This window comes from Micromonospora sp. NPDC047644, assembly GCF_040704315.1.
Classification (GTDB): domain Bacteria; phylum Actinomycetota; class Actinomycetes; order Mycobacteriales; family Micromonosporaceae; genus Micromonospora.
On record NZ_JBEYSY010000017.1, the window covers coordinates 57,672 to 114,123 of the forward strand.

54 protein-coding genes (2 of these 54 only partly in view) are annotated in these 56,452 nt (G+C 72.0%); 24 read left to right on the forward strand and 30 right to left on the reverse strand.

Going from position 1 to position 56,452, the window contains the following annotated elements:
- Positions 1 to 1,248, reverse strand: partial view of a chaperonin GroEL gene (groL, locus tag AB0877_RS25870; RefSeq protein WP_366612088.1) — the 5' portion only. It extends 387 nt beyond the left edge of the window; only the first 1,248 of its 1,635 coding nucleotides appear in the window; it begins with the start codon at positions 1,246 to 1,248; its stop codon lies off the left edge, out of view.
- Positions 1,249 to 1,318: 70 nt separating this feature from the next.
- On the reverse strand, positions 1,319 to 1,633 hold the full coding sequence (gene groES, locus AB0877_RS25875) for a co-chaperone GroES (RefSeq protein ID WP_030330046.1): 315 nt from the start codon (positions 1,631 to 1,633) through the stop codon (positions 1,319 to 1,321).
- A 259-nt stretch (positions 1,634 to 1,892) separates the two neighbouring features.
- Between groES and AB0877_RS25880 the strand changes: the two genes are divergently transcribed.
- From AB0877_RS25880 to AB0877_RS25910, 7 genes are all read left to right on the forward strand, one after another.
- A complete protein-coding gene (locus tag AB0877_RS25880; protein ID WP_366612089.1) occupies positions 1,893 to 3,077 on the forward strand; it encodes a methyltransferase domain-containing protein in 1,185 nt (394 codons plus the stop codon).
- A 10-nt stretch (positions 3,078 to 3,087) separates the two neighbouring features.
- Positions 3,088 to 3,567: a Cys-tRNA(Pro) deacylase gene (gene ybaK / locus AB0877_RS25885; RefSeq protein ID WP_366612091.1), complete on the forward strand. Its 480-nt coding sequence runs from the start codon at positions 3,088 to 3,090 to the stop codon at positions 3,565 to 3,567.
- A gap of 179 nt (positions 3,568 to 3,746) precedes the next feature.
- Entirely contained in the window at positions 3,747 to 4,832 is a 1,086-nt protein-coding gene (locus AB0877_RS25890) for a substrate-binding domain-containing protein (RefSeq protein WP_366612093.1), read from the forward strand.
- Between the two features lie 114 nt (positions 4,833 to 4,946).
- Positions 4,947 to 5,765, forward strand: a complete 819-nt coding sequence (locus AB0877_RS25895; protein ID WP_366612094.1) for an ATP-binding cassette domain-containing protein — start codon at positions 4,947 to 4,949, stop codon at positions 5,763 to 5,765.
- On the forward strand, positions 5,762 to 7,024 hold the full coding sequence (locus tag AB0877_RS25900) for an ABC transporter permease (protein WP_366612096.1): 1,263 nt from the start codon (positions 5,762 to 5,764) through the stop codon (positions 7,022 to 7,024). Before AB0877_RS25895 ends, AB0877_RS25900 begins: the two co-directional genes overlap by 4 nt.
- A 22-nt stretch (positions 7,025 to 7,046) precedes the next feature.
- The gene (locus AB0877_RS25905; RefSeq protein ID WP_366612098.1) at positions 7,047 to 8,228 is read left to right on the forward strand and encodes an ROK family protein; all 1,182 of its coding nucleotides are present in this window, start codon (positions 7,047 to 7,049) and stop codon (positions 8,226 to 8,228) included.
- 177 nt (positions 8,229 to 8,405) lie between these two features.
- Positions 8,406 to 9,146, forward strand: coding sequence for a DUF4142 domain-containing protein (locus AB0877_RS25910; RefSeq protein WP_366612100.1), 741 nt, complete (start codon positions 8,406 to 8,408; stop codon positions 9,144 to 9,146).
- 33 nt (positions 9,147 to 9,179) lie between these two features.
- Here AB0877_RS25910 and AB0877_RS25915 read toward each other — a convergent pair whose 3' ends face one another.
- From AB0877_RS25915 to tsaB, 4 genes are read right to left on the reverse strand one after another with little or no spacing between them, the layout of a single operon-like run.
- The gene (locus tag AB0877_RS25915) at positions 9,180 to 9,434 is read right to left on the reverse strand and encodes a hypothetical protein (RefSeq protein WP_039906914.1); all 255 of its coding nucleotides are present in this window, start codon (positions 9,432 to 9,434) and stop codon (positions 9,180 to 9,182) included.
- A 13-nt stretch (positions 9,435 to 9,447) separates the two neighbouring features.
- Entirely contained in the window at positions 9,448 to 10,494 is a 1,047-nt protein-coding gene (tsaD, locus tag AB0877_RS25920; protein WP_366612102.1) for a tRNA (adenosine(37)-N6)-threonylcarbamoyltransferase complex transferase subunit TsaD, read from the reverse strand.
- Positions 10,487 to 10,969 (reverse strand): ribosomal protein S18-alanine N-acetyltransferase, encoded by a 483-nt coding sequence (gene rimI / locus AB0877_RS25925; protein ID WP_366612103.1) that lies wholly within the window; start codon positions 10,967 to 10,969, stop codon positions 10,487 to 10,489. The genes tsaD and rimI overlap by 8 nt, the downstream gene beginning before the upstream one ends.
- A complete protein-coding gene (gene tsaB / locus AB0877_RS25930; RefSeq protein WP_366612105.1) occupies positions 10,966 to 11,643 on the reverse strand; it encodes a tRNA (adenosine(37)-N6)-threonylcarbamoyltransferase complex dimerization subunit type 1 TsaB in 678 nt (225 codons plus the stop codon). The genes rimI and tsaB overlap by 4 nt, the downstream gene beginning before the upstream one ends.
- Positions 11,644 to 12,105: 462 nt before the next feature.
- On the opposite strand from tsaB, the gene AB0877_RS25935 reads away from it, so the two are divergent.
- Positions 12,106 to 12,810, forward strand: a complete 705-nt coding sequence (locus AB0877_RS25935; RefSeq protein WP_366612106.1) for a helix-turn-helix transcriptional regulator — start codon at positions 12,106 to 12,108, stop codon at positions 12,808 to 12,810.
- 101 nt (positions 12,811 to 12,911) lie between these two features.
- Here the strand turns inward: AB0877_RS25935 and ung are convergent, their stop codons facing one another.
- From ung to AB0877_RS25965, 6 genes are all read right to left on the reverse strand, one after another.
- Positions 12,912 to 13,613, reverse strand: coding sequence for a uracil-DNA glycosylase (gene ung / locus AB0877_RS25940; RefSeq protein WP_366612107.1), 702 nt, complete (start codon positions 13,611 to 13,613; stop codon positions 12,912 to 12,914).
- A gap of 65 nt (positions 13,614 to 13,678) precedes the next feature.
- Entirely contained in the window at positions 13,679 to 14,161 is a 483-nt protein-coding gene (tsaE, locus tag AB0877_RS25945) for a tRNA (adenosine(37)-N6)-threonylcarbamoyltransferase complex ATPase subunit type 1 TsaE (protein WP_366612109.1), read from the reverse strand.
- Positions 14,158 to 15,261 (reverse strand): alpha/beta hydrolase, encoded by a 1,104-nt coding sequence (locus tag AB0877_RS25950; protein WP_366612110.1) that lies wholly within the window; start codon positions 15,259 to 15,261, stop codon positions 14,158 to 14,160. The genes tsaE and AB0877_RS25950 overlap by 4 nt, the downstream gene beginning before the upstream one ends.
- A complete protein-coding gene (gene alr / locus AB0877_RS25955; RefSeq protein WP_366612112.1) occupies positions 15,258 to 16,376 on the reverse strand; it encodes an alanine racemase in 1,119 nt (372 codons plus the stop codon). Before alr ends, AB0877_RS25950 begins: the two co-directional genes overlap by 4 nt.
- A 90-nt stretch (positions 16,377 to 16,466) precedes the next feature.
- Positions 16,467 to 17,936 carry an NAD(P)H-hydrate dehydratase gene (locus tag AB0877_RS25960; protein WP_366612114.1) on the reverse strand — a complete coding sequence of 490 codons (1,470 nt, stop codon included), beginning with the start codon at positions 17,934 to 17,936 and terminating at the stop codon, positions 16,467 to 16,469.
- A 55-nt stretch (positions 17,937 to 17,991) separates the two neighbouring features.
- Positions 17,992 to 18,360 carry a holo-ACP synthase gene (locus AB0877_RS25965; protein WP_366612116.1) on the reverse strand — a complete coding sequence of 123 codons (369 nt, stop codon included), beginning with the start codon at positions 18,358 to 18,360 and terminating at the stop codon, positions 17,992 to 17,994.
- A 135-nt stretch (positions 18,361 to 18,495) separates the two neighbouring features.
- Here AB0877_RS25965 and AB0877_RS25970 point away from each other — a divergent pair, with 135 nt between their 5' ends.
- Together AB0877_RS25970 and AB0877_RS25975 are read left to right on the forward strand one after the other, a co-directional pair.
- The gene (locus AB0877_RS25970) at positions 18,496 to 18,831 is read left to right on the forward strand and encodes a type VII secretion target (RefSeq protein ID WP_366612117.1); all 336 of its coding nucleotides are present in this window, start codon (positions 18,496 to 18,498) and stop codon (positions 18,829 to 18,831) included.
- Entirely contained in the window at positions 18,828 to 20,420 is a 1,593-nt protein-coding gene (locus AB0877_RS25975) for an alpha/beta hydrolase (protein ID WP_366612119.1), read from the forward strand. The genes AB0877_RS25970 and AB0877_RS25975 overlap by 4 nt, the downstream gene beginning before the upstream one ends.
- 57 nt (positions 20,421 to 20,477) lie before the next feature.
- Here AB0877_RS25975 and glmS read toward each other — a convergent pair whose 3' ends face one another.
- The gene (gene glmS, locus AB0877_RS25980; RefSeq protein WP_366612121.1) at positions 20,478 to 22,391 is read right to left on the reverse strand and encodes a glutamine--fructose-6-phosphate transaminase (isomerizing); all 1,914 of its coding nucleotides are present in this window, start codon (positions 22,389 to 22,391) and stop codon (positions 20,478 to 20,480) included.
- Between the two features lie 522 nt (positions 22,392 to 22,913).
- Here glmS and AB0877_RS25985 point away from each other — a divergent pair.
- Positions 22,914 to 23,639, forward strand: coding sequence for an MmpS family transport accessory protein (locus tag AB0877_RS25985; protein ID WP_366612123.1), 726 nt, complete (start codon positions 22,914 to 22,916; stop codon positions 23,637 to 23,639).
- Positions 23,640 to 23,679: 40 nt separating this feature from the next.
- The gene (locus AB0877_RS25990; RefSeq protein ID WP_366612124.1) at positions 23,680 to 24,876 is read left to right on the forward strand and encodes a pyridoxal phosphate-dependent aminotransferase; all 1,197 of its coding nucleotides are present in this window, start codon (positions 23,680 to 23,682) and stop codon (positions 24,874 to 24,876) included.
- A 72-nt stretch (positions 24,877 to 24,948) separates the two neighbouring features.
- Here the strand turns inward: AB0877_RS25990 and glmM are convergent, their stop codons facing one another.
- The 9 genes from glmM to AB0877_RS26035 all read right to left on the reverse strand — a co-directional run bounded on the left by glmM (position 24,949) and on the right by AB0877_RS26035 (position 31,551).
- Complete coding sequence (glmM, locus tag AB0877_RS25995) at positions 24,949 to 26,304, reverse strand: phosphoglucosamine mutase (protein WP_366612126.1); 1,356 nt, start codon at positions 26,302 to 26,304, stop codon at positions 24,949 to 24,951.
- Positions 26,305 to 26,424: 120 nt separating this feature from the next.
- Positions 26,425 to 26,898: a 30S ribosomal protein S9 gene (rpsI, locus tag AB0877_RS26000; protein ID WP_112626216.1), complete on the reverse strand. Its 474-nt coding sequence runs from the start codon at positions 26,896 to 26,898 to the stop codon at positions 26,425 to 26,427.
- A gap of 20 nt (positions 26,899 to 26,918) precedes the next feature.
- Entirely contained in the window at positions 26,919 to 27,362 is a 444-nt protein-coding gene (gene rplM / locus AB0877_RS26005) for a 50S ribosomal protein L13 (RefSeq protein ID WP_007465158.1), read from the reverse strand.
- Between the two features lie 209 nt (positions 27,363 to 27,571).
- Positions 27,572 to 28,954: a nitrate/nitrite transporter gene (locus tag AB0877_RS26010; RefSeq protein WP_366612127.1), complete on the reverse strand. Its 1,383-nt coding sequence runs from the start codon at positions 28,952 to 28,954 to the stop codon at positions 27,572 to 27,574.
- Positions 28,955 to 29,132: 178 nt separating this feature from the next.
- Positions 29,133 to 29,426, reverse strand: a complete 294-nt coding sequence (locus AB0877_RS26015) for a hypothetical protein (RefSeq protein ID WP_091402325.1) — start codon at positions 29,424 to 29,426, stop codon at positions 29,133 to 29,135.
- Positions 29,416 to 29,673: a DUF6364 family protein gene (locus AB0877_RS26020; RefSeq protein ID WP_091403518.1), complete on the reverse strand. Its 258-nt coding sequence runs from the start codon at positions 29,671 to 29,673 to the stop codon at positions 29,416 to 29,418. The genes AB0877_RS26015 and AB0877_RS26020 overlap by 11 nt, the downstream gene beginning before the upstream one ends.
- A gap of 89 nt (positions 29,674 to 29,762) precedes the next feature.
- Complete coding sequence (locus AB0877_RS26025) at positions 29,763 to 30,458, reverse strand: methyltransferase domain-containing protein (RefSeq protein WP_366612129.1); 696 nt, start codon at positions 30,456 to 30,458, stop codon at positions 29,763 to 29,765.
- Between the two features lie 134 nt (positions 30,459 to 30,592).
- Positions 30,593 to 30,793, reverse strand: coding sequence for a DUF397 domain-containing protein (locus AB0877_RS26030; RefSeq protein WP_366612131.1), 201 nt, complete (start codon positions 30,791 to 30,793; stop codon positions 30,593 to 30,595).
- Positions 30,784 to 31,551 (reverse strand): DUF5753 domain-containing protein, encoded by a 768-nt coding sequence (locus AB0877_RS26035; RefSeq protein ID WP_366612133.1) that lies wholly within the window; start codon positions 31,549 to 31,551, stop codon positions 30,784 to 30,786. Before AB0877_RS26035 ends, AB0877_RS26030 begins: the two co-directional genes overlap by 10 nt.
- A 264-nt stretch (positions 31,552 to 31,815) precedes the next feature.
- On the opposite strand from AB0877_RS26035, the gene AB0877_RS26040 reads away from it, so the two are divergent.
- The 7 genes from AB0877_RS26040 to AB0877_RS26070 all read left to right on the forward strand — a co-directional run bounded on the left by AB0877_RS26040 (position 31,816) and on the right by AB0877_RS26070 (position 40,245).
- A complete protein-coding gene (locus tag AB0877_RS26040) occupies positions 31,816 to 32,145 on the forward strand; it encodes a hypothetical protein (RefSeq protein ID WP_366612134.1) in 330 nt (109 codons plus the stop codon).
- Positions 32,142 to 32,417, forward strand: coding sequence for a hypothetical protein (locus AB0877_RS26045; protein ID WP_366612136.1), 276 nt, complete (start codon positions 32,142 to 32,144; stop codon positions 32,415 to 32,417). The genes AB0877_RS26040 and AB0877_RS26045 overlap by 4 nt, the downstream gene beginning before the upstream one ends.
- 221 nt (positions 32,418 to 32,638) lie before the next feature.
- On the forward strand, positions 32,639 to 34,843 hold the full coding sequence (locus AB0877_RS26050; protein ID WP_366612137.1) for a molybdopterin oxidoreductase family protein: 2,205 nt from the start codon (positions 32,639 to 32,641) through the stop codon (positions 34,841 to 34,843).
- Positions 34,840 to 36,279, forward strand: coding sequence for an FAD-dependent oxidoreductase (locus AB0877_RS26055; RefSeq protein ID WP_366612139.1), 1,440 nt, complete (start codon positions 34,840 to 34,842; stop codon positions 36,277 to 36,279). Before AB0877_RS26050 ends, AB0877_RS26055 begins: the two co-directional genes overlap by 4 nt.
- Positions 36,276 to 38,813: a nitrite reductase large subunit NirB gene (gene nirB / locus AB0877_RS26060; RefSeq protein ID WP_366612141.1), complete on the forward strand. Its 2,538-nt coding sequence runs from the start codon at positions 36,276 to 36,278 to the stop codon at positions 38,811 to 38,813. Before AB0877_RS26055 ends, nirB begins: the two co-directional genes overlap by 4 nt.
- Positions 38,810 to 39,157, forward strand: a complete 348-nt coding sequence (gene nirD / locus AB0877_RS26065) for a nitrite reductase small subunit NirD (protein WP_366612143.1) — start codon at positions 38,810 to 38,812, stop codon at positions 39,155 to 39,157. The genes nirB and nirD overlap by 4 nt, the downstream gene beginning before the upstream one ends.
- Entirely contained in the window at positions 39,157 to 40,245 is a 1,089-nt protein-coding gene (locus AB0877_RS26070) for a uroporphyrinogen-III synthase (protein WP_366612144.1), read from the forward strand. The genes nirD and AB0877_RS26070 overlap by 1 nt, the downstream gene beginning before the upstream one ends.
- 93 nt (positions 40,246 to 40,338) lie before the next feature.
- On the opposite strand, the gene AB0877_RS26075 is transcribed toward AB0877_RS26070, so the two are convergent.
- The 4 genes from AB0877_RS26075 to AB0877_RS26090 form a co-directional block, all read right to left on the reverse strand.
- A complete protein-coding gene (locus AB0877_RS26075; protein ID WP_030329978.1) occupies positions 40,339 to 40,962 on the reverse strand; it encodes an ATP/GTP-binding protein in 624 nt (207 codons plus the stop codon).
- Positions 40,943 to 41,308 carry a DUF742 domain-containing protein gene (locus tag AB0877_RS26080; protein ID WP_007465174.1) on the reverse strand — a complete coding sequence of 122 codons (366 nt, stop codon included), beginning with the start codon at positions 41,306 to 41,308 and terminating at the stop codon, positions 40,943 to 40,945. Before AB0877_RS26080 ends, AB0877_RS26075 begins: the two co-directional genes overlap by 20 nt.
- Positions 41,309 to 41,397: 89 nt before the next feature.
- Positions 41,398 to 41,805 (reverse strand): roadblock/LC7 domain-containing protein, encoded by a 408-nt coding sequence (locus tag AB0877_RS26085; protein WP_007465177.1) that lies wholly within the window; start codon positions 41,803 to 41,805, stop codon positions 41,398 to 41,400.
- Positions 41,802 to 44,936 (reverse strand): sensor histidine kinase, encoded by a 3,135-nt coding sequence (locus tag AB0877_RS26090; protein WP_366612146.1) that lies wholly within the window; start codon positions 44,934 to 44,936, stop codon positions 41,802 to 41,804. The genes AB0877_RS26085 and AB0877_RS26090 overlap by 4 nt, the downstream gene beginning before the upstream one ends.
- A gap of 444 nt (positions 44,937 to 45,380) precedes the next feature.
- Between AB0877_RS26090 and AB0877_RS26095 the strand changes: the two genes are divergently transcribed.
- Entirely contained in the window at positions 45,381 to 46,559 is a 1,179-nt protein-coding gene (locus AB0877_RS26095) for an ABC transporter substrate-binding protein (RefSeq protein ID WP_366612148.1), read from the forward strand.
- Positions 46,560 to 46,773: 214 nt separating this feature from the next.
- On the opposite strand, the gene AB0877_RS26100 is transcribed toward AB0877_RS26095, so the two are convergent.
- Both AB0877_RS26100 and AB0877_RS26105 read right to left on the reverse strand, forming a co-directional pair.
- On the reverse strand, positions 46,774 to 47,631 hold the full coding sequence (locus tag AB0877_RS26100; RefSeq protein ID WP_366612149.1) for an ABC transporter permease: 858 nt from the start codon (positions 47,629 to 47,631) through the stop codon (positions 46,774 to 46,776).
- 103 nt (positions 47,632 to 47,734) lie between these two features.
- A complete protein-coding gene (locus AB0877_RS26105; RefSeq protein WP_366612151.1) occupies positions 47,735 to 48,766 on the reverse strand; it encodes an ABC transporter substrate-binding protein in 1,032 nt (343 codons plus the stop codon).
- A 270-nt stretch (positions 48,767 to 49,036) separates the two neighbouring features.
- Between AB0877_RS26105 and AB0877_RS26110 the strand changes: the two genes are divergently transcribed.
- The 4 genes from AB0877_RS26110 (at position 49,037) to AB0877_RS26125 (ending at position 54,174) form a co-directional block, all read left to right on the forward strand.
- Positions 49,037 to 49,822, forward strand: coding sequence for an ABC transporter ATP-binding protein (locus tag AB0877_RS26110; protein ID WP_238687817.1), 786 nt, complete (start codon positions 49,037 to 49,039; stop codon positions 49,820 to 49,822).
- Positions 49,823 to 49,824: 2 nt separating this feature from the next.
- Positions 49,825 to 50,775 carry an LLM class F420-dependent oxidoreductase gene (locus AB0877_RS26115; protein ID WP_366612153.1) on the forward strand — a complete coding sequence of 317 codons (951 nt, stop codon included), beginning with the start codon at positions 49,825 to 49,827 and terminating at the stop codon, positions 50,773 to 50,775.
- Positions 50,772 to 51,080 (forward strand): cupin, encoded by a 309-nt coding sequence (locus AB0877_RS26120; RefSeq protein WP_328652122.1) that lies wholly within the window; start codon positions 50,772 to 50,774, stop codon positions 51,078 to 51,080. Before AB0877_RS26115 ends, AB0877_RS26120 begins: the two co-directional genes overlap by 4 nt.
- Positions 51,081 to 51,156: 76 nt before the next feature.
- Entirely contained in the window at positions 51,157 to 54,174 is a 3,018-nt protein-coding gene (locus tag AB0877_RS26125; protein ID WP_366612156.1) for a hypothetical protein, read from the forward strand.
- 216 nt (positions 54,175 to 54,390) lie between these two features.
- On the opposite strand, the gene thiC is transcribed toward AB0877_RS26125, so the two are convergent.
- Both thiC and thiD read right to left on the reverse strand, forming a co-directional pair.
- A complete protein-coding gene (gene thiC, locus AB0877_RS26130; RefSeq protein WP_366612157.1) occupies positions 54,391 to 55,983 on the reverse strand; it encodes a phosphomethylpyrimidine synthase ThiC in 1,593 nt (530 codons plus the stop codon).
- A 17-nt stretch (positions 55,984 to 56,000) separates the two neighbouring features.
- Positions 56,001 to 56,452, reverse strand: the 3' portion of a protein-coding gene (gene thiD / locus AB0877_RS26135) for a bifunctional hydroxymethylpyrimidine kinase/phosphomethylpyrimidine kinase (RefSeq protein WP_366612159.1). The gene runs 334 nt beyond the window's last position; 452 of the gene's 786 nt are visible here — the last part of the coding sequence; its start codon lies off the right edge, out of view — the gene reads right to left on this strand; its stop codon occupies positions 56,001 to 56,003.

A 56,452-nucleotide genomic window follows, 5' to 3' on the forward strand; every position in this document is an offset into this window, starting at 1 on the left:
GGCGGCGCCGCCGCCGGGCACGGTGCCCTCCTCGACCGCGGCCTTGGTCGCCGCGATGGCGTCCTCGATGCGGTGCTTGCGCTCCTTCATCTCGACCTCGGTCGCCGCGCCGGCCTTGATGACGGCGATGCCGCCGGAGAGCTTCGCCAGCCGCTCGGCCAGCTTCTCCCGGTCCCAGTCGGAGTCGGAGGCCTCGATCTCCTTACGGATCTGGGCGACCCGGTCGGTGACGTCGGCCTTCTGGCCACCGCCGTCGACGATCGTGGTGTTCTCCTTGTCGACCACGACGCGCCGGGCGGTGCCGAGCACCTCCAGGCCGACCTGGTCGAGCTTGTAGCCCAGCTCCGGGGCGACCAGCTCGGCGCCCGTGGAGATGGCGATGTCCTGGAGCATCGCCTTGCGCCGGTCACCGAAGCCCGGGGCCTTGACCGCGCAGACCTTGAGGGTCTTGCGCAGCGAGTTGACCACCAGGGTGGAGAGCGCCTGGCCGTCCACGTCCTCGGCGATGATCAGCAGGGGCTTGCTGTTCTGCAGGACCTTCTCCAGCAGCGGCAGCAGCTCCTCGATCGCCGAGATCTTCTGGGTGGTGACCAGGATGTACGCGTCCTCGAGGACGGACTCCTGACCCTCCAGGTCGGTGACGAAGTTCGGCGAGATGAAGCCCTTGTCGAACTGGAGACCCTCGGTCACGTCCAGTTCGGTGGTGAGCATCGAGCCTTCCTCGACGGTGATGACACCGTCGCGGCCGACGCGCTCCATCGCCTCGGCGATCAGGTCGCCGATCGTGGAGTCCTGCGCGGAGATCGTCGCCACGTTCGCGATCGACTCCTTGCTGGTGACCTCGGCGGCCTTGCCGAGCAGCGCCTCGGAGACCTTCGTGGCCGCCGCGTCGATGCCCCGCTTGAGGCCGGCCGGGTTGGTCCCGGCGGTCACGTTGCGCAGACCCTCGCGAACCATCGCCTGGGCCAGCACGGTCGCGGTGGTGGTGCCATCGCCGGCGACGTCGTTGGTCTTGGTCGCCACCTCCTTGACCAGCTGCGCGCCAAGGTTCTCGTACGGGTTGGTGAGCTCGATCTCCTTGGCGATGGTCACACCATCGTTGGTGATCGTCGGCGCACCGAATTTCTTGTCCAGGACGACGTTGCGCCCGCGCGGGCCGAGGGTGACCTTGACCGCGTCCGCGAGGGCGTTGACACCGTGCTCCAGCAGGTGCCGGGCGTCGTCCGAGAAGCTCAGGATCTTCGCCATGAATGTCCCTTCGAAGCGCCATTGCCCCGGCCCGGCGAGCCGGACCGGGGCAATGGCACTGATCGGTTGCTTACTTCTCGATGACCGCGAGGACGTCGCGGGCGGAGAGCACCAGGTACTCCTCGCCGGCGTACTTGACCTCGGTGCCGCCGTACTTCGAGTAAAGGACGGTGTCGCCGACCTGCACGTCAACCGGAACCCGGTTGCCGTTGTCGTCGACGCGCCCCGGGCCCACAGCGAGGACGGTGCCCTCCTGCGGCTTCTCCTTGGCGGTGTCGGGGATCACGATGCCCGACGCCGTGGTGGTCTCAGCCTCGTTCGCCTGGACCACGATGCGGTCCTCGAGCGGCTTGATCGCAACCTTGGTCGCGGTAGTCACGGGCATACCCTCCTGGGGTACTGGTTTCGTTGCTGGCCAGCGGGGCTGACCAGCGTCAATCTGCCTCATGCCACCGGGCGGTGCCGTCGTCGCGGGTGCCGGTCCGCCTGGCGTGCGCACCCGGGTCGTGAGACCCGGAAGCTGGCACCCTCAGGGTGAGAGTGCTAATCGCAGGTTATTCCGTGGCTAGCACTCCGTCAAGGAGAGTGCCAGCGCGTCGCGCCCCGCCAGCCAAGTTTTCCGAGTCGGACGGGACAATGTCCGGGTGGATCTCGATCAGCTGGCGGCGCTGCGTACCCCCGAGGGGTCGGCCGCGCTCACCGCGGCGGCCGACCTGGCCGGCGGTGATCCACTGGTCGCGGCGTCGGCGCTGCGCGCGACCGGGGTGCCGCCGACGTTGGCCGCTGCGGCGCTGACCCAGGCCGAGTTGCGCCACCGGGCGGTGGGCAAGTTCGGCTCGGCCGCCGCTGGGATGTTCCTCACCCGCCCCGGCCTGGAGCAGGCCACCCGCCGGGTGGTCGCCGACCGTCGGGCCGCCCGGTTGCACGCGGCCGGTGTGCGCACCCTGGCCGATCTCGGGTGCGGGCTCGGGGCCGACGCGCTGGCCGCCGCCCGCGCCGGCATCCGGGTGTACGGGGTGGAGGCCGACCCGGTGACCGCGGCGATGGCCGCCGCCAACGCCGAGGCAGCCGGGCTGGCCGAGCTGTTCACCGTCGAGTGCGGCGACGCGACCGGGTTCGACGTGTCAGGGGTCGACGGGGTCTTCTGCGACCCGGCCCGCCGCGCCACCGGCTCCGGGCGGCGGATCTTCGACCCGCGCGCCTACTCGCCGCCGTGGGACTTCGTCACCGGGCTGGCCGAGCGGGTGCCGCGCACCGTGGTCAAGGTCGCGCCGGGCCTGGACCACGCGCTCATCCCGGCCGGCGCGGAGGCCGAGTGGGTCGGCGTGGACGGCGACCTGGTCGAGGCCGCGCTCTGGTGCGGAGAGCTGGCGGAGGTGCCCCGTCGGGCCACCCTGTACCGCCAGCAGGGCCACCATCAGCTCACCGGCTCGGGTGCCGCCGAGGCGCCGGTCGGGCCGCCGCGTCGCTACCTGTACGACCCGGACCCGGCGGTGGTGCGCGCGCACCTCGTTGCCGAACTGGCCGCCGAACTGGACGCCAACCTGGGCGACCCGAGCATCGCCTACCTCTACGCCGACCAGCCGGTCCGCACCCCGTACGCGCGCTGTCTGGAGATCACCGACGTGCTGCCGTTCTCGCTCAAGCGCCTGCGGGCGCTGCTGCGCGACCGTCGGGTGGGCCGCGTGGAGATCCTGAAGCGCGGTTCGGCGCTGACCCCGGAGCAGCTCCGGCGGGACCTGCGGCTGGCCGGGACCGAGTCGGCGAGTCTGGTGCTCACCCGGGTCGACGGCGCACCGACGGTGCTGATCGGCCGGCCGGTCGACTAGCGTCGTCGCTGTGGCGGGACAGGGCACGCCGGCAACGGCACTGTTGGTCAAGCGCGGCATCGCGCATCGCACCCATCCGTACCGGGTGGCACCGGACGCCCCGAACTACGGCGCGTTGGTGGCGGTGGCGCTCGGCGTGGCACCGGAGCGCGTGTTCAAGTCTCTGGTGGCCGACGTCGACGGCGCGCTCACCGTGGCGGTCGTTCCGGTCACCGGCGAGTTGGATCTCAAGGCTCTCGCGGCTGCGGTCGGCGGCAAGCGGGCGGCGTTGGCCGACCGGGCGGTCGCCGAGCGGGCCACCGGTTACGTGCGCGGGGGGATCAGCCCGCTCGGGCAGCGTCGGCGGTTGCCCACCGTGCTGGACGAATCCGCACTGGATCTCCCGACGATCTACGTCTCGGCTGGTCGGCGTGGTCTGCAACTCGAACTGGCCGCGGCGGATCTGGTGGCGCTGACCGACGCCCGCACCGCGCCGTTGCGGACCCACTGACGACAGTCGTTACGTCGACTTCCCCGTGGGATACCCGCGGAGTAACAGTCGCGTTGCTGAATTGTTATCGCCCCCAACAAACTATGCACCTGCGCGGTCTTGTGGAGCCGGTGTGACGCGAAATACGTTGCCGGACACAACAAAACAACACCTCCCCCACCTCCGAAAGGACCCTGCACATGCGTAAGGGGATCCTCACCATCGCCGCCGTGGGCCTGCTCACGACCGGCGGCTTGACCGCCTGTGGCGACGACTCCGGCGACAAGGCCGCCTCCGCCAAGACCCCCAAGATCGGCGTGATCCTCCCGGACAGCAAGTCCTCGGCCCGCTGGGAGACCGCGGACCGCCGGTTCCTGGAGGAGGCGTTCAAGGCCGCCGGCGTCCAGTACGACATCCAGAACGCCCAGAACGACAAGACCGCCTTCCAGACCATCGCCGACCAGATGATCACCGGCGGCGTGACCGCCCTGATGATCGTCAACCTGGACTCCGGCACCGGCAAGGCCGTGCTCGACAAGGCCAAGTCGCAGGGCGTCGCCACCATCGACTACGACCGGCTCACCCTCGGCGGCTCCGCCCAGTACTACGTCAGCTTCGACAACGAGACCGTCGGCAAGCTCCAGGGCGAGGGTCTGTCGAAGTGCCTGACCGAGAAGGGCGCCAAGAACCCCGTCGTGGCGTACCTGAACGGCTCCCCCACCGACAACAACGCCACCCTCTTCAAGGCCGGCTACGACTCGGTGCTCAAGCCGAAGTTCGACTCCAAGGAATACGTCAAGGGCCCTGAGGACGCGGTGCCGGCGTGGGACAACGCGCAGGCCGCGACGATCTTCGAGCAGCAGCTCACCAAGGCCAACGGCAAGATCGACGGCGTGCTGGCCGCCAACGACGGTCTCGGCAACGCGGCCATCTCGATCCTGAAGAAGAACAAGCTCAACGGCAAGGTGCCGGTGACCGGGCAGGACGCCAGCACCGAGGGCCTGCAGAACATCCTCGCCGGCGACCAGTGCATGACCGTCTACAAGGCGGTCCGGGAAGAGGCCAACGCCGCCTCCGAGCTGGCCATCGCCCTCGCCAAGGGTGAGAAGAAGGACACCGGCCAGACGGTCAAGGACGGTGACCGGGACGTTCCCTCGGTGCTGCTCACCCCGAAAGCCATCTACAAGGACACCGTCAAGGACGTCATCGCCGACGGCTACGTGACCAAGGAAGAGGTCTGCACCGCGGCGTACGCCAAGGCCTGTGCCGAAGCCGGCATCAGCTGACCGACGCCGCAGTACCCGCCGGAACAACCATCGCCGCCCGGCACGGGAGCACTCTCCCGTGCCGGGCGGCGCCCGCCGGACGGGCCCCGACCCTCCCTTAAGAAGGAGACCCCCGTGTCCGCCACCCCCCTGCTGGAACTCCGCGGGATCGGCAAGAGCTTCGGTCCCGTCCAGGTGCTCCGCGACGTCGCCCTGACCGTCCACCCGGGCGAAGTGACCGCCCTGGTCGGCGACAACGGCGCCGGCAAGTCGACCCTGGTGAAGTGCATCAGCGGCATCCATCCCACCGACGCCGGAGAATTCCTGTTCAACGGTGAACCGGTGCACATCGGCAGCCCCCGCGACGCCGCCACGCTCGGCATCGAGGTCGTCTACCAGGACCTCGCGCTCTGCGACAACCTGGACATCGTGCAGAACATGTTCCTCGGCCGGGAGAAGCGCAGCGGCATCGTCCTCGACGAGCCGACCATGGAACAGCTCGCCGCCGAAACCCTGGCGGGGCTCTCCATCCGCACCGTCACCTCACTACGGCAGCACGTGTCCAGCCTCTCCGGTGGTCAGCGCCAGACCGTGGCCATCGCCAAGGCGGTGCTCTGGAACAGCAAGCTCGTCATCCTGGACGAGCCGACCGCCGCGCTCGGCGTGGCACAGACCGCCCAGGTGCTCGAACTGGTGCGACGCCTCGCCGACAACGGCCTGGCCGTGGTGCTCATCTCGCACAACATGAACGACGTCTTCGCCGTCTCCGACCGGATCGCCGCGCTGTACCTCGGCCAGATGGTCGCCCAGGTGAAGACCACCGACATCACCCACGCCCAGGTGGTCGAGCTGATCACCGCCGGGCGCTCGGGCGGGCTCGGCCTCGCCACCGACCCGGGCAGCAACGGCGACGGCCCGCAGGCGGCCGACTCGATCTCAGGAGGCGCCCGATGACCACCACCGCCGTGCGGAAGGACGGCCCCGCCGCCGTCACACCGACGCCGACCGTCGGAGGCCACTTCCGCAACTACCTGAGCCGGGTACGCGGTGGCGACGTCGGCGCGCTACCAGCCGTCCTCGGCCTGATCGTGCTCTGCACCGTCTTCGCGATCATGCGGCCGTCGTCGTTCCTGTCGGCCGGCAACTTCGCCAACCTTTTCACCCAGGGCGCGGCGGTCACGCTGATCGCGATGGGCCTGGTCTTCGTACTGCTGCTCGGCGAGATCGACCTCTCCGCCGGCTTCGCCAGTGGTGTCTGCGCGGCGGTGCTGGCCAATGTGGTCACCGTGCTCGGCTACCCCTGGTGGGTCGCCGTGCTCGCCGCCGTCGCCACCGGCGTGGTCATCGGCACCACGCTCGGCATGCTCGTCGCGAAGATCGGCATTCCGTCCTTCGTGGTCACCCTCGCCGGTTTCCTCGCCTTCCAGGGCGTCGTGCTGCTGCTCGTCAAAGAGGGCACCAACATCTCCGTCCGCGACGACGTGCTGATCGCCATCGCCAACCGCAACCTCGCCCCCACGCTGGGCTGGGCGCTGACCGCCCTCGCGGTCATCGGCTACGCGGCGGTCCAACTGCTGCGCCACCGCAAGCGGGTGGCCCGCGGCCTGATCACCGACCCGCTCGCGGTGGTGGCGCTGCGGATCGGCGGGCTCGCCGTCATCCTCGGCACCGCGGTGTACGTGCTCAACCTGGAGCGCAGCCGCAACGTCCTGATCAGCTCCCTCAAGGGTGTGCCGATCGTGGTGCCGATCATCGCGGTGCTGCTGATCATCTGGACCTTCGTGCTCCAACGCACCAGCTACGGCCGGCACATCTACGCCGTGGGCGGCAACCGCGAAGCTGCCCGCCGGGCCGGCATCGGCGTCGACCGGATCCGGATCTCGGTCTTCGTGATCTGCTCCTCGATGGCCGCCATCGGTGGCATCGTGGCGGCCAGCCGGGCCAACTCGGTCGACCCGAACACCGGGGGCAGTAACGTACTGCTCTACGCGGTCGGCGCAGCGGTGATCGGCGGCACCAGCCTCTTCGGTGGCAAGGGCCGCGTCCTCGACGCCGTACTCGGCGGCGCGGTGGTCGCTGTCATCGAGAACGGAATGGGCCTGATGGGATACACCGCGGGAGTCAAGTACGTGGTCACGGGCGTCGTGCTGCTGCTCGCCGCCAGCGTCGACGCGCTCTCCCGCCGCCGCGCGGCAGCCACCGGCACCAGCTGACCGCGCGGGAGGTAGCGCCAGCATGCGCCCAGGACCGAGCCAGGATGACGTCCGACGGCAGAACCTCGGGGCCCTGCTGCGGCACGTGCACGTCAACGGGGCGACCACGCGTGCCGAACTGACCACCACGCTGGGGCTCAACCGCAGCACCATCGGCGCGCTCACCGCCGACCTGTCCGCAGTGGGGCTGGTCAGCGAAGGGGCACCGAAGGAAACCGGCCGGGCCGGACGACCGTCGCTCGTCGTCCGGCCCGAGTCGGCCCGGGTCTACGCGTACGCGTACTCGGTGGAGGTGGACCGGCTGCGCGCGGCCCGGATCGGGCTGGGTGGCGCGGTCCTGGACCGCCGGGACCTGGACCGGCCGCGCGGGCTGCTGGCCGCGGAGGCCGCACCGCTGCTAGCCGGCGCGGTCAAGGAGATGCAGCAGCTGGTGCCGGCGGACGCGATCTGCGTCGGTGCCGGCGTCGCGGTCTGCGGCATGGTCCGCCGGGACGACGGCCTCGTCCGACTCGGCCCCACCACCGGTTGGGTGGACGAGCCGATCGGCGCGGCCCTCGCCGACGAGTTGGGCATCGACGTGCCGGTCACCGTGGGCAACGTGGCCGACGTCGCGGCGTTCGCGGAACACGCACGAGGTGTGGCGGCGGGCTGTGACAACGTTCTCTACCTGTACGGCGACGTCGGCGTGGGCGCCGGCATCATCGCCGGCGGGCGCCGGCTGACCGGGCACGGTGGGTACGGCGGCGAGGTCGGCCACATGAAGGTGGTCCGCGACGGCAAACCCTGTGAGTGCGGGTCCCGGGGCTGCTGGGAGACCGAGATCGGCGAGCACGGCCTGCTGCGCGCCGCCGGACGCTCCGACGCCCGGGGCCGTGACGCCCTGCTGGAGGTCTTCGACGCGGCCGACCGCGGGGACGCCCAGGCCCAGACGGCGGTCCGCCAGGCCGGCGACTGGCTCGGCTTCGGCGTGGCCAACCTGGTGAACGTCTTCAACCCCGAGATGGTCATCTTCGGCGGCACCATGCGTGACCTCTACCTCGCGGCGGCGGCCCAGATCCGCAGCCGGCTCAACTCCAACGCGCTCGGCGCCTGCCTGGAGCACGTCCGGCTGCGTACGCCGAAGCTGGGCACGGACGCGCCTCTGATCGGCGCCGCCGAGCTGGCCTTCGAACGGCTCCTCGCCGACCCCCTCGACGTGGGCTGATCCGTCACGTGTCCGGTGTGGACGTCGGGCCGCTGGCCGTCACCCGCTGATCCGGTTCGCTTCGCGATGAACTTATCGCGCGATCAGTCCGTACCAGTGGGCGGACGGGCAACCGGCACAGGCGACGGATGCCCGGTCCAGACGCGATCCGGTCCGGACCGAGGAGGCACCACAGACATGGCACCGCTCAGATCCGCCCACCGCCGACTGGGCAATCGGACCCACCGGGCAGCGATGCTGCTCATCGCGATCATCGCGGGGGTCGGTGTCCTGCCCGGTGTGGCCGTCGCCGCCCCCGCAGGCGGCCAGCAGCTCAACGCCGCCGACATGACACTGCTCAACGGGGTACGCCTGGCCGGGCTCTGGGAGATGCCAGCCGGTCAGATGGCCGCCGAGAAGGGCCAGTCGGCGAAGGTACGGGAGATCGGCGCCGGCATCGCCGGCGAGCACCAGAGGCTCGACGAACTCGTGGTCGAGGCGGCCAACAAGTTGGGCGCGACGATCCCCAGCGAGCCGACCGCCGAGCAGAAGGGCTGGCTGGCCGAGATGCAGAAGGCGTCCGGCGCCCGGTTCGACCAGATCTTCGTCACCCGGCTCCGGGTCGCCCACGGCAAGATCTTCCCGGTGATCGGCGCGGTCCGGGCCAGCACCCGGGACGCCACCGTCCGCAAGCTCTGCGAGGACGCCAACGGGTTCGTCCAGCACCACATGCAGATGCTGGAGAGCACCGGCCTGGTCCGCTGGCCGGAGCTGCCGCCGGCCGCGCTGCCCGCCCCGGGCGAGGACGGGCTCCTGGCCGCCGCCTCGGCCAACTCCGGCCCGCAGGTCGGTGTCAGCAGCACCGTCGTCTGGCTGGTCTTCCTCGCCGCGCTGGGCACCGGCGGAATCGCCACCTACCGGATGTTGCGCCGCAGCTGACCGGTCAACCAGCGGCCTGGACGGTGGCTCGCGTCAGCGGTCTACCTGGGTGAAGTCCCAGGAGTGCGGGGCGCGGGCCACCAACAGGGCTGGTGGGTCCGGCAGCGGGCGAGGGCTGCTGCGCCACTTGGAGATTACCACCACCCGGTGGTCGGTGGAGGAGAAGACCTCGCTGGAGACGTGGAGCGGGTCGTGCTCCAACTCCGGCAGGGCGGTGTCGCACACCCAGGTGATCAGGTCGGCGACTCCGTACGCCTCGGCGCGCGCCTCCCACATCCGCACGATCATGTCCGCCGCCCCGTCACACGCTGACCGTGGTCAACGGCAGCGCCGAATCGGCTGGCAGGTCCAGTCGGCTCGGAGCGACCCCGGCGGCGACCAGGTGCGAACCGAGCGCGGCCACCATCGCGCCATTGTCGGTGCACAGCTTCGGCCGGGGCACCCGGACCCGGATGCCGTACTTCTCGGCTCGCTGCTCGGCCATCGCCCTCAGCCGCGAGTTCGCCGCCACGCCCCCACCGATGACCAGGGTCTCGATGCCCTGTGCCCGGCAGGCGGCGAGGGCCTTGCTGGTCAGGACGTCACAGACCGCCTCCTGGAAGGACGCGGCCACGTCGGCCACCGGAACCGGCTCACCGGCACGCTGACGGGCCTCGACCCACCGGGCCACCGCCGTCTTCAGGCCGGAGAACGAGAAGTCGTACCGGTGGGCGGCGAGATCCTTCGCGGCGGTCAGACCGCGCGGGAAGGCGATCGAGGCGGCATCGCCGGCCCGGGCCTCCCGGTCGATGGGCGGACCTCCCGGGAACGGCAACCCGAGCAGCCGGGCGACCTTGTCGAACGCCTCCCCGGCCGCGTCGTCGATGGTGGCGCCGAGCGGGGTGACACCACGGGCCAGGTCGTCCACGAGCAGGAGGGACGAGTGGCCACCGGACACCAGGAGCGCGATGGCGGGTTCGGGCAGTGGGCCGTGCTCAAGGGTGTCCACCGCGACGTGGGCGGCGAGGTGGTTGACGCCGTAGACGGGTTTCTCGGCGGCGACCGCGTACCCCTTGGCGGCAGCGACGCCGACCAGCAACGCACCGGCCAGCCCCGGCCCCGAGGTGACAGCGATCGCGTCGATGTCGGCCAGCGTGACGCCGGCCTCGGTCAAGGCCCGGTCCATGGTCGGCACGATGGCCTCCAGGTGGGCCCGGCTGGCCACCTCCGGCACCACACCCCCGAACCGGGCGTGTTCCTCGACGCTGGAGGCGAGCGCGTCGGCCAGCAGGGTGTGCCCCCGCACGATGCCGACACCGGTCTCGTCGCAGGAGGTCTCGATACCCAGGATCAGTGGTTCGTCAGCCATTGTCGTGTGGTCCGTTCCCGGTCGGCTCGGCGTCGCGCCGCATGACCAGCGCGTCGGTGTTGCTCGGTTGGTAGTAGCCGCGCCGCACCCCGATCGGCTCGAAACCGTACGTCGCGTAGAGCCGCTGAGCTGCGGCGTTGTCCACGGCGACCTCCAGCAGGGTGCTGCCGGCATTGCGCCGGACCGCCTCGGCCAGCAACTCCTCCAGCAGGGCACGGCCCACGCCGCGCCGCTGGGCGTCCCGGCGGACGGCGATGTTCTGGACCCACACCTCGTCCGGCGGAACGCCGGCGAGCCCGGCGTAGCCGAGCACCGACCCGTCCGCGTCGACGGCGACCCGGTAGTGGTGCCCGTTGGCGAGCTCGCTCCAGAACATGGCGGGCGACCACTTCTCGGCGCCGAAGAGGTCCGCCTCGATCGGCAGCACGTCGTCGATGTGCCACCAGCGGAGCGGTTCGAGCCGTACCGCGGTCATGGCAGGACCGGTTTGCGGCCGGTCGCCGCCACCGCGTCGGGGCGACGCAGGTAGAGCGGAGTGAGCCGCTCACTGGGCGCCCCCGCCCGGATCCGCTCGGCGGCGAGCAACGCCAGCACTGTCGCCTCCGGATAGCGCGGCTCGACCCGAACGGGCAGGTCCAGGACCTCTGCGTACTGGTGCGCCCCGTCACCGACCGCGATCGTCGCGCCGAGTTCGCGGGCGCGCGCGGCGGCGACCGCCGGCGCGGACACCTCGGGCCCGACGATCCGCTGGCCGGCGCCGTCGTAGACGGCCCAGTAGAGCTCCTTGCGCCGGGCGTCGCTGGCGGCCAGGACCGGCGTACCGGAGGCCGCCGGGTGACCGATGGCGTCCAGCGAACAGACACCGTACGTGGGGATGCCGAGCACCTGACCCATCGTCGCGGCGGTGACCAGGCCGACCCGTAGCCCGGTGAACGGACCCGGGCCGAGCCCGGCGACGATGGCCGCCAGGTCACGCGGGCGCGCGTCAGCGTCGGCGAGGACCGCATCCACCTGGGGCGCGAGCAGCTCACCGTGCGCGCGGGCGTCGACCGTGCACCGGTGCGCCCGCGACGCCACGCCGTCTGCCGAAATCTCCACCAGCGCCGCGGTGACCGCGGGGGTCGAGCTGTCCACCACGAGTACGAGCACGGTAAGCCAGCCTAGCGGCCCCGCCAGCACGCCCAGTCACGCCCCGCCCCGCCCCGCCACCTTCGCCCCCCACGCCGCCCCTACCTCGCCTCGCCTCACCTCGCCTCACCTCGCCTCGCCTCATCCCACCTCTGCCCACCCCGCCGCAGGACTGCCTGGCCGCAGACTGTCCCCGCGCCGTCGGCCGTCGGGCCCAGACATCTAGCCAGGGACGAGTGCTGGGACCACATCCGCTGATAAGCCTGATGTCTGTGAGTCATCGTGATGACTCACAGACATCACGCTCATCGGAGTGAGGCCCTCCAGGTCATCCGCAGGCCGACTTTGGGGCGCGGATCGCGACCAGCACCAGCAGCCGCCGAGGGAGGCGAAGAGCGGCGGCAGGTACAGCAGAGCAGCCGCAAGTCCCCGACCTGCCGCAGCGGGATCGCGGGCATCTCGCCCGTGGTCCACCATGCCGGGATGTCATCGACTCGCCTTGTCGTCCTGCTCGGTGCTGCCGCCCGGCAGCACCGACAGCTGCGCGACCTGAGCCAGCGTCAGTTGGCCGTACTGGCCGAGGTCGACCAGGCGGCGGTGGCCCGGTTCGAACGTGGTGAGCGAGCGCCTACCGTCCCGGTGCTGGAACGGCTCTTTGCCGCGATGGACGTGCAGTTGGTCGTCGGAGTCGAGCCGTTGGACGCGCACCTCGACGCCCAGATCGACGGCTTGGCCGCCCGGCCGATCGCCGAGCGGATCGACGGGTTGGGGCTGGATCGGCTGCTGGACCGGCTCACCGACTTCCCACAGGTGATCACCGGTTGCACCGCGGCGTTGCTGCAGGGCGCGCCGGTGCCGGTCGACGCGTTGGAGATCGCCCTGCGTTGGCGGGACTCCAAACCGTTCACCCGCTGGCTGGAGACGAACTACGGGCAGCGGTGGAACGCTCGCTGGGGTGAGTTCGGCGGGGTGTGGTTGGAGCCCGAGGAGCCGGGCGAACACCGGTGGTCGACCCGGTACGGGGAGATCAGGGCCACGATGTGCGACGAACTGCCCGAGACGATCGAGGTGCGCCACGGCGAAAGGACTTACCAGGTGGTGCCGCTCGTCGAGCTGGAACTCATCGAGCCGCGCGCCGCCGGACTGCTACGCCGCTACCGGAAACGGCAGTTGGCCAGCGACAGCTGAGCCAACTGCCGTCGGTCTCTGCGCCACATCCGCTGAGGCCCCGGCCCGGCGGTGGGACCTCGACGAGCGGCTCAGCCGGCGGTGGGACCTCGACGAGCGGCTCAGCCGGCGGTGCGCTCCCAATCGATGGTGGGCAGGCCGGCGTCGGCGAGTGCCTTGTTGGCGGCGCTGAACGGGCGGCTGCCGAGGAAGCCGCGCGGGTTCATCGGGCTGGGGTGACCCGCCTCCAGCACCACGTGCTGCGGGTTGGTGACCAGCGCGGCCTTCTTGCGGGCGTAGCCGCCCCAGAGCAGGAAGACCACCCGGTCCGGTGCCGCGTCCAGAGCCCGGATCGTCGCGTCGGTGAACTCTTCCCAGCCGGCGTTGGCGTGCGAGCCCGGAGTGGCCTGCCGGACGGTCAGCACCGCGTTGAGCAACAGCACTCCCTGGGCGGCCCACCCGTCGAGGTTGCCGCTGCGCGGCTTGGGGACGCCCACGTCCTCGCCCAGCTCCTTGAAGACGTTGCGCAACGACGGCGGCACCGTCACACCATCGCGAACGCTGAAGCTCAACCCGTGAGCCTGCCCCGCCCGATGGTAGGGATCCTGCCCGAGGATGAGCACCCGGGTGCCCTGCGGCGGGCAGAGCCGGTATGCCGAGAACAGATCCTCCTGCGGCGGAAAGACCGTCTGCGTGGCGTATTCCCGGGCGACGAACTCAGCAAGCGCGGCGGTGCGTGCCGGGTCGAGGTGCGGGGTGAGCACGGTGCGCCACTGCTCCGGCAGCAGGGCCAGCAGATCCAGGGCGGGGGCGTCGTCGGGCATCGGGAACCTCTCACAGCGCGGGTCGGTCCCCCGCACTCTAGGCATCGGATACGACAGCCACCGACCTAGCCCAGGTCGGCGAGCCGCCGGGCCCAGTCACCGCCGACCGGGTCCAGCTCGACGATGCGGGTGTCGTCGTCGCGGCGGTCGATGCGAACCCGTAGGTGCGCGTCGACCAACTGCTCCACCAGGCCCTCGCCCCACTCCACCACCGTCACCGAGTCGTCCACCGAGGCGTCGAGGTCCAGGTCGTCGATCTCGGCGCGCGGGTCGGTGGCGTCACCCAACCGGTACGCGTCGGCGTGCACGAGTGCCACTCGGCCGCCCCGGGCCGGATCGGGGCGGTGCACCCGGGCGATCACGAAGGTCGGCGAGGTGATGTCCCCGAGGACACCGAGCCCGGCCCCGACGCCCTGGGTGAGCGCGGTCTTGCCGGCCCCCAACGGGCCGGTCAACAGCACCAGGTCGCCGGCGCGCAGCAGCCCGGCCAGCCGCCGGCCGAAGTCCCGGGTGTCTTCGACGGTCGGCAGCTTGACGACGTGACTCACCGTTCCTCCACGCTCTGCAATGACTCCAGGAACCGCGCCAGGGCGGCGTTGACCTCGTCCGCGTGCTCCAACATCACCACGTGACCGCTGTCCTTGATCTTCACGAACTCGGCGTGCGGCAACCGGCGGACGATCTCCTCGGAGTGGGTCACCGGCGTGATCATGTCCTTGTCACCGACCACCACGAGCACCGGAGTCGCCGCCAGCGCCGCCAGCGCCGGGAAGCGCGAGTGGGTGGCCAGGGTCCGCAGGTAGCGGGTCACCGTGTCGGCCGACGTCCGGGAGTTCATCGTCTCCACGTAGGACACCAGCGACGGGCTGGGCTTGCGGGTGCCGAAACCGTACTTGCGGGTCAGTAACCAGGCCACGTTCGACGTCGACTTGCGGGCCTTGTCGATCACCGGACCGCCGTACCGGGTGGCGTTGCTGACCATGTAGAGCACCGGGCCGCCGACCCGGCCGAGCAGCGCGGGCGCGACCAGCTTGGTCTCCGCGATGAGCCCGCCCGACGTGGCCATCAGAACCGTGCCCACCACCCGGTCACCGAACAGCTCCCCGAACAGCTCGGCGAACGCCATGATCGTCATGCCGCCCATCGAGTGGCCGACCAGCACCAGCGGCCCGTCCGGGGCGGTTCGGTCGATCACCTCGCGTAGCGTCCGGCCGAGCACCGCGAGGTCGTACTCGCCGGTCTCCAGCCGGCCGGAGCGACCGTGACCGGGCTGGTCGTACGCCACGATCCGGTAGTCACCGCGGGCGGCCAGCATCTGGCGCTGGAAGTGGAACGTCCCCATGTCCAGGCAGAAGCCGTGCACCAGCACCACAGTCGGGTGCCCCGGCACCGGCCGGGTGGGCTCGACCACCTCGACGTGGATGTCGGTGCCGTCCGGCAACTCCAGGCGGAACGCCTCGTCGTACCGCTGCTTGCCGAACGTCTCGTGCGCGTAGCGGTCGGCCGGATCGGCCTTGAGCCGGCGGACCAGGGTCCGCTCGGTCGCGACGCCAGCCGCCAGACCTGCCGCGGCCACCCCCACCGCCGCGCCGACGATCCCCGCTACCCGGCCCGCGGCCGTCCGCGGACGCGGAATGCGATAACTCATGGCTTCTCGCCGTCGTAGACCCGGGGCACCCGCGTGCCGCCGAACCGGGTGACGATCTCGTAGTTGATGGTGCCGACCGCCTCGGCCCAGTCGTCCGCCGTCGGTTCGCCGTCGACGCCGCTGCCGAAGAGCGTCGCCACGTCGCCGTCGGCCACCGGGTCGTCGCCGCAGTCGAGCACGAACTGGTCCATGCAGACCCGACCCGAAATCGTCCGGCGTACGCCGCCGAGCTGCACCGGGCCGGTGTTGGACGCGTGCCGGGGAACCCCGTCGGCGTACCCGAGCGGCACCACGGCCAGGTTCGCGTCGGCCTGCGTGGTGTAGGCGTGCCCGTAGGAGATGCCGGTGCCGGCGGGCACCCGCTTGGTGAGCATCACCCGGGCGCGGGCGGTCATCGCGGGCCGCAACCCGTACGTCTCGCCGGCCACCGGAGACAGCCCGTAGATGGCCAGGCCGGGACGGACCAGGTCGAAGTGGGTGTCCGGGCGGGTGAGGGTGGCGGCCGAGTTGGCGAGGTGCCGCCAGCGCGGTCGCAGCCCGGCCCGCTCGACCATGGCCAGCGCTTCGTGGAACACGGCCAGTTGGCGGTCGGTGGTGGGGTGGCCGGGCGAGTCCGCGTACACGAAGTGGCTCCACACGCCGACCACCTCGACCAGGCCGTCGGCCTGCGCCTTCGCGGCGGCGTCCAGCAGCGCGGGCCAGTCGGCGACCGTCGCGCCGCCCCGGGACAGCCCCGTATCGATCTTGAGGTGCAGGCGGGCGGGACGGCCGGCGAGGCGACTCGCCTCGATCATCTCGTCCAGTTGCGCCAGGCTGGCCGCACCCAGGTCCACCCCGGCCGTGACCCCCTCGTGCAGCGGCAGCCCGGGGGCCAGCAGCCAGGCCAGCACCGGCACCGTCACCCCGGCCCGCCGCAGGGTGAGGGCCTCGTCCAGAGTGCAGACACCGAGCCAGTCCGCGCCGGCGTCGAGCGCCGCGCGGGCGGCCGGAAGCATGCCGTGGCCGTACCCGTCGGCCTTCACCACTGCCATCAACTCGGCGGTGGTGCCGGAGCGGAGCCTGCTCACGTTCTCGCGGATGGCGTCAAGATCGACGCGTACCTCGGCCTGCCACATGCACCCAGCCTACTTTCCGCCGTGATCACCGCGGGCGGCGACGCACGTCCCGCCGCGACGATCCGGTCAGCGCACCCGGAACCGCCCCGTTCAGCCCAGCCGGGCCAGCACCGGACGCAGCGCGGTCGCCACGTCGGGCGCGGTCACCGGCCCGCCCCGGGCCGCCTCCCGCCCGGCCAGCCCGTGCAGGTACGCGGCCGAGGCGGCGGCCCGATCGGCGGGCACCCCGGCCGCCAGCAGCGAGCCGAGCAGCCCGGCCAACACGTCGCCGGTGCCGCCGGTGGCCAGCGCCGGGGTGCCGGTCGGATTGACGTACGCCCGACCGTCCGGCGTGCCGATCACCGTGCGATCCCCCTTGAGCAGCACCACCGCGTTCATCCAGGCCGCCAGCCGCAACGCGGCGCCGACCCGGTCGGCGCCCGGCTCCTCCCCGCAGAGACGGGTGAACTCCCGGTCGTGCGGGGTGACCACGATGGGCGCGTCCCGACCCCGCAGCCGGTCGGCGAGCGAGCCGTCCACCAGCAGGGTCAGGGCGTCGGCGTCGAGCACCACCGGCACCGGGGCGGCCAGTACGGCGCGCAGCTCGGCCGCCGAATCGGCACCGGTGCCCAGCCCGGAGCCGCAGACCCAGGCCTGCACCCGGCCCGCGTCGGCGACCCGCCCGCTGGCGATCACCGAGGGGTGCTGGTGCAGCACCTCGGCTCGGGCGCTGCCGGCGTAGCGGACCAGGCCGGTCGGCCCGGCCAGGGCGCCGCCCACGGAGAGCACCGCCGCACCGGGGTAGGTCGCCGAGCCGGTCGCCACCCCCACCACGCCCCGGGTGTACTTCTCCGACGCCGCGCCCAGCTGGGGCCACCAGTCGACAATGTCGGACCATTCGGTGACCCGCAGCGCCGGGGTGCCGCGCAGCCACGGCCGCAGCCCGATGTCGACCAGCTCGACCTGGCCGGCCAGCGCGGCGGCCGGGCCGACCACCAGGGCGGGCTTCAGCGCGCCGAAGGCCACCGTCACGTCGGCGCGCACCGCTGTGGGCCGGCCGGACGCGGACAGCGGTACGTGGCCGGTGTCGACCGCGACCCCGCTGGGCACGTCGACCGCGAGCACCGTGGCCCGTCCCCCGTCGCGCCCGCGCAGCTCGCCGAGGCGCTGGACCGCCTCGTCCGCGTTCTCCCGCAGCCCGCCGGTGCCACCGATGCCGACGATGCCGTCGAGGACCAGGTCGACCGGGCCGGCCGGGGCCTGGACCAGTTGGCCGCCAGCGGCTCGCAGCGCGGCCAGGCCAGCGGCGTGCGCCCGCCCGGGGGTGAGCAGCAGGGCGGACACGTGGACCCCTCGCCGGGCCAACCGCTCCCCCGCGTACAGCGCGTCGCCGCCGTTGTCACCGGAGCCCACCAGCAGCAGCACCCGACCCCCGTAGACGCCGCCCCGCTCGGCGAGCAGGAGCGCGGCCCGGCGGGCCAGGCCGGCTGCGGCCCGCTGCATCAGCGTCCCCTCCGGCAGCGTGCCCATCAACCCCGCCTCGGCCGCCCGTACGTCGGCCACCCGCCACACCGCTCTCATGCCACCGTGTCCCATTCAGTTAGCGGGCTGACCTGACCGGTCCTCCCGGCCGACGTCATCGTTCCGCGACCACCATCGCCGACGCGATCCCGCCGTCGTGCGACAACGAGAGATGCCAGTGGTTGACCCCGCGCGCGTCGGCCACCGCCGCGACAGTGCCGGAGACGGCCAACCAGGGGCGGCCAGCCGGGTCGGGCACCACCTCGCAGTCGTGCCAGTTGAGCCCGGCCGGGGCGCCGAGCGCCTTGGCCACCGCCTCCTTGGCGGCGAACCGGGCGGCGAGCGACTCGGGCGAGCGCAGGCCGCCGGAGCGGGTGTGCCGCTCGGCCTCGGTGAAGAGCCGGTCGGCGAGCAGCGGCGTCCGTGCCAGAGCCCGGGCGAACCGGTCGACCAGGACCACGTCGATGCCGACAGCGACGATCACCACACCACCCTACCGGCGGTCGAGGCCGCAGATTAGCCGTCGGGCTCGCGCTGGGCAACGCCTGTGGACACCCCGGGGTACGCCTCGACGTCGGCTGTCCACAGGGCACGTCGCACCCTCCGGTAGGTGCCTAGCGTGAGCGCGTCGATATCGATCGTCCACGGGGGTGTGGTCATGACCGACGAGCCGTTCGCCGTGCGGCCGGAGGAGTTGCGGGCGGTCGCCGGCCTGCTCGACGACGAGGCGCGCCGGTTGACGTCGGGCCTCGCGGGGTTCCCCGGCCTGGTGGTGGCGGCACCCGAATGGCGAGCCGGCGTGGCGCTGGCCGGGTTGGAGGCGGCCGGGCATGCCTGGTTCCGCCGGCTGGGTGACCGGGTCGCGGCGACCTCCGGCGACGTCCGGGCGGCGGCCGACGCGTACGAGACGGTGGACGATCGGGCCGCCGGCCGGTTCGCCTCCCTACCTCGGTGAGCAGCGTCGGTTACCGACAGCTGTGGGCTGTCGATCCTGGTGGGTGGCGGGCCGCCGGGGCGGCGTGGGCGGGGTTGGCCAGGCCACTCGATCGGCGCCTTGGCGAGTTGCGCGCGGCCACCGGGCGGCTGGGGGACGGTTGGTCGGGTACGGCCGCCACGGCGGCGGACACCCGCCTCAACGGTCTGCGTGACGAGCTGGCCTCGATCGCACCGGCGCTGATCGAGGTCGACCAGGTGCTGGCGGAGTTGGCCGGTGGGTTGGCGGTGGCGAAGGCGCGGCTCTCCCAGGCGGTCGCCCAGGCCGACGCGGCCGGCCTGCTGGTGGACCGCTCGGGTGCGGTGCGGGTCGATCCCGCCCGGCTTCGACCCACCGAGCGGTCCGGGGTCGCCGCGGCTGGAGTGGCCGCGGCCCTGCGGGCCGCGCTCGACGGGGCAGCCGCCGCGGACCGGGTCGCGGCGGACCGGTTGGATGAGCTGGCCAGGGCGGCCGGCAGCGGTTGGGCGTCTCCGCCTCCGCCGGGCCGACCGGCCCTCGGTGCCGCGCCCACGCTCGTCAGCGCCTGGTGGTCCGGGTTGACGCCGGCGCAGCGACGGTGGCTGATCGTTCGCGAGCCGGCCCTGGTGGGCCGGTTGGACGGGCTGCCGGTGGCCGCCCGGGACCAGGCCAACCGGTTACGCCTCGACGCCTGGCGCACGGAGTTGCTGGCCGAGCGGCGACGGCTGCTGTCCCAGGTGCCGCCGGGGCCGCTCGCGTTGATCCGGTTGCGCGGGGTGGCCGGGCGGCTGGCCGGTCTGGACGCGCTGGTCGGCCGGCTGACGGCCGGCGAGGTGCCGCGGGCGTACCTGCTCGGGTTGGATCCGGCGGGTGAGGGCCGGGCGGTGGTGGCGCTCGGCGACCCGGACCACGCCGACCGGGTGCTGACCTACGTGCCGGGGATGACCGCCGGCCTGGACGACGCCTCCGGTGAGCTGGGCAGGGCGGCCCGGGTGCTGGAGCGGTGCGCCGCGCTCGCCCCGGATGAGCGCAGCGCGGCGGTGCTCTGGTTGGACTACGACGCTCCGGATCTGCTGAACGAGGCCGCCTCGGCGGGGCAGGCCCGGGATGCCGGCCCGGGGTTGCACCGTTTCCAGGAGGGGCTGCGCGTCAGCCACGACGGGCCGCCGGCCCGGCAGACGGTGCTCGGGCACAGCTACGGGTCGCTGGTGGTGGGTGTGGCCGCCCGGGAGCATGGCCTGGCCGCCGACGCACTGGTCTTCGTCGGCTCCCCCGGTGTCGGCGCGTCGCACGCCGCCGAGCTGGGCGTGCCGCCCGGGGAGGTCTGGGCGAGCAGCGCCCCCGACGACGTGATCCGGGCCGCCCGGTCGCCGGACGAGCTGGGCCGGCGGGCACTGTTCGGCGCGGCACCACTCGCCGCCGTGCTCGGTTGGCCCGGCCGGACGGGGCACGAGCTGTGGTTCGGTCACGACCCGGCCGATCCCGGCTTCGGTGGGCGGGTGTTCCCCAGCGGCCGCGGCGGGCACACCGGCTACTGGGAGGCGGGCAACCCGGCGCTGGACGGCATGGCCCGTGTCGTGCTGGGCCGGTGACGACGAAACCCCGGTCGCCGCGACGTGCGGCGACCGGGGTTCCGGACGAGGGGGTGCCTACTCGACGGTGACCGACTTGGCCAGGTTGCGGGGCTGGTCCACGTCGTGCCCCCGGGCGGCGGCGATCTCGGCGGCGAGCACCTGCAACGGGACGGTGGTGACGAGCGGGGCCAGCAGGGTGGGCGTACGCGGCACGTAGATCAGGTGGTCGGCGTACCGCACGACCGCCTCGTCACCCTCCTCCGCGATCACGATGGTCCGCGCGCCCCGTGCCCGTACCTCCTGGATGTTGGACACGACCTTGTCGTGCAACATGCCCCGGCCCACCGGCGAGGGCACCACGCAGATGACCGGGGTGCCCTTGTCGATCAGGGCGATCGGGCCGTGCTTCAGCTCACCGGCGGCGAAGCCCTCGGCGTGCATGTACGCCAACTCCTTGAGCTTCAGCGCACCCTCCAGGGCCACCGGGTAGCCGACGTGCCGGCCGATGAACAGCACCGTCGGCTCGGACTTCAGCTCCCGGGCCAGCTCGCGGACGGGCTCGATCCGGTCGAGCAGCTCCCGCAGCTTGCCGGGGATCTCCTGCAACTGCGCGACCACCGCGCCCACCTCGTCGGCGAACTTGATGCCGCGCACCTGGGCCAGGTGCAGGCCGATGAGATAGCAGGCGACGACCTGGGTGAGGAACGCCTTGGTGGAGGCGACGGCGATCTCCGGCCCACCGTGGGTGTAGAGCACGGCGTCGGACTCGCGGGGGATCGTCGAGCCGTTGGTGTTGCAGATCGCCAGCACCCGGGCCTTCTGCTCCTTGGCGTGACGCAGCGCCATGAGGGTGTCCATGGTCTCGCCGGACTGCGAGATGACCACGATCAGCGTGGACCGGTCGAGCACCGGGTCGCGGTAGCGGAACTCGCTGGCCAGCTCCACCTCGCACGGGATCCGGGTCCAGTGCTCGATGGCGTACTTGGCGACCATGCCGGCGTGGTACGCGGTGCCGCAGGCCACGATGAAGATCTTGTCGACGTCGCGCAGATCCTGGTCGCTGAGGCGGACCTCGTCGAGGGCGATCTCACCGCTCTCGGTGAGCCGGCCCAGCAGCGTGTCGGCGATGGCCTGCGGCTGCTCCTCGATCTCCTTGAGCATGAACCAGTCGTAGCCGCCCTTCTCCGCGGCCGAGGAGTCCCAGTCGATGTGGAAGTCCTGGCCGGCGGCGGGCTGGCCCTCGAAATCGGTGATCTCGATGCTGTCACCGGTGATCAGCACGATCTGGTCCTGGCCCAGCTCGACCGCTTCCCGGGTGTGCTCGATGAACGCGGCCACGTCGCTGGCCAGGTAGTTCTCCCCGTCGCCCCGGCCGACCACCAGCGGCGAGTTGCGCCGGGCGCCGACGACCGCGCCGGGCACGGCGGCGTCCACGGCGAGCAGCGTGAACGCGCCCTCCAGGCGCTGGCAGACCACGCGCATGCCGGCGGCGAGCAGTTGCGGGCCGTCCGGCTGGCCGGCGGCGCGCAGGTCGGCCAGCGCGGCGGCGAGCAGGTGCGCGGCGCACTCGGTGTCGGTGTCACTGGTGAACTGGACGCCGTCGGCCTCCAGCTCGGCGCGGAGCTTGGCGAAGTTCTCGATGATGCCGTTGTGGATCACCGCGACCCGCCCGTCGGGGGCGACGTGTGGGTGAGCGTTGCGGTCGGTCGGGCCACCGTGGGTGGCCCACCGGGTGTGCCCGATGCCGGTGGTGCCGTCACCGATGCCGATCGGGCTGGCCGCGCAGGAGGTCGGGTCGTCAGCGGCCCGCTCGGACAGCACCTTCTCCAGGTTGGCCAGCTTGCCGGCCTTCTTCTCGGTCAGCAGCTGATCGTCACAGACGATCGCGACGCCGGCCGAGTCGTAGCCACGGTATTCCAGCCGCCGCAGCCCGTCGAGGACGATGCCGAGTGCGGGGCGCGCGCCCGCGTATCCCACGATTCCACACATGGCCCGCAGCCTAACCCAGTTTCACTCACGTTGGTTGCTCGAAAGTCGGGTTATCAATCACGGAATCTGAGCGATCAGTGCCAACGCGGCCGCAACGGGACGAGCGTCACAGGCCCCTCGCGAGCCGCTCCGCAGGGCGGGGTTGCGACACGCCTTCGGGTGCGGAAGTCTCTCGGCGGGTTTGGCGCTCCCGTCCACGGCCCGTTCGTCCCATACCCACTCCCGCCCGGAGCAGCCATGTCCGACGCGCCGTCGCCCGAACCGACCCCCTCGTCCGCCCCGGAGCCGGCTCCCCCCGCGCTTCCGCCGGACCCGACGGCGCCGCCGTCCACGGCTCCGTCTTCGGCCCCCGACCCGCTGGCGCCGGGCCAGCCGTGGGCCCCGCAGGCACCCTGGGCGCCACCTCCGCCGGCCGCGCCGTGGACGCCGCCGCCGCCCGCCACCCAGTGGACGCCACAACCGTCCACGACGCCGTGGTCGCCCGACCCGCAGACGCCCCCCTGGTCGCCCGACTCCTCCGGCTTGCCGTCGACCGGATCGCCACCGCCGGCGGGGTGGCCCACGCCCGACGGGCAGCCGCAGACCGCTGGCTGGCCGCCGCCCGGCACCGGCTATCCGCCCCCCGGCACCGGCTGGCCGCCGCCCGGTTATCCGCCGCCGTACGCCTACCCCGGGTATCCGCAGGTCCCCGGCAAGCCGGCCACGAGCAGCGGGCGGATCGTCGGGATCGTCGTCGCGGCCGTCGTGGCACTCGTCCTACTGGTGTGTGGCTGCCTCTGCGTGGCTGGCCTGTGGCTCGACCAGACGAACCCGGACCCGGTCGCCGAGGAGCCGTGGATCGCCCCCGACGACGACGGCTGGACGGCGCCCACCAGCGGGCCGATCATCCCGGAGCGGCCCACCGCGCCGCAGCCGCCCGCCGCGTCCCCCACCCCCAGCAAGAAGCCGATCACCCGACCGACCTCGGGGCCGGCACCCGTGACGGTGGTCTACCAGCTCAGCGGGTCGGGTGTCGTCGACCTGGCCTACTTCGACGCCGAGAGCGACCTCATCCACGTCGACGGCCAGAAGCTGCCCTGGAGCACCACCATCCGCACCAACGGCAAGACCCGGGTGATGGTGGAGGCCAGATGGGCCGACGACGAGGGTGAGAGACCACTCGACTGCACCGTCACGGTCACCGGTACCGGCAAGCCGGTCGTCAAGAAGATCCGCGGGTACTGGGCGACCAGTTGCACCCCCGAGTGAGGCTGGGGTCCGAGCCGGGTATGGCCGTAGGCTGGCGCAGGTGACGACGAGCACCGATGTCGACCCGCTGGTGGCCCGGATGCGGCCGTTCGGCACGACGATCTTCGCCGAGATGTCCGCCCTCGCCGTACGCACCGGCGCGGTCAACCTCGGCCAGGGGTTTCCCGACACCGACGGCCCGCCGGAAATGCTGGCCGCCGCCGCCGAGGCGCTGCGCAACGGGCAGAACCAGTACCCGCCCGGCCCGGGGATCCCCGCCCTGCGCGCGGCCGTCGCGGCGCATCAGCGGCGGTTCTACGACCTGGCGTACGACCCGGACGGCGAGATCGTGATCACGGCGGGCGCGACCGAGGCGGTCGCGGCGAGCATCCTCGCGCTCTGCGAACCGGGTGACGAGGTGGTGTGCTTCGAGCCGTACTACGACTCGTACGCCGCCTCGATCGCACTGGCCGGCGCGGTCCGCCGGCCGGTGACGTTGCGCCCCTCGGCCGACGGCCGGTACGCCTTCGACCCGTTGGCGCTGCGGGCGGCGTTCGGCCCACGCACCCGGCTGGTGCTGCTGAACTCGCCGCACAACCCGACCGGCAAGGTCTTCACCCCGGCCGAGTTGGCGCAGGTCGCCGAGTTGTGTCAGGAGTTCGGCGCGTACGCGGTCACCGACGAGGTGTACGAGCACCTGGTCTTCACCGACGCGTCGAGCCCGCACGTGCCGCTGGCCGGCCTGCCCGGGATGCGGGAGCGGACGCTGCGCATCTCGTCGGCCGGCAAGACGTTCTCCTGCACGGGGTGGAAGGTCGGCTGGGCGAGCGGCCCGGCGGCGCTGGTCTCGGCGCTGGTCCGGGTGAAGCAGTTCCTCACCTATGTCAACGCCGCGCCGCTGCAACCGGCGGTGGCCGTGGCGCTGGCCCTGCCGGACGCCTACTACACCGGCTTCCGGGACGGCCTCCAGCAGCGACGGGACCATCTCGTCGGTGGTCTGACCGACGCCGGTTTCGCGGTGCTCGACTCGGAGGGGACGTACTTCGTCACCGCCGACATCACCGCCCTCGGCGGCCGGGACGGGGTGGAGTTCTGCCGCTCGTTGCCGGAGCGCTGCGGTGTGGTGGCGGTTCCCACCCAGGTCTTCTACGACGACGTCGACGCGGGCCGGCGGCTGGTCAGGTTCGCCTTCTGCAAGCGCCCGGAGGTGCTGACCGAGGCGGTCAGCCGGCTGCACGCTCTGCGCGCGAGCGGCTGACGTCGATCCAACAGGCCCGACGGCTGTGGAGCTGATGCCGTAAACGGTTCAGCTCCACAGCGTCCAACCGACCTAGGCAGTCGGGCTCGCGGTGCGGACCAGCTCGGCGATCCGCTCGGCGACCTCACGGGCGGTCGCCTCGGTGGCCGCTTCGACCATCACCCGGACCAGCGGTTCGGTGCCCGACGGGCGCAGCAGCACCCGGCCGGTCTCCCCCAGCTCCGCCTCGGCCCGCTCGACCTCGGCGCGTACCGCGGGTGCGGCGGCGCCGACGGTCCGGTCGCCGACCGGCACGTTGATCAGCACCTGGGGCAGCTTGGTGACCACCGATGCCAGCTCGGCGAGGGACTGGCCGGTGGCCGCCATCCGCGCCATCAGGTGCAGGCCGGTCAGCACCCCGTCGCCGGTGGTGGCGTGCGCGGGCATCACGATGTGGCCGCTCTGCTCACCGCCGAGCGCCAGCCCGGAGGCGCGCAGCTCCTCCAGCACGTACCGGTCACCGACCTTCGTCTCGATCAGGCGGATGCCCTGCGCGGACATCGCGAGCCGCAGCCCGAGGTTGCTCATCACGGTGGCCACCAGGGTGTCCTGGGTGAGCGTGCCGGCGTCCCGCATGGCCAGCGCGAGGATCGCCATGACCTGGTCGCCGTCGACCTCCTCGCCGTCGGCGGTGACCGCCAGGCAGCGGTCGGCGTCGCCGTCGTGGGCGATGCCCAGGTGCGCGCCGTGCTCGACCACGGCGGCGCGCAGCGCCTCGATGTGGTTGGAGCCACAGTCGTCGTTGATGTTCAGCCCGTCGGGCTCCGCGTGAATGGCGATGACCTCCGCGCCGGCTTCCCGGTAGGCGACGGGGGCGACCTCGGCGGCGGCACCGTTGGCGCAGTCGACCACGACCTTGATCCCGTCGAGCCGGTGCGGAACGGTCCCCACCAGGTGCTGGACGTAGTGGTCGGCACCGTCGAGCAGGTCGTGCACCCGGCCGACGCCGGCACCGATCGGCCGGTCCCAGGCGGTGGTGGCGTTCGTCTCGACGGCCGCCTCGATCTGCATCTCGATCTCGTCGGGCAACTTGTGCCCGCCGGCGGCGAAGAGCTTGATGCCGTTGTCCGGCATCGGGTTGTGTGAGGCGGAGAGCATCACACCCAGGTCGGCCTTGGCCTCGGCGGTGAGGAACGCCACCGCCGGGGTGGGCAGCACGCCGACCCGCACCACGTTGGCGCCGGCGCTGGTCAGCCCGGCGACCACGGCTGCCTCCAGCATCTCGCCGCTGGCGCGGGTGTCGCGACCGACGACGGCGAGCGGCGGATGACTACGGTCCGTCTCGGCGAGTGTGTGCGCGGCGGCCACCGCGAGCGCCAACGCCAATTCCGGGGTGAGATCCGCGTTCGCCCGCCCGCGTACGCCGTCCGTGCCGAACAACCGACCCATACCCGCCAACCTCCGAAAGAGCACTGCCAGTGAGGAGAAAGCGGAACGGCCGACCCACCTCCCCCCGACGAGGGGGAGGCGGACCGGCCGTCCGTCAGAAGTACAACGCGCTGGGAAAGATCAGCGCTTCGAGTACTGGGGAGCCTTACGGGCCTTCTTGAGGCCGTACTTCTTGCTCTCCTTGACCCGGGCGTCACGGGTCAGGAAGCCGGCCTTCTTGAGGGCCGGGCGGTCGTCCGGCTCGTTGATGATCAGCGCACGGGCGATGCCCAGCCGGAGCGCGCCGGCCTGGCCGGTGGTGCCGCCGCCCCGCAGGTTGGCGATGACGTCGAACTGCTCGAGCTTCTCGGCGGTGACCAGCGGGTCCTTGATGAGCTGCTGGTGAACCTTGCTCGGGAAGTAGGCCTCGAGGTCCTGGCCGTTGCAGGTGATCTTGCCGGTGCCCGGGACGATGCGGACCCGGACGATGGCCTCCTTGCGGCGGCCCACGGTCTGGATCGGCCGGTCACCACGAGGCGCGCGGGCAACGGGCGCCGGCGCCTCGGTGGCCTCGGGGGCTTCCGGGGCGACCTCGGTCTCGATGATGTCGGTCATGCTGCTTCCTTCGCCCGCGCTCACTGCGCGATCTGCTTGATCTCGAACGGCACCGGCTGCTGCGCGAGGTGCGGGTGCTCGGCACCGGCGTAGACCTTCAGCTTCTTGATCAGCTGACGGCCGAGCTTGTTGTGCGGGAGCATCCCCTTCACAGCCAGCTCGATGGCCCGCTCGGGACGCTTGGTCAGCAGCTCGTCGTAGCCGACCTGCTTCAGACCACCCGGGTAACCGGAGTGGCGGTAAGCGACCTTGGTCTGGCGCTTGTTGCCGGTCAACGCAACCTTGCCCGCGTTCACGATGACGACAAAGTCGCCCGTGTCGACGTGCGGCGCGAAAGTCGGCTTGTGCTTACCACGCAGCAACGTGGCGGCGTGGGTGGCCAGGCGGCCCAGCACGACATCAGAGGCGTCGATGACGTGCCACTGACGCTCGATCTCACCCGGCTTCGGGCTGTACGTACGCACAGGTCTACCTTGTCTCGTCGTCGGTCTGGGGTCGCGCGCCGAGGTGACCAGATCTAGCAGGCCGGACCAGCGCGCACGAACGACCAAGCGTACCTGATGGGGCACGCCTCTGGATGTCGTACAACAGCAGGCAACGATACCCGGCGCCCCGTCCGCAGGTCAAAACGGGGGTACGCGTACGCGCGGCGACGCGCCGAGGGTGGTTCAGCTCACACGTTGGCGAGCCGACCGGCCCTCGGACGGCGGTAGACCACCCAGGTGACCGCGAAGCACAACGCGTACCAGCCGATGAAGGCCAGGTAGGCGGCGTCGGCGTTGCCCGAGCTGAGGAACGACTGGCGGAACGCGATGTTGACCAGCACCCCACCGAAGGCGCCGATCGCACCCGCGATCCCGATCAACGCGCCGGTCATCCGCCGCGCCCACCGCGCGGCGGCCTCCGGATCACGCCGACCCGCGGCCACCGCGTCCGCCGACCGGGCCCGGAAGATCGCCGGGATCATCTTGTACGTGGAGCCGTTGCCGACGCCGGAGAAGACGAAGAGGGCGAGGAACCCCGCGAGGTAGAGCCCGAACGAACGCTCCCGGGCCGCGTACAGCACCGTGCCCGCGCCGACCGCCATCGCGACGAAGTTCCAGAAGGTCACCCGCGCCCCGCCCAACCGGTCGGCGAGGTGCCCACCCAGCGGGCGGATCAGCGAGCCGACCAGCGGGCCCAGGAACGTCAGCCAGGCGGCGTCGACCGGGGTCGGGAAGCGCTCGGCGAACTGGAGCTGGAGCACCTGCCCGAAAGCGAAACCGAAGCCGATGAACGAGCCGAAGGTGCCGATGTAGAGCAGCGACATCACCCAGGTGTGCGGGTCGCGGGCCGCCTCCCGCAACGCGCCCGGCTCGTTGCGCGCCCCGGGCACGGTGTCCAACCAGCGGGCCGCCGCCAGCGCGGCCAGCACGATCAGCGGCAGGTAGACCGCCGGCACCAACCGGGGGTACGCGGCGCCGGCGGTGGCGAGGACCGCCAGGCCGACCAGTTGCACGGCGGGTACGCCCAGGTTGCCGCCACCGGCGTTGAGCCCGAGCGCCCGCCCCTTGAGCCGCTGTGGGTAGAACAGGTTGATGTTCGCCATCGAAGAGGCGAAGTTGCCGCCGCCGACGCCGGTGAGGCAGGCGAGCACCATCAGGGTGGTGTACGACACCCCGGGTTCCAGCAGCACCGTCATCGGGACCGCGGGCACCAGCAACAGCAGTGCGCTGATGATCGTCCAGCGTCGTCCGCCGAAGCGGGCCACCGCCAGCGTGTACGGCAGCCGCAGCACCGCGCCCAGGGCGGCCGGCACGGCGGTGAGCAGGAACTTCCCGGCCGGGTCGATGCCGTACGCGGGGCCGAGGAAGAGCACGGTGACCGACCAGAGACTCCACACCGAGAAGCCGACGTGCTCGGCGAAGATGGAGACCCAGAGGTTGCGCCGGGCGATCGGCGCGCCGGTGGCCTGCCAGAAGTCCGGGTCCTCGGGGCGCCAGTCGTGCAGCGGCTGCCGGCGACCGGTGACGGCGGGCGGCTCGGCGGTGACTACGGTGCTGGTGAGCGTGCTCACGGCGGCTCCTCCTCGTGGATGTGACGAGCAGAAACGCTAGGAACGGCCGGTTACCTGGCAGTGCCCGTCGCGGGTCGGGCCGGAAACGGGGATCGCACCACGGGCCGGCGGCGGTGGTGAGCACGCCACCGCGGCTGCGCGGTCGGAGCTGCTGGCGCGGTCGGAGCTGCTGGCGCGGTCAGAGCTGCTGGAGGATGCGCAGCGCGCGGCCGACCCGGAGCATGGTGTCGGTGTCGGCGACGTCCACGCACGCGGTGAACCACTTCTTCATGGGCGAGGAGATCCGGTCGGGCATCACCACGTACCGGCCCATCGACACGGCGAGCGGCGAGTCCCGCAGGAGCGATTCCTCGACCACCTCGACCACGATCACGATGGGCACGTCGGTGGAGTTGTAGACGTCCGAGCTGATCACGAGACCAAGGCGTTCCCGGGCACCTTCGATGCGCCAGATCTCACCCCTACGCAGCACGCGGCCGTCCGCCGGAGAACAGGTCGTTGACCATGCCCACCTCGCGGGCGTCGGCGAGCGCGGCAGACTCCAGATCCAGGCTGGCGCGGCCCACGGCGGCGGCGTGCGCGGTGAACACCTCGCGCAGCGCCTTCTCCCGGGCGGCCTGGTCCATCCACGCGGAGAGCGACAGCCCTTCGCGCTTGGCGAACCGCCGCGCCTCCTCGATCGTCTCGTCCGTGAACGAGAGAGTCACCTTGGCAGTCATGCCGAGCAGATTACCCACGGGTGTGACCGACAGTCATCCCTGCGTTCACCAGCTCGTCCCCGAGCGGTGAAACGCACATTCCGTCGGGCTCACCCGGCCCGGCCGCCGAACACCGCGAAGCGCCACTCCTTGAAGTAGCAGTCGACGTCGACCAGGCCCGCCTCGGCGAGCCACCGGCACTGGTCGGCCACCGTCGCCGGGCGGTCGTGGCGCATCCGCTCCCGGGAGGCCGCGATCTCGTCGGGGGACGCACCCAGCTCGGTGATCCGCTGCATCCACACGTCGTCGTAGCGCCGATCAAGTTCCGGCGTCGGGCCGGCCACCTGCTCGGCGTTGACGAACACCCCACCCGGTGCCAGCGCGGCGGCGGCCCGCCGGTAGAGCGCGCGCTTGCCGTCGTCGTCCAGGTGGTGGATCGCCAACGCGCTGACCACCGCGTCGTACCGGCCCGGCGGCAGCTCGTCGGCCAGGTCGGCGTGGACCGTTCGGTGTGGCACGGACCGCGCGTCCAACTGGTCGGTGGCTCGGGCGAGCATCGCCGGCGCTCCGTCCACCAGGGTCAGCCGGACTCCGGGCACCGCCGCGGCCAGCAGCAACGAGAGCAGGCCGGTGCCCGCGCCCAGGTCCAGAACCTGCGGGGTACGCCCGGCGGCGAGCGCGGCCCGCAACGGCGGCGCGGCCACCTGGACGGCGGTGCCGTAGAAGCTGTCGAAGCACGGCACCAGCCGTCTGCGCGCCTCGTCGTACGTGCCGGCCACAGCGTCGAAGACGTCCGTCACGCTCATCGCGGTCTCCCATCTTATGGGACGGTTTTCCCACATTATAAGCGGTGCGGGGATGAGGGGACCTGATCCTGGACACACGAAAGGCCCCCGGTTCCGTGATTTCCAGACGCCGGGGGCAGTTGGTGCTGCGTTGGTCAGCCGACGGGGCCGATCGCCTTCGCCAGGTGCAGGAAACCGGTCCACGCCGCCGGCCCGAAGATCAACGTCCCGCCGTCGCGGTCTTTGGTGTCGCGGACGAGGACGACGCCGGGGAGGTTGTCAGCAACCTCGACGCACGAGCCGCCGTTGTTTCCGCTCTTCGTGCTCTTACGCCACTGCGCGCCGGTCAGGTCCATGATCCCGCTGCTTTCCTGATCAAGTCGAGGGACTGTTGACGGGAAAGAGCCTCACTTCTGATGCGTTCCCACCTGTGATTGAGCGTAGCAACGTCCGCAGCTCCATTAAGGATCTGCGCCCGCACCTGGCTGTCGATATGTGCAACCTGGCTGCCGTCGGGCAACTCGGCCACGATGAACCCCCCACCAAGGCCCGGATACATCCCGACGTCTCGCGGCACCACGAGCACCTGAACAGCGGGCAGTGCTGCGCACTGCGCAAGGTGGGCGACCTGCTCACGCATCAACGGTCGGTCGCCGTACGCCGATTGGTACAGGACCAGTTCGTGCACGACTGCGACCAGAAGGGGTGGACGTTCGCGGCGGAGGATGGCCTGGCGGTCGATGCGGGAGGCCACCACATCGCCGACTTCGTCAGGCGTCAACGCTTCGCCCGCCAACGTCGCCCGCGCATACGCCTCCGTCTGCAGAAGGCCGGGCACCCAGGTGTGCTCGAACCAACGAATCGCGAGGGCTTCGCGTTCCCAGTCGACCCACTCGCGCAGCCATTGCGGCTCGCGCCGTTTGAGGACATCTGGCCAGAGGTCCCCAACGTCCCTTCCCAGGAGCGCAGCCAACTTCGCGCGCCGACGGGGCTGCGGCACGCGTCCCGGGCTGATCCACCGCGCTGCCGTTTTCGGATCAACGCCCGTCTGAGCTGCCAGGCTTTCGGCTGTCTCGCCGGCTTCGGCCATGGCCACTTGAAGCGCATGGTTCATCCTGCCTCCAAGAGAAACGTCCCGAACGTCCCTGGGAATAGAGCTACGTCGTGTACTGATCCCATCGCTCTCGGCAATGTAGCCGGCAGGCGGCGCGTCCGGTAGGGACCTGAGACCCGGCGGGCGCGTTCGTGTCGGGGCCGCCCTTGGCCTGCCGCAGATCTTGGACAGTTTCCGTTACCTGGTAACGGAAACTGTCCAAGATCTCGACGGGTGAGCACCACGGGGCGGCCCCTTCCCACAGTGACGACCAGGGAGAGCGCCGTGCCGGATGAGCCGCCCGATCGGAGACCCGCGCCGAGGCCCACACGGCGGAAGCCGCGCGCGGGCGAGGTCCTGCACCTGACCCGCGCCGCGAGTGTGCAGTTCCTGCGCCCGATCTTCGTCCGCGTGATTCGCGTTCTCGACTGGCCGACGTACGACGGGTGGCTGTGGATCGACTGTTACGAGCTGGCCGCGAACGGCGACGCGGCAGCCCGCCGTTCCCTGTTCGTGATGCCCGCGGGCCTGATCTGGCCGGACCCACCCGCTCTGGCGGCCCGCCGCCCGACCACCCGCACGCCCGTCAGGCGCGGTCCGGTGCGCGTCGGATGACCCGCCGCCCTCGCCCGCACCTTCCGATGCGCCCGGCGTGGCTCTGCCGTAACTGTGCCGCCGCCTGGCCGTGCCCGCCGGCTCAGCTCCACCTCGCGACCGAGTTCTACGGCCACTCGATCGCCCTGGCGTTCTACCTGGCAGCGAACATGCACGGCGCGTTCGACGACCTGTACTCCCTGGGCGTTCGCCCGGACCCACGTGCACTTCACGCCCGGTTCCTGGGCTGGCTGCCAGTGACCCGGCGACCACACCGCGCCGACCTGCGCTGACGGCACCCACGAGGTGGAGTGCGCTGACGCTTTGGAGCTGATGTCGCAAACGAGTCGACCACCGATGCCGTAAACGATTCAGCTCCACAGGCTCCGACTCGCACCCTCCGACCCGCACCCTCCAACGCGCTCGCTGCCCCTGTGCGGTGTGAGCCCCACTTGACAGGACCGAAACAGAAGGGACCCGGACCGGAAACCGCCCGGCGGCACGCTTTCCCGACATGACAGACGGTGCACGGTCGGCGACTCCACCGGGGCTGACGCCCCGGGAAGTGGCGACGCACTGCCCGTACTGCGCACTGCAGTGCGGGATGACGCTGCGCGCGGACGACACCGGTGTGACGGTCCACCCACGCCAGTTCCCCACCAACCGGGGCGGGCTCTGCCAGAAGGGGTGGACCGCCGCCGAACTACTCGACCACCCGGATCGGCTGACCACTCCGCTGGTGCGCGACGCGGCCACCGGCGACCTGCACCCGGCGAGTTGGGACACCGCGCTCGACCGGGTGGTCGCCGGCATCCGCGCCGTTCAGGACGACGCCGGCCGGGACGCGGTCGCCGTCTTCGGCGGTGGCGGCCTGACCAACGAGAAGGCGTACGCGTTGGGGAAGTTCGCGCGGATCGGGCTGCGCACCAGGCACATCGACTACAACGGACGGTTCTGCATGTCCTCGGCGGCAGCCGCCGGGATGCGGGCCTTCGGCATCGACCGCGGGCTGCCGTTCCCCCTCGCCGACCTGGGCCGGGCCGACACCCTGCTGCTGGTCGGAGCGAACCCGGCGGAGACCATGCCGCCGCTGGTGCGCTGGCTCACCGACCAACGCCGCAACGGCGGGAAACTGATCGTCGTCGACCCCCGGGTCACCGCCACCGCCCGCCAGGCTGACCTGCACCTGCAACCGCTACCCGGCACCGACCTCGCGGTGGCCAACGCGCTGCTGCACATCGCTCTCACCGAAGGTTGGGTCGACCGGGCCTACGTGGCCGACCGCACCACCGGGTTCGACGCGGTCCGCCGAGGCGTCGCCGCCTGGTGGCCGGCCCGCGCGGAACAGCTCTGCGGGGTGCCGGTTGCCGACCTGGAGGCGACCGCCCGAGCGCTGGGCACCGGCGGTCGCGTGATCATCCTGACCGCGCGCGGCGCCGAGCAGCACGCCAAGGGGGTGGACACCGTCACCGCGTACGTCAATCTCGCCCTCGCCCTCGGTCTGCCCGGCCGCGACGGTTCGGGGTACGGCTGCCTCACCGGCCAGGGCAACGGCCAGGGCGGGCGGGAGCACGGGCAGAAGGCCGACCAGCTCCCCGGTTACCGGCGGATCGACGACCCGGCGGCCCGCGAGCACGTGGCCGGGGTCTGGGGCGTGCCGGCCGACGACCTGCCCGGCCCGGGAGTGCCCGCCTACAAACTGCTCGACTCGCTCGGCACCCCTGGTGGCCCGCGCGCGTTGCTGGTGTTCGGGTCGAACCCGGTGGTCTCGGCACCCCGGGCGGCCCGCATCGAGGGCCGGCTGCGCGACCTCGACCTGCTTGTCGTCGCGGACCTGCTGCTCTCCGAGACGGCCGCGCTGGCGGACGTGGTGCTGCCCACCGCGCAGTGGGCCGAGGAGGACGGCACCATGACCAACCTGGAAGGTCGGGTGCTGCGTCGGCGCGCGCTCCGGCCTCCCCCGCCGGGCGTCCGCACCGATCTCGCCATCATCTCCGAACTGGCGGCGCGGCTGGTAGCCACCGAGGCGCCCACCGCCCCACCGGCCGACAACACACCAGCACCCGCCGCGTCAGCGAGCCCCGGACCAGCCGACACGCGACCGGAAGTCGTGGCGGGGGCCCGGTTCCCGGCCGACCCGGCTGTCGTCTTCGCCGAGCTGCGCCGCGCGTCCGCCGGTGGGGCCGCCGACTACGCCGGCATCAGTTGGGACCGGATCGACGCCGACGACGGGGTCTACTGGCCGTGCGCGACCGAGGACGGGCCGGACACCCCCCGGCTCTTCGCCAAGTCGTTCGCCACCCCGGACGGCCGGGCCCGCTTCCACGCCGTCGACCATCGGCCGGCCGCCGAGGAGGTCTGCGCCACGTACCCGCTGCACTTCACCACCGGTCGGGTGCTGGCGCAGTACCAGTCGGGCACCCAGACCCGGCGGGTGGCCGCGCTGCGGCGCGCCGCACCGGAGGCGTTCGTCGAACTGCACCCCGACCTGGCCACCCGGCTCGGCATCGACGACGGCGACCCGGTGCGGGTCACCTCACGCCGGGGCGAGTTCCGCGCGCCGGCCCGGCTCAGCGCCGGGATCCGACCCGACACGGTGTTCGCCCCGTTCCACTACGCGGGGGCGGGACGCGCCAACTCGGTGACGAACGACGCGGTGGACCCGATCTCCGGGATGCCCGAGTTCAAGATCTGCGCGGTCCGGGTGGAGAAGGCATGACCGCGCGGGTGGTCATCGTCGGCAACGGGATGGCGGGCGCACGCCTCGCCGGTGAGCTGCACGCCCGGGAGGGAGACCGGAAGGTCACGGTGCTCGGGGCCGAGCCCCACCGCGCGTACAACCGGATCCTGCTCTCCACCCTGCTGGCCGGCCGGATCGACGAGCCGGACGTGGAGCTGACCGAAGCCGCCGGGCACGGCGTCGACCTGCGCAGCGGCGTACCGGTGACCGCCGTCGACAGGTCCGCCCGGGAGGTCCGCACCGGCGACGGCGAACGGATCGGGTACGACCATCTGGTGCTCGCCACCGGTGCCCGTGCGGTGGTGCCGCCGCTGCCCGGCCTCGACCCGGCGAACCTGCCGGAGCAGGTGGTCCCCTTCCGGACCCTGGACGACTGCCGGCGGATCCTCGCCGCGGCGGAGGGCGCCCGCAGCGCGCTGGTGCTCGGCGGCGGGTTGCTCGGCCTGGAAGCCGCCCGAGGGCTGGCCACCCGAGGGCTGGCCACCACCGTCGTGCACCCGCGAGAACACCTGATGGAACGGCAACTGGACCCGACCGCCGGGGCGGTGCTCGCGGGCACGCTGGCCGGTTTCGGCGTCAGCGTCCAACTGGGGGTCTCGGCGACCGGCGTGGTCGCGGACGACAGTGGCGTCCGCCTCGACCTGGCCGACGGCCGGACGCTCCGCGCCGACCTGCTGGTGCTCTCCTGTGGCGTACGCCCGGACACCGCCCTCGCGCAGGCCGCCGGCCTGACCGTGCGGCGCGGCGTGGTGGTGGACGACCGGCTGCGCACCAGCGACCGGTCCATCTCGGCGATCGGCGACTGCGCCGAGCACGACGGCGTGCTCACCGGGCTGGTCGCGCCCGCCTGGGCCCAGGCTCAGGTGCTCGCGGACGTGCTGACCGGCACGGACCCACTGGCCCGCTACCGGCCCCGGCCGGTGGTGACCCGGCTGAAGGCCGCCGGGATCGACCTGGCCTCGATGGGGGACGCGGCCAGTGGCGGGCCGGGCGAGGAGTTGACGTTCGCCGACCCGACCCGGGGCACCTACGCCCGGTTGCGGATCCGGGACGAGCGGCTGATCGGCGCGATCCTGCTCGGCGACAACCCGGCGGTCGGCACGGTGATCCAACTCTTCGACCGTGGTCAGCCGGTGCCGAGTGACCGCCGGGCGCTGCTGCTCGGCCGGGCGCTCGGCACGGTCGGCGCGACGCCGGCCGCCTCACCGGCGCTGATGCCGGACGCGGCCACGGTCTGTCAGTGCAACACGGTGAGCAAGGGCGCACTGGTCAGAAGCTGGCGCTCCGGTGCCCGGACGGTCGATGCGGTGGTGGCCGCGACCCGGGCCGGCACCGGGTGCGGCGGATGCCGGGACGCGGTGAGCGGCATCGTCGACTGGCTGAGCCAGGCGGAATCGGTGGAGGTGACGCGATGAGCGGCGGCGAACTGGTCGTCATCGGCAACGGCATGGTCGGGCAGCGTTTCGTCGACGCGTTGCGCGCCCGTGACCCGCAGGGCGGCTGGCGGGTGACGGTGCTGGCCGAGGAGGGGCGCCCGGCGTACGACCGGGTGCGGCTCTCGGCGTACTTCGACGGGGTCAGTGAGAGCGACCTCAACCTGCACACCCCGCACGACGGGGTGCGGCTGCGCCTCGGCGAGCCGGCCACCGCCGTCGACCGGGACCGCCAGGTGGTGACCACCGCCGTCGGCGAATACCGCTACGACGCGCTGGTGCTGGCCACCGGGTCGTACGCGTTCGTGCCGCCGGTGGCCGGCACGGAGCTGCCCGGGGTCTTCGTCTACCGGACCCTGGACGACCTGGCGGCCATCCGGGCGTACGCGCGGGGCCGACGGGTCGGCGCGGTGATCGGTGGTGGGCTGCTCGGCCTGGAGGCCGCCAATGCCCTGCGACTGCTCGGCCTGAGCACCGACGTGGTCGAGTTCGCGCCCCGGCTGATGCCGGTGCAGGTGGACCAGGCCGGCGGCGCGATGCTCCGCCGCTACGTCGAGGAACTGGGCGTACGGACCCATCTCGGGGTGGCGACCACAGCGATCCGGCCCGGCCCGGACGGCGGCGTCGCGGCCCTGGAAATGTCCGACGGCACCGCCCTCGACGCCGAGCTGGTGGTGGTGGCCGCCGGCATCCGACCCCGGGACCAGTTGGCCCGGGACGCCGGTCTGCCGCTGGGCCCGCGCGGCGGGGTGCTGGTCGACGCGACCTGTCGTACCGCCGACGAGCGGATCTGGGCCGTCGGAGAGTGCGCGGCGGTCGACGGCACCTGCCACGGTCTGGTCGCGCCGGGGTATGCGACGGCCGAGGTGGTGGCCGATCGGCTGGTCGGCGGCGCGGCGACCTTCCCCGGCGCGGACACCGCGACCAAACTCAAGCTGCTCGGCGTCGACGTGGCCTCGTTCGGCGACGCCCACGGCGCGACCGAGGGCTGCCTGGACGTCACGTTCACCGACCCGGCCACCCGGGTCTACGCGAAGCTGGTCCTCTCCGACGACGCGCACACACTGCTCGGCGGGGTGCTGGTGGGTGACGCCAGCGCGTACCCGACGCTGCGGGCCAGTGTGGGCGGCCCGCTGCCGGCCGCGCCGTTGGCGCTGCTCGCCCCGGACGGCGGCGGCGCGGACGCCGGGGCGCTGCCCGCCGCCGCGCAGGTCTGCTCCTGCAACGCGGTGACCCGGGGCGACGTGGACGCCGCCATCGCCGACGGTTGCGCGGACGTGCCGGCGTTGAAGGCGTGCACCCGGGCCGGCACCAGCTGCGGCTCCTGCGTGCCGATGCTGAAGCAGCTCCTGGACGCGGCCGGGGTGGCGCAGTCCAGCGCGCTCTGCGAGCACTTCGACGTCAGCCGGCGGGAGCTGTTCGAGATCGTCCGCGTTCGCGGCATCCGCACCTTCTCCCGACTGGTCGCCGAGCACGGTCGAGGCCGCGGCTGCGACATCTGCAAACCGGTGGTGGCGTCCATCCTCGCCTCGCTGGGCAGCGGGCACGTGCTCGACGGCGAACAGGCGTCGTTGCAGGACACCAACGACCACTTCCTGGCCAACCTGCAACGCGACGGCAGCTACTCGGTGGTGCCCCGGATACCGGGCGGCGAGATCACCCCGGAGAAGCTGATCGTGATCGGCGAGGTCGCCCGGGACTTCCAGCTCTACACAAAGATCACCGGTGGGCAGCGGATCGACCTGTTCGGGGCGCGGGTGGAGCAACTGCCGCAGATCTGGCGGCGGCTGGTCGACGCCGGCTTCGAGTCCGGGCACGCGTACGGCAAGGCTCTGCGCACGGTGAAGTCGTGCGTGGGCGAGACCTGGTGCCGGTACGGGGTGCAGGACTCGGTGGGGCTGGCCGTCGCGCTGGAGCTGCGCTATCGCGGGCTGCGTGCTCCGCACAAGCTGAAGTCGGCGGTCTCCGGATGCGCCCGGGAGTGCGCGGAGGCGCGCAGCAAGGACTTCGGCATCATCGCCACCGGGACCGGCTGGAATCTCTACGTCGGCGGCAACGGCGGCTTCCGACCCCGCCACGCCGACCTGTTCGCCACCGACCTGACCACCGACGCCCTGATCAGGCTGATCGACAGGTTCCTCATCTACTACATCCGCACCGCCGACCGGCTGCAACGCACCGCCGGCTGGATCGAGGCGATGGACGGTGGCCTGGACCACCTGCGCTCGGTGATCGTCGACGACTCACTCGGGCTCTGCGCGGACCTCGACGCGGCGATGGCCCGACACGTCTCGTCCTACTCGGACGAGTGGCGCGACGTCCTGGACGACCCGGATCGGCTGCGCCGCTACACCTCCTTCGTCAACGCCCCCGACGTACCCGACCCGTCGATCACCTTCATCCGGGAACGCGGCCAGCCGGTTCCCGTACGCGACCAGTCCCCGACCGGATCCGAGCCGACCAACGGTCACCGTCGGCAACCGGTCACCCTCGGCCTACCGGAGGTACGGCGATGACCCAGACCCTCACGCTGACCTGGACCACCGTCTGCCAGGTCGACCGGTTGGAACCGGACCGGGGCGTCGCCGCCCTGGTCGACGGGGCACAGATCGCTCTCTTCCGGACCGCCGACGAGCTGTTCGCTATCGACAACCGCGATCCTGTCTCCGGGGCGTACGTGCTGTCCCGGGGCATCGTCGGCAGCCGTGGCGGAGTGCCGACCGTCGCGTCACCGCTGCACAAGCAGGTGTACGACCTGCGCACCGGGCACTGCCTCGACCTGCCCGGTGTGGCGGTGGCCCGACACGACGCACGGTGCCGCGACGGGCTGGTCGAGGTGCGGCTGCGACAGGAGGGTTGATGCGCGAAGAACTGGCGGGATTCACCATCGGGGTGACCGCCGACCGGCGGCGCGACGAGTTGGCCGCGCTGCTCGAACGCCGGGGTGCCCGGGTGGTGCTCGCCCCGGCGCTGCGGATCGTGCCGCTCTCCGACGACACCGAGCTGCGCGAGGCGACCCGCGCCTGCCTCGACCAGCCGCCGGACATCCTGATGGCGAACACCGGCATCGGCATGCGCGGCTGGTTGGAGGCGGCCGAGGGCTGGGGGCTGGCCGAGCCACTGCGCTCCGTGCTGGCCAGCTCGTACGTGGTGGCGCGCGGCCCGAAGGCACGCGGCGCGATCCGGGCCGCCGGGCTGCACGACCAGTGGTCGCCCGCCTCGGAGAGCTGCGACGAGGTGGTCGACCACCTGCGCCGGCGCGGCGTGGCCGGGCAGGTCATCGCCATGCAACTGCACGGCGAGCGGCAACCCGAGTGCACGCTCGCGCTGGAGGCGGCGGGCGCCACGGTCATCGAGGTGCCGGTCTACCGCTGGGCGCCGCCGACCGATCCGGCGCCACTGCACCGGCTGATCGACCTGATCGCCGGTCGGCTGGTGGACGCGGTGACGTTCACTTCGGCGCCGGCGGCCGAGGCGTTGCTACGGGCTGCCGGTGACCGTACCGACGCGGTGCTGTCGGCGTTGCGCAGCGACGTGCTGGCCAGCTGCGTCGGGGCGGTGACCGCCGAGCCGCTGCTGCGGCGCGGGGTGCCGGTGAGCGCGCCCGGCCGGGCCCGGTTGGGCGCGCTGGTGCGGACCATCGTCGACGAGCTGCCGCGCCGGACCGTGACGTTCAAGGCCGCCGGGCACCTGCTCACGTTGCGCGGGCACGCCGCGGTGATCGACGGCGAGCTGCGGCCGCTCGCGCCCGCGCCGATGGCGGTGCTGCGGGCGCTGGCCCAGACCCCGGGTCGGGTGTTGTCCCGCACGGCGTTGCTGAGGACCCTGCCCCGGGGCGCGGACGAGCACGCCGTCGAGATGGCCGTCGCCCGGCTCCGGGCCGGCCTGCGCGCGCCCCGGGTGGTGCAGACCGTGGTGAAGCGCGGCTATCGGCTGCGGGTCGACTAGGGCGTGCGAGGTCCCCGGTCGACCCGGGGGCAGTGCCACCGGCCGCTGAACACGTCACGGCCGGCCGTCGCGTGCCGGCCGTGACGCGACGTCTCAGCCGACCGGCGTCGGGAAGCCCCGCCCGTGCTCGGACTGGAGCCGCAGCATGGCGTGCTCGACCACCGTCACCAGCACCTGCTTGACCGAGTCCCGCTGCCGGGCGTCGGTCATCACCAGGGGCACCTGCGGCGAGATGGCCAGCGCTTCGCGGACCTCCTCGGCCTCGTACTGCGGTGCGCCGTCGAACTTGTTCAGCGCCACCACGTACGGCAGGTTGCGGTTCTCGAAGTAGTCCAGCGGGGCGAAGGCGTCGGTGATCCGGCGGGTGTCCACCAGCACGGCGGCACCCACCGCCCCCCGGATGATCTCGTCCCACATGAACCAGAACCGCGTCTGACCCGGTGTACCGAAGAGGTACAGGATCAGGTCCTGGGCCATGGTGATCCGGCCGAAGTCCATGGCGACCGTTGTGGTCTCCTTGCCCGGCACCTTGGACGGGTCGTCGATGCCGACACCCGCCGCGGTCATCAACGCCTCGGTGGTCAGCGGTGTGATCTCGGAGATCGCCCCGACCAGTGTCGTCTTACCGACGCCGAAGCCGCCCGCGACGACGATCTTCGCGGAGACGATTCCCCGGCCCGGCCGCCCCCCTGCGGGGTCATAGCCTGCGAAGTCCACTTAGCACCCTTCCAAGCAGTTCCATCCGCTCCTCGAACCCCTCGGCGGGAGCAGCAGTGTGTAACGTCAGCAGGCTCTCGGCCACCATGTCGGCGACCAACACCCGGGCGACGCCCAGCGGCATCCGGGTATACGCGGCGATCTCCGCCAGCGACTGTGCTCGGCCCTCACAGACCGTGGCGATTCGGTGCTTGTCGTGCCCGGCGAAGCGGGACTCGGCGACCTGGGTGGGAGAGGCGGTCAGGACGGCCTCGAGAGCGATGTCCTGCCGGGGCTCGGTACGACCACGGGTGACCGCGTACGGACGCACCAGCGCGCCACGCGGGTCAGCGCGTCGTTGGTCCATTCCCGATCACCTCCTCGTCCCCTACCGAGCCGGACTGCGCCGCCTCTCGTCCCTGGTCCGGCGCTCGAAGCGAGCACCGCCTTCCGGTGCTAGGAGCGCACCGCGTCGCGCGGCAGCGGCACCAGCGCGGCACCCACCCGCTCGACCAGCAGCGCCATCTCGTAGCCCACCTGGCCCACGTCGCAGCTGCGCGCGGCCAGCACGGCCATCGAGGAGCCGTCGCTGATCGACATCAGGAAGAGGTACCCGCTGTCCATCTCGATGACTGTCTGCAACACCCCGCCCGCGCTGAACATCCGGGCCGCGCCCTCGGTCAGGCTCACCACCCCGGAGGTGATCGCGGCGAGCTGGTCGGCCCGGTCCCCCGGCAGATCCCGGGACGACGCGAGCAACAGCCCGTCTGCGGACACCGCCACCACGTGGGCGATACCCGCCACGCTGTCGGCGAAGTTGGTGAGCAGCCAACCCATGTCCTGCATGGCAGCTGGCCTGTTCATCGGCTCTCCTTGGTCGAGGTGCTGTTCAGGTCCGTTCCGGCCGTCCGACCGCGCTGCACGCCGCGGTGGTAGGCCGACAGCAGACCCCGTACTTCGTCCGGGGTCCGCCGGCTGCGGTCCCGGCCGCTCTTCGGTTCGATGCCACCCGGCACGAGCTGTTGCTGCGGCACCCGCTTGGGCAACCCGGAGCGGGTGGTGCCGGCGGGAGCCGGCTCGGCAGCCCGGCTGGCCCGGGACCAGCCCTCGTCCGCCGCCGTACGCCATGCGGCCGGGTCGGGTGCGGGTGCGGGCGGAGCCGTCGGGGCGGCCGGGGGCGGGGTGTACGTCGGCGGTGCCGACGGACGTGTCCCGAACCCGTCCATTGTGGCGCCGGGGCCGTCGCCCAGCGCGGCTGTGCCGTCGGTGCTGCCCGGGGTACGGGTCGGCAGTTTCGGTCGGGCCGGCGCTGCGGCCGGCACCGTTGCGGTGTTCGGCTGGCCGCCGTTGCCGGTGCGCAGGCCGGCGTCGGCCGCCGGGGTGGTGGCGGGCGCGGGCGGCTCGTCGAAGTTGGGCCGGGTGAAGATCGCGGTGGCGTCGTCGCCGTGCGACCGGAACCAGACCGCCTCCATCTCCCGGAAGATCGGAGCCTCGGCCGGGAAGTCCGGCCGGGTGCTGACCGGCGCGGCCGGCACCGACGGAGCGGCCGGCGGCGCCACCGCGGCCGGCCCGGCGACCGGCCCGACCGGGAGGCCCTGGGATCCACGCCCGTCCGGGGTGTCCGCGGTGGAGCCACGCCGAGGCAGTGGGTCGACCGTCGGGTACGCCACCGTCGGGCTGCCCAGCGAGGCGCCCGCACCGCTGTTGTAGGCCGGCCGGGCCGGCGGCAGCGGGGCGGCGGGCGCGGGAGCGGCGGGTGCGGCGGGTGCGGCGGGTGCCGGCGGCATCGTCGAGCGCGGCCCGGTGTAGCCACCGGCGTGTACGGCCGGGGTGGTGTCCCGCGAGTCCAGCGGCGACTGCCACTGTGCGGGTGCCGGCGTGCTGGTCCGCCACTGGTCGGGCAGCGTGGCCGCCGTCGTGGCAGCGCCGGCGAACTGCTCGGCGTGGCCGGCCGAGGAGAGCGGCGACTGCTCCACCGCCATCGGCTGACGCGGTCGGGTGAGCACCTGCTCGCGGCCCCGGTTGCTGGGCAGCACCACGGTGGCGGCGGGCAACGTCACCTGGGCGACGGTGCCGCCCTCGACGTTGCGGCGCAACTCCACCCGGATGCCGTAGCGGGAGGCGAGCCGGCTCACCACGGCCAGACCCATCAGTCGGAACGCGGCGACGTCCACGCTCGGCGGGGCGGCGAGCCGCCGGTTGAGCGAGTCGAGCTGGTCGTCGGTGAGGCCGAGCCCGCGGTCCTCGATCTGGATCAGCACGTAGTCACGGATCCGGCGGCCGTCGGCGACCACAGTGGTGTTCGGTGGTGAGAACCGGGTGGCGTTGTCGAGCAGCTCGGCGACGAGGCGTACCACGTCGTTCACCGCGTGCGCGGCCACCGAGATGTCGGTGTCCACGGTGCCGAACTCGATGCGGTTGTAGAGCTCGACCTCGGACTGGGCGGCGCGCAGCACGTCCACCACCAACGCGTCGTCGTGACGCGGCGCGGCGGAGTCGGCGCCGGCCAGGACGAGCAGGTTCTCGTCGTTGCGGCGCATTCGAGTGGCCAGGTGGTCCAGTTCGAAGAGCTGCGCGAGTCGCTTCGGGTCCTCCTCGCCGCGCTCGATCGCGTCCAGCTCGCCGATCATCCGGTCGACCAGGGTCTGACTGCGGCGGGCCAGGTTGAGGAACATCGCCGAGACGCTGGTACGCAGTGCCGCCTGTTCGGCGGCGACCCGCACCGCCTCCCGGTGTACGACGTTGAAGGCCAGCGCCACCTGACCGACCTCGTCGCGGCTGTTCAACTGGATCGGGTCCCGGACCTGGCGGACGATCTCGTCCACCCCGCCGTCACCCACGCTGCCCATGGTCTGCAGCCGCTGCACGGCGTCGGGCAGGTCGTGGTTGGCCACCGAGAGCGCGCCCTCGCGCAGTCGGCGCAGCGAGTGGTTGAGCGAGCGGGCCAGCACCACGGCCAGCGAGATGGCGATGATCAGGGTCAACAGCACCAGGATCGACTCGACCACCGCCTGCCGGATGACGTCCGAGCGGGCCTGGTCTGCCTGCTGGAGCAGTCGGTCCTGCAGTTGGATCTCGGCCCAGCGCATCAGGTCGTTGACGGCGCCGATAGCAGCGGTGGCGTCCTGAGCGGTGACCAGTGGGCGCTGCCCGACCGAGCGGGTGATGTCGGTGGCCACCCGGTCGGCCAGGCCGACGGCGTCGCCGGAGACGGTGCTGTCGACCAGTGCGCGCTGCACCGGGTCGGCGGCCAGCGAGAAGGCGACCAGCGCCTCCTGCTGACCGGTCAACGTTGCCACGAAGGACGAGAACTGCTCCGAGTCGAGCTGGCCGGCCGTCAGCGCGGTGAAGGCGACGGCCTCTTCCTCGGCGACGGATGCCTTGGCGCGGGCGAAGGCGGCGACCGCACGGCGGCTGTCCGCCAGGCTCTCCGAGCCGGGCAGCTGGGCCAGACCGTCACCGTAGGAGACCAGGTCGGTGAGGATGACTCCGTAGCGGAGCACCGCCTCGGCGACCGCCATCTGCCGGCGGTCCAACACCTCCTGACGGGTGCCGTCCAGGGTGGCCAGGTGGTCGTCGATGGCGGTCAGCCGGTCCCGCAGGGCGGCCGGCACGTCGCCGATCCGGCCCCGCTCGGCGCGGTACTCGTCCACTCGCTGCTGCGTCTGGCGGACCCGCAGGTTGTACGCGTCCGCCGGCTGCTGCGGAGCGGCGAGGTAGGCGGCCGCTGCCATCCGTTCGGACTGGAGGTCCTGGGTGAGGGCGCTGACGTCGACGGAGAGGGCCGTCAGTGACCGGGCCTGGGTGGCGTCGAACGCGCCCTCGCCGACGGAGATCAGGCGGACCGTGGCCAGCGCGATCACCGCCGCCACCGGGACGACCAGAATCAACGCCAACTTGGACCGGATCCGGGCGTCACGCAGTCTCGGCATCCGCCGGCGCGCGGGCCGACTGCTATCACCGAGCGCGGGCAGGGTCGTCGGTCCGGTGCTCACGACATCGCCTCCGTCGTTTCTTCCCCGCCTGAGCCGCCGAGCCATGCCGTAAGCGGAGGGGACCACGCGCGGCACGGCCGCGATTTCATCAGAGATGATCGTGTTTGGGAAGCCGCAGTGAGGTAGGAAACGGTCGGACGGAGCGCATCCCGTGATCCGGTCAACTGATACCTTCATTTCCGCAAGCCCCTGAACAGGGCATGTAACTCCAGAGTGGTCACGCGTGTGTGCAAAGTGAGCTTTTGCAAACATTGCGTTACCCCAGCATGTGGGATGGCCGTCCCGAAAATGCTGCCGGGGTCCGCGCTTGACCACAGCGCCGGCCATTGGCAAGGTTTTGCAGGCTTCGCGCACACCGTACGGCAGAGGAGATCCCGTCCTCCACTGAGGACGGATTAGCGGCGGTGACCGGGCAGCGCCCGCGCCCGCACCTGGAGGACTGAGTTGAGCCCCATCCGCTCCGCGACCATCGCGGCGCTCGCATCGGCCGTAGTGGCCACCACGCTCACCGGCTGCCAGTTTGGTGAGGCGGAGAAGGACACGAGTCCGATCGTGATCGCCGCCGATCTCGAACTCTCCGGCGCCGCAGCCACCGTTGGCCGGACATACCAGCGCGCCCTCGAACTCAAGGTCGATCAGTTGAACGCCTCCGGAGCACTGAACGGCCGGAGGATCGACCTGAAGGTGAAGGACAACCGTTCCGACTCGGCCGAGTCACTTCGCAACATCGTCGACTTCAGCAGCGATTCGAAGGTCAGCGCCATCATCATGGGCGGCTGCAACGAATGCGCGGTCGGAGCTGTCGGAACCATCAACGAGAAGCGGATTCCCACCATTGCGCTAGCCGCTTCCGGTGCGATCGCCGCACCGGCCGCTGAACGGCGCTACGTGTTCAAGCTCGGCCCCAACGCCCCGGACAGCGCCGCCGCACTGACCACCGAACTGCGCCGCAACAACATCCGCAAGGTGGGGATGCTGGTCAGCGACGACGACTACGGCCAGGAGGGCGCGGCGGCGCTCAAGAGCGAGCTCGACAAGGCCAAGATCACGCTCCGCCAGCAGCGGGTCAAGACCACCGACACCGACGTCAGCCAGCAGGTCCAGCAGCTCGCCTCGGGCAAGCCGGACGCGATGGTCTTCTGGACCCCGCCGGAGCAGGCGACACTGGCCGCCACCAGCGTCCAGCAGACCATCTTCCGTGGGTCCATCTACTTCGACGCGGGAGCGGCCGGGGACCTCTTCCTCGGCGCGGCGGCCAAGGCGACCGAGAAGGCCACGCTGATCTTCACGCAGACCATGGTGATCGATGACGTGATCGCGACCACGCCGGCCAAGGCGGCGCGGCGGCAGTGGTTCCAGGACTACACGGCCCGCTTCGGTGGCTACAACGGGTCCTCGTCGTTCGCCGCGGACGCCGTCCAGCTCATCGCCGACGCCGAACTGCGCGCCGGTGGTGAGATCGGGAAGGTGGACCGCAACGGCATCCGGGACGTGCTGGAGACGTCCCAGATGGACGGCCTCTCCGGCCCGATCCGCATGACGCCGGACAACCACAGCGGCCTGATGCCGCAGGCGCTCACCACGCTGGTCGCCCGCAACGGGCGCTGGCGGTTGGCTGGGTAGACGCTCGGGCCTCATGTTTTTTGGTCCCGGCGCTTTTCGTCGGGTGCCGGGTGGGGGGGTGTGGCCGACCGTCCCCGGCTCCGGGCGGTCAGGCTTGATCCCTCCGCCGGGCACGGTCGGCCACACCCTTTGCGCCGGCAGCGTCGATGAGAAGGGCCGGCCTCCCAGTGGGCGGCCGGCCCTTCGCGTATCCGGGGATTGATCTCTTCTGTTGTTAGCGGCTGCTTGTGGTTTCTCGCACCCAGGGCAGAGCGAACCGCTCGATCAGCAGGAGCGCCGAGTAGAGCAGGATGCTCACCAGCGCCACCAGCATGATGGCCGCCCAGGCGGTGGCGGTGTCGCCGACGCCGGCGTACTGCGTGATGACGAAACCGAGGCCGCTCTCGCCGGCCTGGAACTCACCGATCACCGCGCCGATCGCGGCCAGTGGCATGGCCACCTTGAGCCCGACGAAGATCTGCGGCAACGCGGCCGGGAAGCGCACCTTGCGGAACGCCTGCCAGCGGGACGCGTTCCAGGACCGCACCAGTTCGGCCAGGTCGGCCGGCGTGGTGGTCAAGCCGGTCGCGGTGGACAGCACGATCGGGAAGAAGCAGAGCAGGAACACCATGGTCAGGATCGGCTTCTGGCCCCAGCCGAGCGCCACCACCAGCAGCGGACCCAGCGTGATCTTCGGCACCGCGTTCACAGCGACCAGCAGTGGCGTGAACATCCGCTCCACGGTGCGGGAGCTGGCCAGCGAGAGCCCGATCAGCACACCGGCGGCCACCGAGAGGGCGAACCCGGTCAGGATCTCCAACGTGGTGTCCCAGGTGTGCTCCAGCAGCTGCGCCGGCTTGTCGACGAACGCGGTGAGCACGTCGCCGGGTGGGGGCAGGGCTGCGGGGTGGACCAGCTCCAGCCGGGCGATCAGCCACCACGCCGCCAGCGCGACCAGGATGCCGACCGCGGGCAGCACCGCCTCGGCCCCGGCCCGCAGACCGGCACCTCGACCCGTGCGCCCCACCTCGGGGCCGGCACTCGGGGGCGGGGGTTCCGCCACCACCGGGTCCGCTGACCGGACGTCGGTCATCTCTGTCCTCCTCGAAATCCCACGGCCCGCCGGGGGCCGACGAGCGACGGGGGTACGCCCCACCGGGATCGGCGGGACGTACCCCCTGATGGCGACCGGACGATCAGGCCTTCGGCGCGAGGCTGAAGTCGATGATCTGCTCGGGGGTGATGTTCTGCTTCAGTGCGCCGGCGCCCTGCAGGATGGCGATGCTCTTGGCGACCCGACCGCTGTCCAGGGTGCCGATCGCGGTGCCGGTGTTGCCGGAACGGACGTACGCGGCCATCAGCTCCAGCTCGGCGGCGGCGGAGACCGGGTTGGTGGCGTCGACGTTCTTCTTCAGGATGTCGGCGGCCTCCTTGGAGTTCGCCAGGCTGTACTCCAGGCCCTTGAGCAGCGCCGCGGTGAACTTCTTCACCATCTCGGGCTTCTCCTTGGCGATCTTCGAGGAGGTGATCAGCACGTTGCCGTAGAGGTCCTGCATCACGTTGCTGTACGGCAGCATGACGGCCTTCTTCTTGGCCACCGCCTCGATGGTCGGCTGACCGACGACGAACTGACCGATGCCGTCCACCGAGCCGGAGGCCAGCGTGCCGATCAGCGCCTGCGCCTCACCGTTGACCCAGGTCACCTTGGTCGCGTCCACACCGGCGAGCCGGGCGTACGTCGGGAACAGGTTGCGGACCACGGAACCGGGGGTGTCGGCGAGCTTCTTGCCCTCCAGGTCCTTCGGCGAGCTGATGTTCTTGCCCTCGACGGTGGCGATGCCCGCCATGGTGCGCTGCTGGATCGCGGCCACCGCGGTGAAGTCCTTCGCCTGGCCATTGCCGAGCTGGAGCAGACCGCCGGTGAGGTCGATCGGGCCGAAGTCGGCCTGGCCGCCGACGATGGTCTGGATCACGCCGCCGGTGCCCTGACCAGCCTTGATCTCGACGTCGAAACCGGCTTCCTTGAAGAAGCCTTTGTCCTTCGCCACCCAGGCGTAGGAGTCACGACCGAAGTTACCGAACGAGGTGAGGTAGGTCACCTTCTCCAGCGTCTTGCCGTCGCCGCCCTTGGCATCGTCGGCCGAATCCGACCCGCTGCTGCAGGCGGAGACAAGGGCGAGGGCGGTGGCCAGCGCGGCCGTAGCGACCGTACGGGTCAGCCTTCTCATCAGTGCACCATGTCCTTTCCGACCGGGGCCGGCAGGCCACCGGAGGGGGTTGTCGTGACGGGCCGGCGGGAGGGGTGGAAGCCGGACGCCGCCGTCGTGGGGGGACTCTTCGCGGGCACAGCGTACGAGAAACCCACAGTCCCGACGCCAGGCGCATCGGGTTGCGGAACGGAAACAACCTGACGACCACCCCAGCCGGTGCGATACCTCGGGAGGGCGGCTAGCCTTTGTCGGATTCCTGACCGTCCACTCAGCGGAGGTACGCCGGAGATGATCCGACTGTCCGGGGTGTCCCGTACCTTCGAGGGCCGGTCCGGCCGGGTGGAGGCGCTGCGCGGCATCAACCTCGACGTGGCCGAGGGCGAGTTCGTCGCCGTGCTCGGCCGCTCCGGCTGCGGCAAGTCCACACTGCTGCGGCTGATCGCCGGGCTGCTCCCGCTGAGCGCCGGTGAGATCACCGTCGCCGGTACGCCGATCGCCCGCCCCCGCCAGGACATCGCCATGCTGTTCCAGAAGCCGGCGCTGCTGCCCTGGCGCACCGTGCTGGACAACGTCCTGCTGCCGGTGGAGATCTTCGGCTGGAGCCGCGCCAAGCACCGGGAGCGGGCCCGGCAACTGCTCGACGTGGCCGGGTTGGCCGGCTTCGAGAAGCGGCTGCCGCACGAACTCTCCGGCGGGATGCAGCAGCGGGTGTCGCTGTGCCGGTCGTTGATCGGTGAGCCGCGCGTGATGCTGATGGACGAGCCGTTCTCCGCGCTGGACGCGCTCACCCGCGAGGAACTCTCCGGCGAACTCCAGCGGGTGCACATGGAGAACAAGCCGACCATCGTCTTCGTCACCCACTCCATCGACGAGGCGGTGCTGCTCGCCGACCGGGTGGTCGTGCTGAGCCCGCGCCCCGGCCGGATCCGCAAGGTCGTCGACGTGACCATCCCCCGGCCCCGCACCCTGGGCCGCAACGCCCACCTGGCCGACGTCGCCCAGGTCAGTGCGGACCTGCACGAACTGCTGATGGAACGCGAACAGCCGGCCACCGCCGGCGCGGAAGGACACTGACCATGCGGGTGTCGGTCTTCACCGAGCCGAACCGTGGCGCCAGCTACGACACCCAGCTCCGGTTCGCCCGGCTGGTCGAGGCCTGCGGCTACGAGGGTTTCCTCCGCGCCGACCACTACCAGTCGATGGGCGCCGATCCGGGCCTGCCCGGCCCCACCGACGCCTGGCTGACCCTCGCCGCGCTGGCCCGGGAAACCGAGCGGATCCGACTCGGCACCCTGGTGACGTCGGCCACGTTCCGCCTGCCCGGCCCCCTCGCGGTGATGGTCGCGCAGGTCGATCAGATGAGCGGTGGCCGGGTCGATCTCGGCATCGGCGCCGGCTGGTACGAACGCGAGCACAACTCGTACGGCATCCCGTTCCCGGCGGTCGGCGAGCGTTTCGACCGGCTGGCCGAGCAGCTTGAGGTGATCACCGGGCTGTGGGCCACCCCACCCGGCGAGAGCTACAGCTTCACCGGCGACCACTACCGGTTGGTGGACGCTCCCGCCCTGCCCAAGCCGGTGCAGGTGCCCGGCCCGCCGATCATCGTGGGCGGGCGTGGCCCCAAGCGCACACCCGAACTGGCCGCCCGCTACGCCGACGAGTTCAACATGCCGTTCAAGTCCGTGGCCGTCACCGCCGCGGCGTACGACCGGGTGCGCGAGGCGTGTGAGCGCACCGGACGTACGGAGTCCGGGCGCGCCCCGTTGGTGCTCTCCGCCGGGATCGTCGTCGCCATCGGCCGGACCGACGCGGAGGCCCGGCGTCGGGCCGCGCCCCTGCACGAGAAGAGCGCTCTGCCACCGGAGGACCCGGTGGTCGGCTCCCCCGCGCAGCTCGCGCAGCGGCTCGGCGAGTTCGCCGCGATCGGTACCACCCGCGTCCACCTGCGCCTGATCGACTTCGATGATCTCGACCACCTTGAGCTGATCGCCGCCGAGGTGCTGCCCCAACTGGACGGAGCACGATGACCGACGTGATCGACGGAACCGAACTCGGACCGGTGGGCCAGGAGATCGTGTACGAGAACGACCGGGTCCGGGTCTGGCACATCCGCCTCGAGCCGGGCGAGCGGCAACCGCTGCACCGGCACGACCACCCCTACCTGGTGGTGGCGATCGAGGGTGCCAAGAACGTCGTGCAGACCATCGACGGCACCCTGATCGACGCCGACGAGCCCACCGGTGGAGTCGTCTACCGGGACCCGGGCGCGGTGCACATGCTGACCAATGTCGGGGATACGACTTACCTGGCTCGGCTGGTCGAACTCAAGTAGACCCGCCGGTCGCCACCGGCGTGCCGCGCGGCGCGCCGTTGGCTATCGGGTGTACCGGGTGCGTAACGTGCCGGACATGGCCTTTCGGACCTGGGGCAGACTACTGCTCACGGCGCTCGGGGTGAGCGTGCTGGCCGGAGCCGGCCAGCTCGGCGTCGCGTACGGCTTCGGCATCGTCCGCCTGACCGGCGCATTCACCGGTACGACCGTCAACCAGTGGCCGGCCCAGCTGGTCTGGGTGGGCTGGTTCGCCGCCAACGCAGCCGTCGCCGGCGCCGTCCTGACCGGACGCCTCGCTCGCCGCGACGCTCCGCCGGCCAGCACCGGACGGCAGTTGGCGGTCGGCGGCGCGGCAGCGCTCGGTGCCACAGTCATCGCCCCGCTCTGCATGCAGCCCGCCCGCGCCGCGGAGCTGATCTCCGTCGACCCGGTCTGGGCGGTGGGCATCTGCGCCATGGTCGGTGCGGTGATCGGGGCGGGCGCGGCGATCGCCGTCCTGTTCCGACCCGAACTGGGGTGGAACATGGCGGCCGTGGCCGGCACGGTCTGGCTGCTGGCGCTGATCTCCGTCCTACCGTCGCTCGGCACGGCCGGCCCACTGCCGACCGTCCGGCTCGGCGTACTGGAGCCGAGTTGGCTCGACGACGCCGCCGCGCAGCGACTGGCGATGCTCCTGCTGCCCATCGTGGCGCTGCTGGCCGGCGCGGCGACCGCCGGGTTGGCTCGCTCGCGGGGTCAGGCTCCACTGGTCAGCGGAGCCACCGGGGTGGCCGGTCCGGTGCTGGTGGCGTTCGCCTACCTGACCGCCGGTCCGGGCGACGCGGTGGACCGCTACCAGACCGCCCCCTACTACGCCTCGTTGATCGCGATCCTCGCCGGAGCGCTCGGCGCGGCCGCCGCCGCGCTGCTGCGCTGGCCGATGGGCGCCCGTACCACCGATCCGCAGGCGATCGAGCCCACCGCCATCCTGCGCCCGCTGCCCGCCGGGCCGGCACCGACCAGCGCGCCGAGCGACAGGGACAGCGCCGAGCGCACCGATACGGAGTTGGCCACCCGCACGAAGCCCGCCGGCGTCGTCGCGGGTCCGTGGGCGACGGGCGACCCCGACGCCGTACGCACCGTCCCGGCCCACTGGGACTGGCCGGAGACCACCGCGAGCGGAGAGCGCGGGCCGACTCCCGCCGCACCGGCTACTCCCGGCGCATCGGCTCAGCCCGCGGCCTGGCTGACCGCGCCGACCGGTGAGTTCACCGCCGCTGGGCAGACGCCTCCGCGTCAGGACGATGTCCTGGCCACGAGCGAGCCCTCGGCCGCCGCCGACGTCAGCGACGCCACCGCGACCGGCTCGACGGCCGGCCGCGCCAACGCCGCGACGGGCAGCCGCGCCGACGCCGCGACGGGCGGCCGGGCCGGCGACGAGCCGACCAGCGGCACGGCGACGGACCCGGGCGGCCGCACGACGACCAGTGGCGGGCCGACCGGTGGGCGCACCACCCGCAAGTCCGCCGACACGGCGAGCGGCACGGGCGCAACCGGCACGACCGGCACGACCGGCGTGGGCAGCGCGGGCAGCGCGGGCAGCGCGGGCAGCAGCACCGAGGCGACCAACACAGCGACGCCCGGCTCTGACGCTCCCGGTCCCGACGCCACGGCCTCGACGATCACGGGGCCAGCCCCGAGCACCGCCGGGACGGCCGACCATGGCACGCCCGAGGCGCCGGTGACGATCAAGCCCCGACGCAGCCGCAAGTCGAAGGCCGACCCGGACGCCACCGCCACCGACGTGGCCGACGACACGTCCGCCGCCGGTTCGGCAACCACCAGCGAGACGACCACCGGCGGGACGACCGCAAGCGCGACCACCGCAAGCGCGACCACCGCAAGTGGGACGACCGCAAGCGGGACGACCGCTCGCGAGACGACCACCCCCGCGACGACCACCGGACGCGCCACGAAGGGCACCCGGCCGAGCAGATCGGCCGACGCCACCACCTCCGACACGTCGACGCCCAGCCAGGAAAGCCTGGGTGAGCGGTCGAGTTCGACCTCCGAGGTCGGCTCGGCTGCTGCTTCCGGCACGGCGGCGACCCGGGCCGCCGCTACCGGCGCGAAGCGGGCACCGGCCACCTCCGCCACCGGCTCGAAGCGGGCACCGGCCACGACGACCGCCGGAACCGGTGCGACGCAGGTGCCGGCCGACCCGGAGTCCCCCAGCACGCCGACCGACGCCCCACAGGCCCCCACGACCGGGACCGGATCGACACCGGCACCGACCGCCACGGCCGACGAGGTTGGCGCGGAAGCCACCCCGCGCGCCCCGAAGGCCGGCACGGACAGCAAGGCGGCAGCGGCCGACGCGACCAGCGCTTCCTCGATCGCCGGGGCTCGTGGCACCGACAGCGCGCGCTCCGCCGCCGAGGACGTTCCCGCCGCCGGGTTGTTCGCGGCCACCGCCGCCAGCGACCCGGCGGCTGACCTGTGGACGCCCGCGCCGTCGGCCTGGCCGGTCACCTCGACGTGGACGGTGCCACCGCAGGCCGCCCAGCCGGGAGCAACGGCACCGGAGGGGTCGAGTGGTCCTGACGCGCCGACCGGGCCGACGCCGAGGCCCCGGCATCGGGCACCGCTTCCGGACCTGAGCCGGGCCGGCACCTGGAACGCGTTCGACACCTCTCGGCGGCGCGGGTCCGCCGGATCACCGGACAGCTCGACGGCACGGACAGCGCCCACCGAAGCCGCCGGGACGACCGCCCCGGCCGGACACCCGGGCCGTGCGGAGGGCACGCCCTCCGATGCCAGCACCGTTACCGGCGATCTGACGCCGACCGACACCGCGTCGGCCGAACCAACGCAACCGAAGGTGGCAGAGCAGCCCTCCCGGCGAGGGCGGCTCGGTGGGCTGTTCCGCCGCAACCGGTCCCGGGCCGACGAGGAGAGCCCGAAGACGTCGGATGAGGCGGAGCCGCTGGCGTCCCAGGACGAGGAGTTCGTCGACTGGGTCGCCGGCCTGAGCAAGCCGGTGTCGGACAACGAGCCCGAGCAGGAGAACAGCCGCCGGTCGTTGCGCTCCACCGGTCGGCACCACCGCGACTGACTTACCCCGACCGGTCTGCCGTAACCGACCTGCCTCACGCGGCGGTCCGACCCACCGCCCAACCGCTTGATTGACTCGGGTTCATTGATACCGGGCCAACCCACTTACCGGGACGCCCCGACATCCGTGAACCCGAGTTGATCAAGCGACGGCACCCGCGCCGGACCGGGCAGGGCGACTCCGTGCGACCCGCAGGACGGCCCGGCTGCCGGCAGATCAGGCGAGCGGGAGGTAGACCCGGCTCCCGCCGGAGACGAACTCCTCCGACTTGTCCTTCATGCCGCGCGCCGCGTACTCCTTGAGCTCTTGGGTGATCTTCATGGAGCAGAACTTCGGGCCACACATCGAGCAGAAGTGCGCGGTCTTCGCCGGTTCGGCCGGCAGCGTCGCGTCGTGGTACGAGCGCGCCGTCTCCGGGTCCAACGAGAGGTTGAACTGGTCCTCCCAGCGGAACTCGAACCGCGCCTTCGACAGCGCGTCGTCCCAGGCCTGCGCGCCCGGGTGCCCCTTGGCCAGGTCCGCCGCGTGTGCCGCGATCTTGTACGCGATCACGCCCGCCTTGACGTCGTCGCGGTCCGGCAGGCCGAGGTGCTCCTTCGGCGTGACGTAGCAGAGCATCGCGGTGCCGAACATGCCGATCATCGCGGCGCCGATCGCCGAGGTGATGTGGTCGTACGCGGGCGCGATGTCGGTGGTCAGCGGACCGAGCGTGTAGAAGGGGGCCTCGTGGCACCACTCCTGCTGAAGGTCCACGTTCTCCTTGATCTTGTGCATCGGTACGTGACCGGGGCCCTCGATCATCACCTGGACGTCGTACGCCCAGGCGATCTTCGTCAGCTCACCGAGGGTACGCAGCTCGGCGAACTGCGCCTCGTCGTTGGCGTCGGCGATCGACCCGGGGCGCAGCCCGTCACCGAGGGAGAACGTCACGTCGTAGCGCGCCAGCAGCGCGCACAACTCCTCGAAGTTGGTGTAGAGGAAGTTCTCCTCGTGGTGCGCCAGGCACCACGCCGCCATGATCGAGCCGCCTCGGGACACGATCCCGGTCACCCGGTCCACGGCCAGCGGCACGTACGGCAGGAGCACCCCGGCGTGCACGGTCATGTAGTCCACGCCCTGCTCGGCCTGCTCGATGACGGTCTCCCGGAACACCTCCCAGCTCAACTTCACCGGGTCGCCGCCGACCTTCTCCAACGCCTGGTAGATCGGCACGGTCCCGATCGGCACCGGCGAGTTCCGCACGATCGCCTCCCGGGTCTCGTGGATCCGCTTGCCCGTGGACAGGTCCATCACGGTGTCCGCGCCCCAGCGGGTGGCCCAGGTGAGCTTCTCCACCTCCTCCGCGACCGACGAGCTGACCGCCGAGGTGCCGATGTTGGCGTTCACCTTGACCAGGAACGCCTTACCGATGATCGCCGGCTCGCACTCCGGATGGTTGACGTTGAGCGGGAGCACCGCCCGGCCGGCGGCGATCTCGGCCCGCACGAGTTCCGGTTCGACGTTCTCCCGGATCGCCACGAACTCCATCTCCGGCGTCACCACACCCGCCCGCGCGTACGCCAACTGGGTGGGCCGGTGATTGCCCACCCCGGCCAGCGGGGTACCCGCACCCCGTACGGGTGCCACGTCACCCCGCTCGGCGATCCACGCGCCCCGCAAAGCGGGCAACCCCACCTCAGGGTCCGACCCCGGGCCGGACGTGTCGTAGAGCCGCACCGGCGGCAGGTCACCGGTCAGCCCCACCTCCGCGAACGGCACCCGGACATCCGGCCGTGAACCCTCGACGTACACCTTGCCTCGTGCGTGCATGACAGCCTCCATGGTGATCAGGCGGACCAGCCGAAGTGGTTCAGCGGCCCGCGCCCCGCGCCCAGCTCCCAGCCCCGCGCGCCGGTCAGCGCACGGAGCACGTACTCCTTGGCGGCCCCCACGGCGTCCGGCACCGGGTCGCCGAGACCGAGCCGCACCGCGATCGCCGCCGAGAACGAGCACCCGGTGCCGTGGGTGTGCCGGGTGGTCACCCGGGGTGCCCGCAACACGGTGGTGACGCCGCCGCCGTGCAGCACGTCGACCGCCTCGCCCCCGTCCAGGTCACCGCCGGTGACGACCACGTACTCCGGGCCACCGGCCACCAGGGCCTCGGCGGCCACGACCATCGCGGCCACGTCGTCCACCGGGCGTCCGGTGATCGCCGCGGCCTCCGCGCAGTTCGGGGTCGCCACCCTGGCGTACGGCAGCAGCCGCTCCACCGCGCCCACCACGCCGAGCCGGTGACCGC

Bases quoted from the DNA above. Each gene is read 5' to 3' on its own strand.
- AB0877_RS25960 (WP_366612114.1), bottom strand. From the start codon at position 17,936: ATGAGAGCGGTGTGGCGGGTGGCCGACGTACGGGCGGCCGAGGCGGGG.
- AB0877_RS26050 (WP_366612137.1), top strand. From the start codon at position 32,639: ATGACAGACGGTGCACGGTCGGCGACTCCACCGGGGCTGACGCCCCGG.
- AB0877_RS26085 (WP_007465177.1), bottom strand. From the start codon at position 41,805: ATGAACAGGCCAGCTGCCATGCAGGACATGGGTTGGCTGCTCACCAAC.
- alr (WP_366612112.1), bottom strand. From the start codon at position 16,376: ATGTGGCAGGCCGAGGTACGCGTCGATCTTGACGCCATCCGCGAGAAC.
- AB0877_RS25935 (WP_366612106.1), top strand. From the start codon at position 12,106: ATGTCATCGACTCGCCTTGTCGTCCTGCTCGGTGCTGCCGCCCGGCAG.
- nirD (WP_366612143.1), top strand. From the start codon at position 38,810: ATGACCCAGACCCTCACGCTGACCTGGACCACCGTCTGCCAGGTCGAC.
- AB0877_RS26080 (WP_007465174.1), bottom strand. From the start codon at position 41,308: ATGGACCAACGACGCGCTGACCCGCGTGGCGCGCTGGTGCGTCCGTAC.
- AB0877_RS26120 (WP_328652122.1), top strand. From the start codon at position 50,772: ATGACCGACGTGATCGACGGAACCGAACTCGGACCGGTGGGCCAGGAG.
- glmM (WP_366612126.1), bottom strand. From the start codon at position 26,304: ATGGGTCGGTTGTTCGGCACGGACGGCGTACGCGGGCGGGCGAACGCG.
- AB0877_RS26070 (WP_366612144.1), top strand. From the start codon at position 39,157: ATGCGCGAAGAACTGGCGGGATTCACCATCGGGGTGACCGCCGACCGG.
- rimI (WP_366612103.1), bottom strand. From the start codon at position 10,969: ATGACCGCGGTACGGCTCGAACCGCTCCGCTGGTGGCACATCGACGAC.
- AB0877_RS26020 (WP_091403518.1), bottom strand. From the start codon at position 29,673: ATGACTGCCAAGGTGACTCTCTCGTTCACGGACGAGACGATCGAGGAG.
- AB0877_RS26030 (WP_366612131.1), bottom strand. From the start codon at position 30,793: ATGGACCTGACCGGCGCGCAGTGGCGTAAGAGCACGAAGAGCGGAAAC.
- tsaD (WP_366612102.1), bottom strand. From the start codon at position 10,494: ATGGCTGACGAACCACTGATCCTGGGTATCGAGACCTCCTGCGACGAG.
- AB0877_RS25910 (WP_366612100.1), top strand. From the start codon at position 8,406: ATGGCACCGCTCAGATCCGCCCACCGCCGACTGGGCAATCGGACCCAC.
- AB0877_RS26115 (WP_366612153.1), top strand. From the start codon at position 49,825: ATGCGGGTGTCGGTCTTCACCGAGCCGAACCGTGGCGCCAGCTACGAC.
- thiC (WP_366612157.1), bottom strand. From the start codon at position 55,983: ATGCACGCACGAGGCAAGGTGTACGTCGAGGGTTCACGGCCGGATGTC.
- AB0877_RS26110 (WP_238687817.1), top strand. From the start codon at position 49,037: ATGATCCGACTGTCCGGGGTGTCCCGTACCTTCGAGGGCCGGTCCGGC.
- rpsI (WP_112626216.1), bottom strand. From the start codon at position 26,898: ATGACCGACATCATCGAGACCGAGGTCGCCCCGGAAGCCCCCGAGGCC.
- AB0877_RS25890 (WP_366612093.1), top strand. From the start codon at position 3,747: ATGCGTAAGGGGATCCTCACCATCGCCGCCGTGGGCCTGCTCACGACC.
- AB0877_RS25905 (WP_366612098.1), top strand. From the start codon at position 7,047: ATGCGCCCAGGACCGAGCCAGGATGACGTCCGACGGCAGAACCTCGGG.
- ung (WP_366612107.1), bottom strand. From the start codon at position 13,613: ATGCCCGACGACGCCCCCGCCCTGGATCTGCTGGCCCTGCTGCCGGAG.
- AB0877_RS25950 (WP_366612110.1), bottom strand. From the start codon at position 15,261: ATGAGTTATCGCATTCCGCGTCCGCGGACGGCCGCGGGCCGGGTAGCG.
- AB0877_RS26035 (WP_366612133.1), bottom strand. From the start codon at position 31,551: ATGAACCATGCGCTTCAAGTGGCCATGGCCGAAGCCGGCGAGACAGCC.
- AB0877_RS26125 (WP_366612156.1), top strand. From the start codon at position 51,157: ATGGCCTTTCGGACCTGGGGCAGACTACTGCTCACGGCGCTCGGGGTG.
- groES (WP_030330046.1), bottom strand. From the start codon at position 1,633: ATGCCCGTGACTACCGCGACCAAGGTTGCGATCAAGCCGCTCGAGGAC.
- AB0877_RS26100 (WP_366612149.1), bottom strand. From the start codon at position 47,631: ATGACCGACGTCCGGTCAGCGGACCCGGTGGTGGCGGAACCCCCGCCC.
- AB0877_RS26105 (WP_366612151.1), bottom strand. From the start codon at position 48,766: ATGAGAAGGCTGACCCGTACGGTCGCTACGGCCGCGCTGGCCACCGCC.
- glmS (WP_366612121.1), bottom strand. From the start codon at position 22,391: ATGTGTGGAATCGTGGGATACGCGGGCGCGCGCCCCGCACTCGGCATC.
- AB0877_RS26045 (WP_366612136.1), top strand. From the start codon at position 32,142: ATGACCCGCCGCCCTCGCCCGCACCTTCCGATGCGCCCGGCGTGGCTC.
- AB0877_RS26025 (WP_366612129.1), bottom strand. From the start codon at position 30,458: ATGAGCGTGACGGACGTCTTCGACGCTGTGGCCGGCACGTACGACGAG.
- nirB (WP_366612141.1), top strand. From the start codon at position 36,276: ATGAGCGGCGGCGAACTGGTCGTCATCGGCAACGGCATGGTCGGGCAG.
- AB0877_RS25900 (WP_366612096.1), top strand. From the start codon at position 5,762: ATGACCACCACCGCCGTGCGGAAGGACGGCCCCGCCGCCGTCACACCG.
- AB0877_RS25915 (WP_039906914.1), bottom strand. From the start codon at position 9,434: ATGATCGTGCGGATGTGGGAGGCGCGCGCCGAGGCGTACGGAGTCGCC.
- AB0877_RS26055 (WP_366612139.1), top strand. From the start codon at position 34,840: ATGACCGCGCGGGTGGTCATCGTCGGCAACGGGATGGCGGGCGCACGC.